The organism is Cylindrospermum stagnale PCC 7417 (assembly GCF_000317535.1).
In the GTDB taxonomy this organism is placed as follows: Bacteria; Cyanobacteriota; Cyanobacteriia; order Cyanobacteriales; family Nostocaceae; genus Cylindrospermum; species Cylindrospermum stagnale.
On record NC_020050.1, the window covers coordinates 376,214 to 431,821 of the forward strand.

The 55,608-nt window shown below is 41.8% G+C and carries 41 protein-coding genes and 5 pseudogenes (1 of these 46 running past the window's edge); 28 read left to right on the forward strand and 18 right to left on the reverse strand.

What is annotated here, in order from left to right:
- From ltrA (CYLST_RS31055) to CYLST_RS31065, 3 genes and pseudogenes are all read right to left on the reverse strand, one after another.
- Positions 1-1,266: the 5' portion of a group II intron reverse transcriptase/maturase gene (gene ltrA / locus CYLST_RS31055; RefSeq protein ID WP_015328484.1), read on the reverse strand. Its footprint begins 408 nt before the window's first position; only the first 1,266 of its 1,674 coding nucleotides appear in the window; it begins with the start codon at positions 1,264-1,266; its stop codon lies beyond the left edge, outside the window.
- Positions 1,267-1,954: 688 nt separating this feature from the next.
- A pseudogene (locus CYLST_RS31060) lies at positions 1,955-4,934 on the reverse strand (Tn3 family transposase).
- A 34-nt stretch (positions 4,935-4,968) separates the two neighbouring features.
- The gene (locus tag CYLST_RS31065; RefSeq protein WP_015328485.1) at positions 4,969-5,424 is read right to left on the reverse strand and encodes a double zinc ribbon domain-containing protein; all 456 of its coding nucleotides are present in this window, start codon (positions 5,422-5,424) and stop codon (positions 4,969-4,971) included.
- An 86-nt stretch (positions 5,425-5,510) separates the two neighbouring features.
- Between CYLST_RS31065 and CYLST_RS31070 the strand changes: the two genes are divergently transcribed.
- On the forward strand, positions 5,511-6,404 hold the full coding sequence (locus tag CYLST_RS31070) for a tyrosine-type recombinase/integrase (protein WP_015328486.1): 894 nt from the start codon (positions 5,511-5,513) through the stop codon (positions 6,402-6,404).
- An 836-nt stretch (positions 6,405-7,240) separates the two neighbouring features.
- Positions 7,241-8,914, forward strand: a complete 1,674-nt coding sequence (ltrA, locus tag CYLST_RS31075) for a group II intron reverse transcriptase/maturase (protein WP_015328484.1) — start codon at positions 7,241-7,243, stop codon at positions 8,912-8,914.
- A gap of 568 nt (positions 8,915-9,482) precedes the next feature.
- On the opposite strand, the gene CYLST_RS31080 is transcribed toward ltrA (CYLST_RS31075), so the two are convergent.
- The gene (locus CYLST_RS31080; RefSeq protein ID WP_245587559.1) at positions 9,483-9,917 is read right to left on the reverse strand and encodes a helix-turn-helix domain-containing protein; all 435 of its coding nucleotides are present in this window, start codon (positions 9,915-9,917) and stop codon (positions 9,483-9,485) included.
- Positions 9,918-10,398: 481 nt separating this feature from the next.
- Between CYLST_RS31080 and CYLST_RS31085 the strand changes: the two genes are divergently transcribed.
- Positions 10,399-11,559, forward strand: a complete 1,161-nt coding sequence (locus tag CYLST_RS31085) for a hypothetical protein (RefSeq protein WP_015328488.1) — start codon at positions 10,399-10,401, stop codon at positions 11,557-11,559.
- A 491-nt stretch (positions 11,560-12,050) separates the two neighbouring features.
- Positions 12,051-13,610, forward strand: a complete 1,560-nt coding sequence (locus CYLST_RS31090) for a helix-turn-helix domain-containing protein (protein ID WP_015328489.1) — start codon at positions 12,051-12,053, stop codon at positions 13,608-13,610.
- Positions 13,611-13,778: 168 nt separating this feature from the next.
- On the opposite strand, the gene CYLST_RS31095 is transcribed toward CYLST_RS31090, so the two are convergent.
- From CYLST_RS31095 to CYLST_RS32885, 3 genes are all read right to left on the reverse strand, one after another.
- Entirely contained in the window at positions 13,779-14,192 is a 414-nt protein-coding gene (locus CYLST_RS31095; RefSeq protein WP_015328490.1) for a hypothetical protein, read from the reverse strand.
- A 198-nt stretch (positions 14,193-14,390) separates the two neighbouring features.
- On the reverse strand, positions 14,391-15,989 hold the full coding sequence (locus CYLST_RS32880) for a UvrD-helicase domain-containing protein (RefSeq protein WP_085960835.1): 1,599 nt from the start codon (positions 15,987-15,989) through the stop codon (positions 14,391-14,393).
- Positions 15,990-16,013: 24 nt separating this feature from the next.
- Positions 16,014-17,336: a UvrD-helicase domain-containing protein gene (locus tag CYLST_RS32885; protein WP_063823493.1), complete on the reverse strand. Its 1,323-nt coding sequence runs from the start codon at positions 17,334-17,336 to the stop codon at positions 16,014-16,016.
- A 683-nt stretch (positions 17,337-18,019) separates the two neighbouring features.
- Between CYLST_RS32885 and CYLST_RS31105 the strand changes: the two genes are divergently transcribed.
- The 6 genes from CYLST_RS31105 (at position 18,020) to vapC (ending at position 27,299) form a co-directional block, all read left to right on the forward strand.
- Complete coding sequence (locus tag CYLST_RS31105) at positions 18,020-22,030, forward strand: hypothetical protein (RefSeq protein WP_015328491.1); 4,011 nt, start codon at positions 18,020-18,022, stop codon at positions 22,028-22,030.
- Between the two features lie 196 nt (positions 22,031-22,226).
- Complete coding sequence (locus tag CYLST_RS31110; protein ID WP_015328492.1) at positions 22,227-23,879, forward strand: IS1182 family transposase; 1,653 nt, start codon at positions 22,227-22,229, stop codon at positions 23,877-23,879.
- A gap of 359 nt (positions 23,880-24,238) precedes the next feature.
- Positions 24,239-25,702 (forward strand): ISLre2-like element ISCst1 family transposase, encoded by a 1,464-nt coding sequence (locus CYLST_RS31115; protein ID WP_015328493.1) that lies wholly within the window; start codon positions 24,239-24,241, stop codon positions 25,700-25,702.
- A gap of 323 nt (positions 25,703-26,025) precedes the next feature.
- The gene (locus tag CYLST_RS31120) at positions 26,026-26,430 is read left to right on the forward strand and encodes a hypothetical protein (protein ID WP_015328494.1); all 405 of its coding nucleotides are present in this window, start codon (positions 26,026-26,028) and stop codon (positions 26,428-26,430) included.
- 216 nt (positions 26,431-26,646) lie between these two features.
- Complete coding sequence (locus CYLST_RS31125) at positions 26,647-26,901, forward strand: hypothetical protein (RefSeq protein ID WP_015328495.1); 255 nt, start codon at positions 26,647-26,649, stop codon at positions 26,899-26,901.
- A complete protein-coding gene (vapC, locus tag CYLST_RS31130; RefSeq protein WP_015328496.1) occupies positions 26,898-27,299 on the forward strand; it encodes a type II toxin-antitoxin system tRNA(fMet)-specific endonuclease VapC in 402 nt (133 codons plus the stop codon). Before CYLST_RS31125 ends, vapC begins: the two co-directional genes overlap by 4 nt.
- A gap of 698 nt (positions 27,300-27,997) precedes the next feature.
- Here vapC and CYLST_RS31140 read toward each other — a convergent pair.
- From CYLST_RS31140 to tnpC (CYLST_RS31175), 8 genes and pseudogenes are all read right to left on the reverse strand, one after another.
- Positions 27,998-28,420, reverse strand: a pseudogene (locus CYLST_RS31140) (transposase); the annotation flags it as partial.
- 59 nt (positions 28,421-28,479) lie between these two features.
- A complete protein-coding gene (tnpC, locus tag CYLST_RS31145) occupies positions 28,480-30,021 on the reverse strand; it encodes an IS66 family transposase (RefSeq protein WP_015328474.1) in 1,542 nt (513 codons plus the stop codon).
- Between the two features lie 66 nt (positions 30,022-30,087).
- A pseudogene (locus CYLST_RS36915) lies at positions 30,088-30,499 on the reverse strand (transposase family protein); the annotation flags it as partial.
- A gap of 402 nt (positions 30,500-30,901) precedes the next feature.
- A complete protein-coding gene (locus CYLST_RS31155) occupies positions 30,902-31,435 on the reverse strand; it encodes a hypothetical protein (RefSeq protein ID WP_015328498.1) in 534 nt (177 codons plus the stop codon).
- A gap of 32 nt (positions 31,436-31,467) precedes the next feature.
- On the reverse strand, positions 31,468-32,049 hold the full coding sequence (locus CYLST_RS31160) for a hypothetical protein (RefSeq protein WP_015328499.1): 582 nt from the start codon (positions 32,047-32,049) through the stop codon (positions 31,468-31,470).
- Positions 32,050-32,148: 99 nt separating this feature from the next.
- The gene (locus CYLST_RS31165; protein ID WP_157162745.1) at positions 32,149-33,462 is read right to left on the reverse strand and encodes a hypothetical protein; all 1,314 of its coding nucleotides are present in this window, start codon (positions 33,460-33,462) and stop codon (positions 32,149-32,151) included.
- Positions 33,463-33,600: 138 nt separating this feature from the next.
- Positions 33,601-33,792 (reverse strand): hypothetical protein, encoded by a 192-nt coding sequence (locus CYLST_RS31170; protein ID WP_041234127.1) that lies wholly within the window; start codon positions 33,790-33,792, stop codon positions 33,601-33,603.
- Between the two features lie 22 nt (positions 33,793-33,814).
- A pseudogene (gene tnpC, locus CYLST_RS31175) lies at positions 33,815-35,320 on the reverse strand (IS66 family transposase).
- 99 nt (positions 35,321-35,419) lie between these two features.
- On the opposite strand from tnpC (CYLST_RS31175), the pseudogene CYLST_RS31180 reads away from it, so the two are divergent.
- From CYLST_RS31180 to CYLST_RS35005, 5 genes and pseudogenes are all read left to right on the forward strand, one after another.
- Positions 35,420-36,208 (forward strand): annotated as a pseudogene (locus CYLST_RS31180) (transposase); the annotation flags it as partial.
- Between the two features lie 52 nt (positions 36,209-36,260).
- On the forward strand, positions 36,261-36,638 hold the full coding sequence (locus CYLST_RS31185; protein WP_041233187.1) for a helix-turn-helix domain-containing protein: 378 nt from the start codon (positions 36,261-36,263) through the stop codon (positions 36,636-36,638).
- Between the two features lie 67 nt (positions 36,639-36,705).
- On the forward strand, positions 36,706-37,206 hold the full coding sequence (locus CYLST_RS31190) for a transposase (protein WP_085960646.1): 501 nt from the start codon (positions 36,706-36,708) through the stop codon (positions 37,204-37,206).
- A 283-nt stretch (positions 37,207-37,489) separates the two neighbouring features.
- Positions 37,490-37,924: a hypothetical protein gene (locus CYLST_RS31195; RefSeq protein WP_015328501.1), complete on the forward strand. Its 435-nt coding sequence runs from the start codon at positions 37,490-37,492 to the stop codon at positions 37,922-37,924.
- A gap of 544 nt (positions 37,925-38,468) precedes the next feature.
- Positions 38,469-38,627: a hypothetical protein gene (locus tag CYLST_RS35005; RefSeq protein WP_157162746.1), complete on the forward strand. Its 159-nt coding sequence runs from the start codon at positions 38,469-38,471 to the stop codon at positions 38,625-38,627.
- On the opposite strand, the gene CYLST_RS31200 is transcribed toward CYLST_RS35005, so the two are convergent.
- Positions 38,612-39,112 carry a transposase gene (locus CYLST_RS31200; RefSeq protein WP_085960646.1) on the reverse strand — a complete coding sequence of 167 codons (501 nt, stop codon included), beginning with the start codon at positions 39,110-39,112 and terminating at the stop codon, positions 38,612-38,614. The genes CYLST_RS35005 and CYLST_RS31200 overlap by 16 nt on opposite strands.
- A 59-nt stretch (positions 39,113-39,171) precedes the next feature.
- Complete coding sequence (locus CYLST_RS31205) at positions 39,172-39,558, reverse strand: helix-turn-helix domain-containing protein (protein ID WP_041234091.1); 387 nt, start codon at positions 39,556-39,558, stop codon at positions 39,172-39,174.
- 420 nt (positions 39,559-39,978) lie between these two features.
- Here CYLST_RS31205 and CYLST_RS31215 point away from each other — a divergent pair, with 420 nt between their 5' ends.
- Positions 39,979-40,878, forward strand: a complete 900-nt coding sequence (locus CYLST_RS31215) for a hypothetical protein (RefSeq protein ID WP_015328502.1) — start codon at positions 39,979-39,981, stop codon at positions 40,876-40,878.
- Between the two features lie 300 nt (positions 40,879-41,178).
- Here the strand turns inward: CYLST_RS31215 and CYLST_RS36480 are convergent, their stop codons facing one another.
- Complete coding sequence (locus CYLST_RS36480) at positions 41,179-41,310, reverse strand: hypothetical protein (protein WP_281172846.1); 132 nt, start codon at positions 41,308-41,310, stop codon at positions 41,179-41,181.
- A gap of 276 nt (positions 41,311-41,586) precedes the next feature.
- On the opposite strand from CYLST_RS36480, the gene gnd reads away from it, so the two are divergent.
- The 12 genes from gnd to CYLST_RS31270 all read left to right on the forward strand — a co-directional run bounded on the left by gnd (position 41,587) and on the right by CYLST_RS31270 (position 55,385).
- A complete protein-coding gene (gene gnd, locus CYLST_RS31220; RefSeq protein ID WP_015328504.1) occupies positions 41,587-42,609 on the forward strand; it encodes a phosphogluconate dehydrogenase (NAD(+)-dependent, decarboxylating) in 1,023 nt (340 codons plus the stop codon).
- 11 nt (positions 42,610-42,620) lie between these two features.
- On the forward strand, positions 42,621-44,000 hold the full coding sequence (zwf, locus tag CYLST_RS31225; protein ID WP_015328505.1) for a glucose-6-phosphate dehydrogenase: 1,380 nt from the start codon (positions 42,621-42,623) through the stop codon (positions 43,998-44,000).
- A 587-nt stretch (positions 44,001-44,587) separates the two neighbouring features.
- On the forward strand, positions 44,588-44,767 hold the full coding sequence (locus tag CYLST_RS33940) for a hypothetical protein (RefSeq protein WP_085960837.1): 180 nt from the start codon (positions 44,588-44,590) through the stop codon (positions 44,765-44,767).
- A 519-nt stretch (positions 44,768-45,286) separates the two neighbouring features.
- Entirely contained in the window at positions 45,287-45,799 is a 513-nt protein-coding gene (locus tag CYLST_RS31230; protein ID WP_015328507.1) for an SRPBCC family protein, read from the forward strand.
- 105 nt (positions 45,800-45,904) lie between these two features.
- Positions 45,905-47,074 carry a zinc-dependent alcohol dehydrogenase gene (locus tag CYLST_RS31235; RefSeq protein ID WP_015328508.1) on the forward strand — a complete coding sequence of 390 codons (1,170 nt, stop codon included), beginning with the start codon at positions 45,905-45,907 and terminating at the stop codon, positions 47,072-47,074.
- Between the two features lie 653 nt (positions 47,075-47,727).
- Positions 47,728-49,617 carry a molecular chaperone DnaK gene (dnaK, locus tag CYLST_RS31240; protein WP_015328509.1) on the forward strand — a complete coding sequence of 630 codons (1,890 nt, stop codon included), beginning with the start codon at positions 47,728-47,730 and terminating at the stop codon, positions 49,615-49,617.
- A gap of 290 nt (positions 49,618-49,907) precedes the next feature.
- The gene (locus CYLST_RS31245) at positions 49,908-50,681 is read left to right on the forward strand and encodes a ChaB family protein (protein WP_015328510.1); all 774 of its coding nucleotides are present in this window, start codon (positions 49,908-49,910) and stop codon (positions 50,679-50,681) included.
- A 232-nt stretch (positions 50,682-50,913) separates the two neighbouring features.
- Complete coding sequence (locus CYLST_RS31250; protein ID WP_015328511.1) at positions 50,914-51,744, forward strand: YfdX family protein; 831 nt, start codon at positions 50,914-50,916, stop codon at positions 51,742-51,744.
- A 162-nt stretch (positions 51,745-51,906) separates the two neighbouring features.
- A complete protein-coding gene (locus CYLST_RS31255) occupies positions 51,907-52,764 on the forward strand; it encodes a YfdX family protein (protein WP_015328513.1) in 858 nt (285 codons plus the stop codon).
- Between the two features lie 191 nt (positions 52,765-52,955).
- A complete protein-coding gene (locus CYLST_RS31260; RefSeq protein WP_425389094.1) occupies positions 52,956-53,936 on the forward strand; it encodes a YfdX family protein in 981 nt (326 codons plus the stop codon).
- A gap of 124 nt (positions 53,937-54,060) precedes the next feature.
- Entirely contained in the window at positions 54,061-55,068 is a 1,008-nt protein-coding gene (locus CYLST_RS31265) for a DnaJ C-terminal domain-containing protein (RefSeq protein WP_015328515.1), read from the forward strand.
- Positions 55,065-55,385 carry a chaperone modulator CbpM gene (locus CYLST_RS31270; RefSeq protein WP_015328516.1) on the forward strand — a complete coding sequence of 107 codons (321 nt, stop codon included), beginning with the start codon at positions 55,065-55,067 and terminating at the stop codon, positions 55,383-55,385. The genes CYLST_RS31265 and CYLST_RS31270 overlap by 4 nt, the downstream gene beginning before the upstream one ends.
- The last annotated feature ends 223 nt before the right edge of the window (positions 55,386-55,608 follow it).

Here is a 55,608-nt window from a genome sequence, read left to right on the forward strand (position 1 = left end):
ACGCCAGCTATCAGATTTATTCCGATGAGTGCGTTTGGCATACATTTTCTGCTTCTCATATAACCAGTGGTCAAGAGAATTGAAAATTTTTGAGGATACAGCAATTCGGAAGTAATTTGCTTGCCCCCGAATAATCGGATTGAGCTTTTTAATGACTGCATCTACTGGCTGACCTTTACAGTTAAGCCATTCGGAACGCAGTTCACTCCGAATATTTAACACAGACTTTTTACTAGGTTTAATTAACAGCTTCCATCCAGTTTTAGTGGTTTGGTCTTTATAGTGCCTGATATTGAAACCCAAAAAGTCAAACCCTTCTGTGAGATGCGATATTTTGGTTTTCTCCAGGGAGAGGGTAAGCCCCCTGACTTGCATCCAATAATTAAGGATTTGAATAACATTTTTTGTATCTTCTTGTGTTTCACAGAACACCACAAAATCATCGGCGTATCTCACCAAGGCTCTTGCTGCACGGAGTTCTCCATCCTTGTTATATTTAACTCCCAGAGCAGATTCCATACCGTGCAAAGCTATATTTGCTAACAACGGACTGACAACAGACCCTTGTGGTGTACCAGCATCTGTTGGATGCCATGAACCCGCTTCCATATATCCTGCTAGTAGCCATTGTTTAATTAATTCACGGGCTGGAAAGCCTGTTAAAAGCTCTAACAGAAAATTATGAGAAATGTTGTCAAAACATCCTTGAATGTCTGCATCTACTACCCATTTCTTCCGTTTATTCGGACGAGCTAGGTTGTAGATACTTTCAATAGCATCATGGGGGCTACGTCCTGGTCGGAAACCGTAACTTGACCTTTCAAAAGTTGCTTCCCATTCGGGTTCCAAGGCATTTTTAACCATTGCCTGGATGGCACGGTCTTGTATTACTGGGATTCCTAAAGGTCGTTTCTTCCCATTAGCTTTTGGGATGTAAATTCGTCGTGCTGGTGATGATTTCCAAGGGGAATAATCAGTTAATTTATTTACTAACTGACCCCTGGCAGCAGTAGTTTTCACTACTACTTTATCTATCCCTGGTGTATATCGACCTCTGTTGTACTGCGTCACTTTTCTAACGCTGACTAGGCGATTAGAATAGCTGCGTAGCATCAATTTCTGGAGAGAGCGTACCTTTTTCAGGTTGCCCTCAGTTTTTGCCCTAAAGATTCGCTGTCTCAAATTCCGAACAATCCGATTGGCTTTGTGCCAATTAACACAATTCCAATCAGTCTGTCCCTTGGTTCGGTTTACAGTTGCCTGCATCTAACTTACACCTCGGTTTGAAATCATTACAACGGATATTGGTTGACTCACCTGCTTCCCGTCAGCACCCTTTCAGGTTGGACATCTGCCTTATCCACCGGGTTATGGATTTCCCTTGCCTTTCGGCTGGTGGCATTCGCTTTTGGAAGCATCCTTGACCCACTGAAGAATTCGGCTTCCCTTACGGGTTGCTTACTGGGTAAATCCCAGACTTCATTGGGGTTACTACGTTACGCACGGATGAGATGTAATTGGGTAGGGTGTCCTCTCTACACCGGAGTGGTTGGTGTCCCAGTTCAGCTAAATTGGGGAGTTGAACCTTGACTGGATGATTTCGGGGCATTCAGTACATTCACTCGTATCACCGTGTCAGCCTTTTCGATGACCTTTTCTAACGATGCCTTAACAAGGATTCATTTACATTCACCCATCCAATCTTTCCTTTGTCCGGTTACATTTTTAGGCTAAATGCTTCCTTGGGCTTTATTCCCCGCTTCACACACTGCCGTTACCAGTACTGCATGGGGGAATTAGGAACAGCCTTGGACACTAGACTGGAGGAATCGGTTCCTCACTCATCTTCTGGAAGCTTTGTATATAGGGACTTCCAGCCCTTCGTGCGCCATCGTGTCGCACCCAAAACGGGAAAATTGTACGCTAAGGCTGAAACCTTTATCCAACAATAATTTCACCGATACTTGTTTGACTTCACCCGCAAGGGGCGCAAGTTGTCAAAACTGGTTGCCTGCTTCAAATTCCAGACATAATCACCAGTCAGATTAATATGCTCCCAACCCAACGGCGACAAATGTTGCAAATATTCTTCAGGAATATCCACACCCTGTTGCCTCAAATAATCAACAGCTTTTTCTAAGTACACTGTATTCCACAAAACTATCGCAGCAATCACCAAATTCAATCCACTGGCCCGATAAAATTGGTCTTCATAAGAGCGATCGCGCACCTCACCCAGACGATTAAAAAACACCGCCCTTTTGAGAGTATGTTTCGCCTCACCCTTATTTAGTCCCGCCGTCGCTCGTCGTCGTAATTCAGGACTCTGCAACCATTCCAAAGTAAACAAAGTCCGCTCAATCCTCCCTAACTCCCGCAAAGCCAAAGCCAAACGATTCTGGCGAGGATAAGAAGCCAATTTCCTCAACATCAAAGAAGCCGTGACCGTCCCCGTGCGAATCGAACTAGCAAGCCGGAGAATCTCATCCCAAGACTCCTCAATCAATTTCACATTAATCTTGCCACCTAACAGAGGTGACAAAACCTCTTCAGAAGAAGTAGGCTCAAAAGTATACAGTTTCTTATCAGGTAAATCGCGCATTCGCGGGGCAAATCTAAACCCCAACAGATGGCACATAGCAAACACCTGCTCAGTATAGCCGCTTGTATCCGTATAATGCTCCTGAAGGGAGCAAATCACTCTCGTGATACAGCAAACCATCTAAAACATAAGTAGCATCCCTGACCGTTGCATTAATCACCTTGACATGAAAAGGCACATATTGGTCAGAAATATGCGTGTAAAAAATCACGCTTCTATCCTTACCATACTTGGCATTGATTTCCTCATTAAAACTGCGATGTCCACCAGCTTTAAATCGCTGACCATCAGATGAAGAAGTTGTCCCATCACCCCAATAAGCAGCAAAAGGAACTTGTGTCTGGAAATTTACGACCTCTGCTAAAGCCTTAGAATAAGTCTCATCCCGAATATACCAATCTGCTACCCAAGCTAAACGCTCAAAAGACATTCCTTGAGTAGCATCTGCCATTCGCGTTAAACCCAGATTAATTCCATCAGCCAGTAGCGCACTCAACAAAACAACCTTATCTTCTACTTCTGTTCCTAAATGTAAATGTGTAAAATGCTTAGTAAAATGAGTCCAAGAATCAACTTCCACCAACAAATCAGTCAGCTTTATTCTCGGTAATAAACTAGAGACTTTCCTACTGAACGCATCAACTTCAGTCGGCACAGCATTGGTGAGAGGAGTAATAATTAACCGTTCATCTTCTATTCTGACATCAACCAATTTGTCCTCTGCCATCAAAGAAGAAACAATCGCTAATTGTTCCGCCAATTCCAGTGAGCGTTGTTCAATATAGGTAGTGAAATCTGTCGGCACTGCCACAGGTATTGTGTGAGAAGAACGCATTGACTGCCATGAAGTATCCGTTAACAGATAATCTTCAAAATCTTGGAACTGCTTCGAGCCTGCTACCCAAATATCCCCAGAACGTAAACCACTGCGTAACTCAGCCAAAGCACACATCTCATAGTAGTGACGGTCAATGGTATCACCTTTAAATACGTGTTTTGACCAACGCGGTTTAACAAAACTGGTTGGAGCCGATTCCGGTATATTTCTTCGTCCAGAAATATTTAATTCTTTAATCACTGACAAAGCTTCGATAACTGGTAAACTAGCAGTTGTCGCTTTAAATTCAAACGTCTCCAACAACCTCGGTGTATATCTTCGCAACTGTGAATAACGGTGATCTAGCAGTTCAAGATAATCAAAATCTGCGGGTCTAGCTAACTTTTCAGCTTCAGCAACACTAGTGATAAACTTTTCCCAATCTAATACTGATTCAATCGCTTGATAGGCATCAATTAACTCATCTCTAGCGGCAATTATCGCCTTTCCCACCTGAGCATACAGTCGCACTTTCTCATTAATCGCTTTGCCATCACGTTGAAACTTATCACCATGCTGATGCTCACTTTTGTTAAACAATTTACCCATCATTTTATCGTGCATTTCTATGGCATAATCAACCAATGACGCACTCCATTCAATCAGAAAAGCCACTAAAATGGCATAGCGTCTCAATTCATCTAACCTAGATAGGTGAGCGGGTGTAGACTTCGCACCAGTTTTGGTAAATTGCAACAGCCGATTTTGGTGTACTCGTTTTAAACATCCAGTTGAGAGATGGAGATGACGAATAAACTCTAGTCGTTCTACAACTTTTAAAAAGTTTCTAGGATTAGCAAGACCAGGTGGTTGACGCAGCCAAATTAAATCAGTCAGCTTTTTATCAGGCTCTACAACTAATAACTTATCTAGTGCGGTCTTTTGTAATGTTGTCAAATTTTTAGTCAACTCCAGACATACTAATTTTTGAGCGCGATGTCTGACTTCCCAGGCTAAACGTTCTACCGTAGAAATAGCTGGAATAATAATTTGGCGCAAGCGCATTTCATCAATTAACGCCCCCACAAGCGCCATCCCTTTATCTGAGGAGATGGCAAAAGGTAATAACCATTTCGAGAGTTGTTTGTATGTAGATGTATTAAAAGTCAGAAATCCAAAGTTATTTTGTATTTCTGCCAAATGTTCACGTCGAGTTGTATCCCTTTGGGAATATTCGGTGATGATTGTCGGGTCAAGTTTTAATTGGGATACAATATAAAAAAGTACGGATTCCGGGACTATTTCTCCTAAAACCCAAACCCGACCCGGAAAGCGCAGGTAACACAACTGTACGGCGAAACCAAGCCGATTGTGTGGTCTACGGCGCTCTTTTATAACCTTGAGTTCGTCATTGCTAAAAGTATAGTAGCGAGCTATATCTCTGGCAGTTATAGAATTGGGAATTTCAGTAAATTGTAGCCGTTGTGCTGGAGATAAAAGTTCACGAGTTGCCAATTAGATACCTATAGATTTGGTTTTAAGAAGTAGTTTAATTTTGTTTGTAAGAAGCGCCACAGTAAGGGCAAAATTTGAATTTCAGCGACATAATTGGTTCATTGCAACTAACACATCGATTCCGTAAGGCTGTACCACAAGCAAAGCAATATTTCGACCGTAAATCAGTCCACATTTGGTCAGGGGTAGTCCCTGGAGTCCAACATTTAGGGCAAAACTTTAATGTAGTTATTATCTCTAGGGGGACTTTCTTCGCCGCTGCATCCAGGTAATCCGTTGGTATCCCCAATGCAGAGGCTAAACCGCTTTTAGCTTTTTGATTGAGCCTATTCGTTTGCCCACCTTCTATTTTGCGGATGGTCTGGATGTGTATTTGTGCTTTTAAACTCAACTCTTTTTGGGTTAAGTTCTGCTTGACTCGCAACCTGTGGACGTAATCAGCTAGGGCTTCATCCCCAAAAGGAAGTGCATCTTGTTCTGCTACCACCATGAAAATATATCTAAAAATGTATTTATTAATGATAATTTAACATCTACACTTTTAGGACATAAATGCCAAAAGTCTGATAAAAAGTGATGATTACTTTAGCGTCTTTAGCCACAGCGTTTTTAGAACGACCGGGATTAGCTAAGAGTACTCTGCGTTCATATCAGTCTACCTTAATCCCGTTGCTCTCCGAGTACGGCCGATGGTCAGTAGAAATCATCAATAGGCAAGTTTTGCAGGAATATCTCAATCGTTTAACTGATGTTTCTTATACTACCCACCATCGTCATCAAGCTGTGATTACGGCTTTGTTTAATTTTGCTGTGGATATGGGATATCTCAAATCTAATCCGGTTGCCGGACTGACAAGACGCAAGCCCAGTCGAGAGCAAGGAGAACACGCTACAGCGGAGGCTGTGCGCTATCTTACGTCCAACCAATTAAGTATTCTGTATCATGTCATCAAAAAAGATGCGCGGTTGTCTGCATTGGTGCGTTTGTTACATAGTAGCGGTGCTAGGATTGCTGAGGTGCTGGCTCTAAATTTAGAGCAAATAGATTTCAAAGCCAGGAAATTCCAGGTTGTTGGCAAGGGTAACAAGCAACGGTGGTGTTTTTACAGTGAAGTGACGCAAATCAGTCTAAATCACTACTTTAAATATTACAGACATCCAACCCATCCAGCCCTGTTTACTGCTCAACAGCCAAAAAATTTGGTTGTCTCCCGTCTTTCTTACCGCATGGCGCATAAATCCTGGACAAGTTTGATTGGGAATACGACCGAACTCCAGGGGGTTCGACTTCATGATTTACGGCACACTTTTGCTACAGAGCGGGTGGGACTGATGGGAATTGAAGAACTTAGGGCATTGATGGGACATGAGAGCATTCAGACAACGTTACGGTATCAAAAAGTAACGCCACAACGGGCACAGATTATAGCACATAAGGCGTTTAATAGTCTGCCAAGTTTTTCCGAATAATTTTGGTAATTAACTAAAATTTTACAGTCATAATCAATACTCCTGACTGGGATTAAATTCATGGGACAGAGAATACACACTACTCTGCACCAACAAAGTGAGGGTAAGCAGCAACTAAGCGGGGGGCTTTAGGAAAAGCAGTGGCTAAAAAGCTTGCTGGACAAAGCTTTCAGCCTTAGCGTACGATTTTCCCGTTTTGGGTGCGACACGATGGCGCACGAAGGGCTGGAAGTCCCTATATACAAAGCTTCCAGAAGATGAGTGAGGAACCGATTCCTCCAGTCTAGTGTCCAAGGCTGTTCCTAATTCCCCCATGCAGTACTGGTAACGGCATTGTGTGAAGCGGGGAATAAAGCCCAAGGAAGCATTTAGCCTAAAAATGTAACCGGACAAAGGAAAGATTGGATGGGTGAATGTAAATGAATCCTTGTTAAGGCATCGTTAGAAAAGGTCATCGAAAAGGCTGACACGGTGATACGAGTGAATGTACTGAATGCCCCGAAATCATCCAGTCAAGGTTCAACTCCCCAATTTAGCTGAACTGGGACACCAACCACTCCGGTGTAGAGAGGACACCCTACCCAATTACATCTCATCCGTGCGTAACGTAGTAACCCCAATGAAGTCTGGGATTTACCCAGTAAGCAACCCGTAAGGGAAGCCGAATTCTTCAGTGGGTCAAGGATGCTTCCAAAAGCGAATGCCACCAGCCGAAAGGCAAGGGAAATCCATAACCCGGTGGATAAGGCAGATGTCCAACCTGAAAGGGTGCTGACGGGAAGCAGGTGAGTCAACCAATATCCGTTGTAATGATTTCAAACCGAGGTGTAAGTTAGATGCAGGCAACTGTAAACCGAACCAAGGGACAGACTGATTGGAATTGTGTTAATTGGCACAAAGCCAATCGGATTGTTCGGAATTTGAGACAGCGAATCTTTAGGGCAAAAACTGAGGGCAACCTGAAAAAGGTACGCTCTCTCCAGAAATTGATGCTACGCAGCTATTCTAATCGCCTAGTCAGCGTTAGAAAAGTGACGCAGTACAACAGAGGTCGATATACACCAGGGATAGATAAAGTAGTAGTGAAAACTACTGCTGCCAGGGGTCAGTTAGTAAATAAATTAACTGATTATTCCCCTTGGAAATCATCACCAGCACGACGAATTTACATCCCAAAAGCTAATGGGAAGAAACGACCTTTAGGAATCCCAGTAATACAAGACCGTGCCATCCAGGCAATGGTTAAAAATGCCTTGGAACCCGAATGGGAAGCAACTTTTGAAAGGTCAAGTTACGGTTTCCGACCAGGACGTAGCCCCCATGATGCTATTGAAAGTATCTACAACCTAGCTCGTCCGAATAAACGGAAGAAATGGGTAGTAGATGCAGACATTCAAGGATGTTTTGACAACATTTCTCATAATTTTCTGTTAGAGCTTTTAACAGGCTTTCCAGCCCGTGAATTAATTAAACAATGGCTACTAGCAGGATATATGGAAGCGGGTTCATGGCATCCAACAGATGCTGGTACACCACAAGGGTCTGTTGTCAGTCCGTTGTTAGCAAATATAGCTTTGCACGGTATGGAATCTGCTCTGGGAGTTAAATATAACAAGGATGGAGAACTCCGTGCAGCAAGAGCCTTGGTGAGATACGCCGATGATTTTGTGGTGTTCTGTGAAACACAAGAAGATACAAAAAATGTTATTCAAATCCTTAATTATTGGATGCAAGTCAGGGGGCTTACCCTCTCCCTGGAGAAAACCAAAATATCGCATCTCACAGAAGGGTTTGACTTTTTGGGTTTCAATATCAGGCACTATAAAGACCAAACCACTAAAACTGGATGGAAGCTGTTAATTAAACCTAGTAAAAAGTCTGTGTTAAATATTCGGAGTGAACTGCGTTCCGAATGGCTTAACTGTAAAGGTCAGCCAGTAGATGCAGTCATTAAAAAGCTCAATCCGATTATTCGGGGGCAAGCAAATTACTTCCGAATTGCTGTATCCTCAAAAATTTTCAATTCTCTTGACCACTGGTTATATGAGAAGCAGAAAATGTATGCCAAACGCACTCATCGGAATAAATCTGATAGCTGGCGTAAGGCTAAATACTGGGGAAATCTAAATCTTGATAGACCATTTGACCGATGGGTTTTTGGTAATAAACAAACCGGAGCCTATATGTTAAAATTTGCCTGGTTCAAGATTGAAAGGCACATTCTTATTAAAGGTAAATCATCACCCGATGACCCAAAATTAAGGGACTATTGGATTAAACGGCAAGAAGCTAAAACTAAATCCGAATTAATCAAAAGTAGGCAGAAGATAGCCCAAAGGCAACAATATGTCTGTCCTGTATGCGGGGAATCTTTATTAAATGATGAGGAGTTACATCTTCATCATAAAAAGCCAAAATCTCAGGGTGGTGGTGACAATTACGGCAACCTACAACTCGTACATCTGTACTGCCATCAGCAAATACATTCTGGAACAATTTGTAGTTTATGACTTGCTTGAGCCGGATGCGTTGCAAGGCGCAAGTCCGGTTCTGAGGGGGCGGGATTATAGCGATATAGTCCTGCTACCCGACCACGGTGACGCCTATTATAATACACATTATAAAGAGATTGAAAGCACAGCAATGTAAGGATTATATCTATACAACCTCCAATTGAATAAGTATTACTCAGAACTCCTGCACCTAAAGGCTTGGAGGCTCTGATGAAATTCCGCAAGAAACTAGGATCAAAATTGCTTTTAACTTAGAACTGGCAATAGTTTGACTTCGATTAACCACTCATCCTTGTCAAAAAAATTAGCTTTGAGCTACTTGATCTTATTTATATTAATCTATATGCCTTAACTGACAGGGATTTCAGGCACTTTTATGCCAGAAAAGTTCAACGTCCCATTTAGAAGATAAATTTTTTTTCTCGGTAGCAAAAACTTCTTCACTATTTAAATATACCTTAGTATCGAATTTATTTATATTTTTATATCTTCTTTTTATACCTTTCGATAGGGATGCGATTGAAAGAGCTAGGTATAATAAATATATTATTCATGCTCTTTTTGTTCATGCTGTTTTTGCTGCTAAGAAGTTCGCACTTCTAGATATTACATCTAAAATATCTGCTGGCTCGAGCAGAGTAATTTGTGCTAAGACTTCCTCTTTAATCTCCTCAACAGGACGATTTTTTAACTTTCTGGCATGATTTAATGGGCTATTTTCCCAACCTTGACGGTAGGTAGATAAAGATATATGGCCATCCAAGTACTGTTGCAGCGATTCACTATCACCCCCACTCAGTTTTGCCAGACGCAAGAAATTTTTAGAGTCAGCTTCAGGAATGACTTTCGCTTTTAACCATCTGTATACAGTTGTAGAATCTACACCAATTTTTTCAGCTAACCTTTTTTGAGTCCAGCCTTCTTGTAATAACTGTTCAATTAACTGAGCTAATCGTTTTTGGCGTTCCTGCATAGTAGAAAACCTGGTTCTACCAGTCATAAAAGTTACTTTTAGTTTTTGGTGGTAAGTAAAAAAAATTACTTTTTATGGCACTTTATACTTATCTAATAACGTTGGCGAATTCAAATGATTGATATCTAACCCCTGATGTCGGTTTACAGTAACCGCTGCATAAGACTTTTAGACTTTTGTGGCACATCAGCCAACAGTGTCCTTATCTCGGCATAGGGGTTAGCTCGGCTCAAAGTGGATTGGCCTTGCTTATTTATTTTATTTACTAATTTAAAACGAAACCTCTCTTATTTACAAGAGTTTGAGGAATTTAATCAAAAAACGTGCTTACCACAAGCCAATAAAAAATTTTGGATCACATCGGAATCAAATCGTTAAGAAATTATAAGTAACTATGCAGCTTACATTGCATTGTGCAAGCATTATTATTGCAGGGTGCAAAGTTACAAAATGTACTTTAGAAAGCATCCGTCAACAAACAAGGTGTCATCACTCCCAGAGCAAAGTTATGACGTATATGACGGACTTCAGTCGAGCTTCTGTTAATGGAGGAGAGAACCAAACAAGGTCATCCTCTAATTCTACCGTCTTTTTCGATACACAAAATCTTACTTTTGTCCAAGATAGTGATCCAATGGAGTTAGAGACTAACTCTGAACAAAACCAGGCTGATAGTCAAAACCTATCGAATATGGAAAATCAGCCCAATGAAGCTGATAGCTTAAGTGGCGTAAAGCCCTGCGGGCATAGCTGCGCTAACCACGATAGCGTGCCGGAGGCATCAGCCATAGCCTTGGAACTAGATAGGTTGGAGGGCAGAATTGAAAAGGGTTTAAGAGCATTTTGGGAAATCGGACAGTCTTTGGGTCAAATTCGAGATAAACAGCTTTATCGGCAAACTTACAAAACCTTTGAGGAATACTGCCTAAATCGTTGGGAAATGTCCCGACGTTCAGCTTATCGCTTGATAGAAGCTGCATCGGTTTATGAAAATGTGACCCATGGATCACAAATTCCAGAAAATGTGACCCATGGGTCACATTTTAAAATTCTTCCTGCCAATGAACGTCAAGTCAGACCTTTAGCAACGCTAACCCCAGAACAACAACGCCAAGCTTGGGCTAAAGCAGTTTCTACAGCCCCCGGTGGGAAAGTTACATCTGGTCACGTCGCCCAAGTAGCGAGAGAGTACCATCGTGAAAACTCAGCGAATAAATTTGGGAAAAAGCACTCTTTTGAGAAGCAACAGCAATCAACTGACAATTCTCAGCAGTCATTGACCCATAGCTGCTGGAATTGCCATCATTGCAGTCGGGAGTCGGTAGACGACGATCCCCAAAGCTTTTATTGCTATCAGCTAGGTAAATTAAGCTTTGTTGAAAAAGACGGCAACCAACGAGGAGCAGAATGTGAGTTCTGGACTAATCGCTTTGCAGAATCGTCTGAAGTCAGAAAAAATTTAGTACCGTTACGAGAAACTTTCAACCTGACTTTACAACTTCCAGCACACTTACAACCATTGATACAGGATGCTGCTAAAGAGTCAGAGTTAGCTGTTATGGAATGGGTAGCAAAACTTGTGGAAGAAGCAATTTCCAAAAAAAATGGTACTCAAAATATAGATATTCACCAAAATTGCATAGACATCACAGTTTCAGAAGTTGCTTGATATTTAAGACTTCAAAGGCAAAAACTCAATCTGGAATGGGTAGCTTGGCGCTTATAGCAATTCCTTATAAGGTTGAAACAAATATGATACCCCCAATCCCCTTGAAAAAGAGGGCGAAGAGAAATTATATGTATCAAGTTTTAAGAGAAATGGATTAATCCTGTTCTTTGAAACTGGATGGGTGAAACATTGAATCTTCGTTGGACGTATCATCGAAAAATCGTTAATTTTCCGAAAATAAGGGAAGAAGGTTAATTAGGATTAATACACAAAGGTTATCTGTTGATGCTGAGTGTCAAGTTGCAAATCTTAAAACTGTAGAGATGTATTAATACAAGCTTTCAAGGTGTAGGAATTTTTCTCACCCATACACACATTTTTTGTTTAAAACCGTAATTCTTCGTTTTCTAGCGTAAGTCTTATCAGTATTTGCAGCGAAATGCCACTTTGCATCAAGTCAATATTTGGTAATTTGGGGGAGGACAATTTTAGTGTCAGTAGGAGATAATAACAAAAGGAATCCAAACCCTGAATTATCAGGCTACCAATTGGTGTTAGCTGGTTTACAAGTACCGCAGACACCAACAGCCGCTAAAAGACTGAGGAAACCTAAAAACCTTCCTTTTACAGAACCACTGCTATTTACAAGCAACTACTACGAGATGACGGCAACAAGTGCGCCAATTATTAGTGCTACCCAGGCATACCTCAAACACCCAGATTGGACTAAGTACAGTAACGGCACACTGTACTACCAAAAAACATTTGGGAAAGGTCGTCATATCGAATTTTGCGTACTTAATAAACACAATCATCAGCCACAGTACATTTTAGACCGTGCTGAACAGGAAATTATTAAACAATACGGTGTGATGGCAGCGAGGTTACACGCAGTCTTCGCCACATATACTGCTCAACAAGAAGAACCTTGGAAGCAGCCTTTTGTACTGCGCGGTTCGGAACTTATTAAAACACTTCAGATATATAAAAGTAAAAAGCTAAACAAAGCAGCAAAACTAAAAGCTATAGCAGATTTAGCTATGGTCGTTGGCACTTTGGGAGCAGTTATTCAGTGGTACGAAGGGGACTTAAATCTTTGTATTAAAGAGCGTTGCTTACTCTGGATGGTAAGTGTACAAGAATATAGTCAACCAAATTTATTTTGTGAAGCGGATGACATTTTAGAAGTTATTATTCGTGTACAGCCAGGTCTTTGGACTTATAACTTTCTCAATGCTGAAGGGGAGAAATCAAAAACCGCACTCTACCAATGTGGGTTTATCCCCAAACAAGTTTTTGATTTAGATCCACATCAGGATAAACTTGCTTTCAGCCTAGCTTTATATATTATTCAAAATAACCGCGCTCATAAAAATGGTAGTTATACAGTTTATAACTTGTTGATTAATATTTTGCCATCTTCGCAAATTGAGAAAGCAGTCAGTGATTATCGGTACGGTTGGCGATTAAAAGAAGATTTAGAAGAAGCATTACTGCTGTTAAAAGATAAAGTTAATATGACGATTGAATTTGATGACCAAACCTACCCCATGTGGTTAAGACCTTTGTGGGCAATACCAGAAGAACTAGCTCATTTATCCCCTCAAGAAAGAAATCAAAAGTTACTGGGAAAGAAAAAGTTACCAGATAATTATATTCAAAATATTTTATTGCCTGCTGAGTTAAGTTTTAAGTTATCATCTCCACAAATAAGTAATAAGAAATTAGTAAAAAATAAAAATACAAAATCTAATAAAGCTGGTGTAAAAATAAAAAATCAGGTTGATGATGTAATAAATAATTCTGGCATAGCTGAAACTGCATTAGCAAGTAACGGTAAAGTAACAGTTACAAATATACCTGATACCAAGGAAATAACTGGTAGTTTGGTTAAACAAATGAGAACAGCTAAAGAAATCAGTCAAAGAGACTTTGCTAATGCTGTAGGTATGAGTCAAAGCTGGGTAAGGGATATTGAGACTAAGGGCAAAGATGCACCTATTCCTGAAAAGTATACTGCTATAATTAAAGAGGTTTTAAATTTTAGATAGGGTAAGTTTAGAATTAATTTAATTAGGGCTTGCTGAAAAAGTCGTGAAAAAACTTGAAAAGAATTGAGTAGGTATTCAGGTAGAAGTAAAGATAAGTGTTTGTTATCTAAAATTCACCAAATTATCACTAACATACTAAGCTATACCAAAAATTTTGGGGATACCTTTTTATCTATTTCCGCACATAACACCAAATAACGCACCAGGGTGAATTACTTGTTTCCACTTTGGACTGGTGGAAATTACTGCCAAAGGCTGACCATTTTTAAGATAGATCAGAGGTGGATAATTTGCCCGTGAATTATAAGCACTATGGTCTGAATAACGACTGCCATAATCCCCGTACTGATTCAAGATACTTGTGCTTTCATAGCGACTGCCATAACTACCATAGGGATTACAGATGGAATTATCATCATAACGATCACTAGAAACATTGCCTAAAAATTGACCAGTACTAGGATGAAGCAAGAAAGCATTACCATCTAAATCAGATAAGCTTTGAGCTTTACTCATTGTATTTGTAATACCCAAAAAGCCCGAAGCAAATGCTAAGACTAACGCTGTTTGTGTAAGTTTCATACTACTTATTCTTATATAGAAAATCAATCTGAGTTGTAGTTTAAGAATAAAATCTATTGTTCAGATTTAATTCAATTGTAAAATCAGTATTGCTCTAATAAAATACGTATAAGTACGTATTTTTGAGTAAAGACCATTGAATGTTGAGAGAATCAAGCTAATTTAAAAGACAGAAATATAGTATTTATAAGAGCGAAATCAAAATGGTATTACTTCACACTCAGTAAAACATCCTCGATCAACATGATAGACTTTTATCTCTTTTTCCGCATCGTCGCAAAACTGCACTTCAATTCCCACAGCCTGATAAATCCAATTTGCGTTATTGAAATATTGTTGAACTGAAAAGCCTTCTGCTGGATAGGTGCGGCACCAAGCAGGCCAAACCTCTGGTTTCCAAATATAGCCTTCAGCTTTGAGCAAGTCTTTAATTTCAATAGTACCGTTGCTACCTTTGCCATCCTGATTACCAACTTTAACAGTAATATACCGTATAGTCTCCACACCTATAAAAGTTTGATAATCTGACCAATTTAATACAGAAATTTTCGTTCTGCTGTTTAATTCTTCAAGGAAAGGTGATGAATTTTTACTTTCTGTGATAATAAATAAAGTTTCAACTGCACGAGTTAAAGCAACATAAAATAAACGGCGTTCTTCATCCACTACACGCTCAATGCTATCACCAAACACACGGGTAAACATTAAATCAGGATGTATCAATGGATAACAACGAGGAACAGCATCAAGTATTATAACTACATCCTTTTGAAGACCTTTATATTTATGTGCAGTTGATATAGTTACGAGTTCTCTTAATTCTTCAGGAAGGTATGAGCGCACTAATTCTAGAAATTTAGGAAGTGTGCTATTTTTTGTTCTATTCCGTAATCTTGTATAATTCACATACCAAGGTAAACTATTCTTGCGACTGAGTAATACTACTTTTTTACCATCTTTAATAGTCTTGTTAATTAGACGTAAGATAGCAGGTATTATATTGTCCCCAGGATAATTTTCTTGCTCTGTGGGAGTTGGTTCAAAGCTAGACATATCAGCAATATTAACTATTCCTGAAATCTTTTTATCAGCGCGAGCAGGAGTACCCAACCCTTGCATTAACTTATTACCAATATCAACAATAGAAGTAGCTGAACGGTAATTTGTAGATATATTTAATTGCTGTGATGGCTGGAAGAATTGGTGAAAATTCTGATAAAATCGGAGGTCAGAACCAGCAAAACCATTTATTGCTTGCCAGTCATCACCAACGCAGAAAAATAGTGCTTGAGGATTTTGCTTTCTTATTGCTGCTATTAAATTATAGAAAAGCTCTGAAAAGTCTTGATATTCATCAATCATGATGTATCTGATACTCTTTAAATCACCAGTTCCTAATCTACGGCGAAATATAGTTTGTCCTGATGCAACTACTTCTACGGATTTTTGCATTAGTCCATCAAAATCTTCTTCACCTCTATCCTCAAGACATTTTAAATAGGATTTATAAAATCTATATGCTAAATTCAAAAATTGTTCTTCAATCTTACTCACACATTCATGTTTATAAATAATTTCTGCTAACTTTTCTGAAGTTAAAGAAACTTTACGGCATCGTTGAATAAATCCTTTTACTACTGTCGTAAATCTATCTATTGATCCATCTTTTATCTTTGACCAAATTTTTTCTTCACTCAGTCGGTTGCATTGAATTCCTAAACTTTCTAACTTATCCTTGAGTAATTCACAAAAAACGTCTGCTCCTTGATCTTTAAGAGGTCTTGGTGATAATGCTATTAACTGCCAGCCAGGGCGATTTGCTCAATATTCTCGCTTTTCATGAGACATATCATCATAATCTGGATCTCCTTCTAGTCCAAAATATTCAATAACTATTCCTTGCTTCTCTCCAGTGAATATTGTAAAATCAGGACGGTAATTTATGCCATTCCACCAAAAATTACATTCATATTTGTATTTAATATTATGTTCAAATAAAAAGTTAGCAATTAGTTTTTCACCAAAAGATTTATAGTAGTTACCATCAATTCCTTCTCTTGGCAATGAGCGACGATAACGAAGCATTTCTTCTGGAGTTTTATCATAGCCACCTGAAATTATGCGCTCCCAGTCTTCATGAAATGCTGCCATCATCAAATCGCGTATTTTTGCATAAAATATTGGGTGGTGTAAGTAATCATTAATTACAATCTGTAGAGCGCGGCTTTGGTTCTGCTCTCCATCTGGTTCATCAAAAAGAATATTTTCAGGATGAACTAAGGCATAAGCTAAGGCATGGAAAGTCATTACATGAGGAACAGAATTTTGTAATTGTAAAGTTAGACGTTCTCGCATTTCGTCTGCTGCTTTGCGATTGAAGGCTAAAAGCAACATTTCTCCTGGTGCAATACCACAATGTTTCTGTAAAAATATCGCTCGATTGACTAAAGTTGAGGTTTTACCACTTCCTGCTCTAGCTATTACTTGTACATGATTTTCAATACTACCAATTGCTGCTGCTTGTTCGAGATCAGGAGAGGAGTTTAAATTCGTTTTTACCCAATTTTGTATGTAATTTGATTTTTCAGATCGGTACTCTTGCAATGATACGTATTCAGTAGAATAAAGTTGATAAAAATTACCAGCATTAAGAAAGTTGTTTTCAAATTTGTCCTTTATGTTTTGTAGTAAAGATAGTTTTTTAGCATTCCTTCTTTCAGTTTCTAGTCTTTCAGCCTCTCGTCTTTCATCTTCCCGTTTTTGAGCTTCTAATTTTTCAAGTTCTCGTCTCTGAGCTTCTATTCTTTGAGCCTCAATTTTTTCAGCCTTTATCCTTTTGTTCTCTTGCTCAACTTCTAATAATACAAGTATTTCTTTTAAAGAAATTGGCGGGTTTATTGTATTAAAAATCTCCACAAAAAAATCTTTATCGTATTCGACATTAAATTTATTTTTGTAATTGACTGTAATTAATACCTCTTGATGTCCTATATATGTGCTTAAAGTTTTTCCTTTAATTCCATATGTAATTTCTGGAATAAAACGAATCACGTCTTTTCCAAGAATAAGTTTCCACAGGTTATCATTATCACCAATAATCTCTGCAAACTTTTTAACAGTATCAATTTGTAAACTACTATCCATAAACACACCTCTATCAAAATCAGCAATTGTGACTAAATTGCTACCAGCATTATTTTAGGTCTTTAAATCTTCAATTTTTACTATTGGTTCATAATTTGTGCCACTGATACGGGTAATTCAATTATTTGCATAAACGCTCTGCGATCGCCATATGCCCCACTTGCGATAAATATCTCACTTATTGACAATACCAAATCTCACAACCATTACTGTTACGTTCAAAAATAATAACCACTCACCTTTATTGAGAATAAAAAGGGTAATTTTCCACTACTCATTATCTTCCCCTCAAGGAATTATGACTAACACCACCGTAAGGAGCGATCGCTAAATCCCCCCACTCGTGATAAACATCTCACTTATTGACAATACCAAAGCTCACAACTATTGATGTTACGTTCAAAAATAATAACTACTCACCCTTATTGAGAATAAAAAGGGGCAATTTTCGACTACTCACTAACTCCCCCCCTTGTGATAATTAACTCCCCCCCTTGTGATAATTGATTTTTGGGAAACCCTTACCCAATAAAGCTTTCAAACCCTAACCACTCAAATCACCTAAAACTTGTACACTATATAGATATGGCAGAAATTTTACTACTCAAAACCGGGTTGTATGCTAGTCAGAACATCTATTCCAGCCCTGCGGGGACTACTCACCTGGTTTTGAGTGCGCTGCCATGAAACGTCAATACACCACCAAACGCAATCCTTGTCCTGTCTGTGGCAACCATCACGGTTGCGCTATTCGCCCAGATAATCTAATTGAGTGCCTACGGAGTTTCAGCCAACATGATGCCCCGGCTGGTTATCGCTTTATCAAGCCCCTGCGTAACGATATGGGCGGTTTATTCGTCCTAGATGATAAAAGTGGTCAAATCCAGGGTGAGCATCTGTATTCACCTCAAAAACGGGCTGACAGTGGACAGACAAAAAGGTGGTTGAGTATTGAGGAACGCGATCGCCAAAACCGATTACTTTTAGACTCAACAGTGAGTAGTTTGAGTACTCAACATTTCTCCCATCTCCAGTCCCAGAGAAATTTGAGTACTCAGGAGATTAACTGGCTCAAAGACTTAGGCTGGGTGAGAAGCTGGGAACCAGGAGCTTATCCCCCAGCGGGTGTAACGTCTGCTCTTGCTGGGGTGTCACCAGAAGGTAAACTGTTGGGGAGAGAAGGAATTGCGATCGCAGCCCTTGACCCCAATTTTCACATCACAGGCTTTCAAATTGCCACTTTGCGAACTCAACCCAAATACATCTGGCTGAGTGGTGCCAACCAGGGAGGAACTGGCCCAAAATTGCCCAATGGTGAATTACCCCTGTTTTGCTGGAAGCACCCAACCGCCAAAAAGGTAAAAGTGGTGATTCTTTGCGAAGGGGCACTCAAATCTCTACTCACCGCGATGTTTTTGTGGCGTTCCGGGCAAACTGATATCGCAGTTATTGGCACAGCCGGTGCTGCTCGCTATGGTGAAAAAACCCTCAGAGAATACCTCAAGCGTCTGCGTCCCCAAGAAATTCGGCTGATGCCTGATGCTGGTGCAGTACTCAACCCCCACATTGCCAAAGCCAATGAAGATACTCTACAACAGTGCCGTAAATGCAGGTATCATCTGTCTGTGGGTAACTGGGGACAACTGGAAACCAAAGAGCAATTAGACATTGACGAATTGTTGGCAGTAAGTCGTCAAAATGAAATTAAATTAATTAGCACCGCAGCTTACCTCAATTGCTGCCACATTCATCACCAAATTAGACAAGTACTCAAACAAGGTTACTTCCATTTAGCCGGAGATAAGCTGATTGAACTGCAACCTAGCACCGACTCCACAGAGAACCCAGATTTAATTCACCAGTATGCAAAAGGCATTGAGTACTGCCGCAAAGGTGGATATCAGGTGGTGGTCAATTGGCATAATGAAATTACCACACCAGAAAATTTCTTTGCTCAGTGTACAGAACCAATCCAAAAATCCCTTGCTGCCGTAGACAGAGAATGGGGAATGCTCTACAAACTCAAACTCTGGTTTGGGCGCATGGTAGAGCGTTATCGACCCAAAAAAGGTTTTGGTCAGCAAAATTCTGTCTCATCCCGTGGATTAAATACTGATCATGAGAGCTTGCGGGGTGTAAAGCCCTGCGGGCATAGCTGTGCTAACCTCGGTAGCGTGCCGGAGGCATCAGCCATAGACAGCAGGGAAGCAGGAGAGCAGGGAGCAGGGAGCAGGGAGCAGGGAGCAGGGGAGCAGGGGAGCAGGGAGCAGGGGGAAAGAGAATTTTGTACAGATGCGGGAATTATCACTAATCACCCAGGCTTGACATCACAACCTGATGAAAAAAAGCTGCTTTCGGAAAAAAGGCAGAATTCATGCTTACCCATTGCACCGTGCAAGGTGATTGAGTATAAACCTGGGAAGTTCCCCAAATGTGGCGATTTACAACATCCACCCAAAATCATTTTCAAGAAAGGTCAACGGTTGCAAGTGTACGCTGAAGCAATTGCAGCTGGTTGGAAACACATTTTAGATCAAAGTCCTACTGGCACGTTTAAAAGCCATGATACAGGCACAGCCAAACCAGAACCTTTGGGAGTAGGAAAGCTGTGGTACTTTACCAACCATGCCCGTAATGTAACTACAGAGACAATTGAGCGGAATTACGAATATCTAGATGTACGCAATTCAGGTATGGTCTGGGATACTACCCCAAATGGCAAACCCTACTTAAGATGGCCTAAAAATGGAGAAACCCCAGATACACAGGGTAATTGCCATCGCAGTCAAATTTTTAATGTTCTACGGAGCAAGAATTTAGACTCTATCGAAGGTGCAGAAAATCCCATCTGTGCTACCTGTCACTTGCTAGAAGCCTGTCGTGGTGTTACAGGGCCAGGCTTTGGACATCGGTATTTGCGACAAGAGACTTTTAAATGCGATCGCATCCGCGCTCATCCCGATAGCGCACCCAGCACGAATGATTTTGACTGGTCAACTAGCGGTGTCTTCTGGGATGAAGCCATGCAAACAGTGCAACCAGTTAATACTATCACAGCGAATTTACGTGATATCGACCGAGTAATTGCCGAATTAATGACTAACTCTCCTGAGTTAAATATGCAGTTGCAGCCAATGTGGACAATTTTAAGGCAATGTATTACAGGAGAAATTCAACAGCCTTACTACGGCTGGAATGATGCTGGTGTGAGAGAAATCTTAGGACAATCACCCAGTAATTTAGATGAAATTATCACAGAAGCGATGGAGGTTTTACAACCAGATTTATTACCACTATTTAACTCCACCAGCAAGTACGGAGTAGATTTAGGTGATTTACCAAAAAAGATGCGAAAACAGTTTGGTAATCCCATCTCTGAATTGGTGGAGAAAATTCAAGTAGAGATAGTGGTTAACTGGTTTATACCTTTTTTACAAATTTGGGGTGGAAGAATTCCTGGTGCAATCCGCATTGAACATGGACGGCTAAGTATTACAACTCGCAACTCTCGTCATGGTGCGATCGCTAAATCCGCAAAATGGAACGTTTACTTAGACGCTACCACCAAACCTGAGTACATAGCTTGGTGGTTTGATATTGACCCACAAGAAATTTTAACCGTAGAGCAAGAAATAACCAAAGCCAACAATTTACAAATCATCCAAATCACAGGATTAGGACAAGTTTCTAAAAATCGTTCTTCCTACTGTCAGCAAAGGGTGAACGCACTGCGACAAGAATTATTATCTCGTCACAGTGATATTAAATTTATCGACTTTGTAAAATGCTGTCAAACTGAAGATGGAGGTTGGTTTAGAGATAGTCGCGGTTCTAATGATTTCCAGGGGATTACAGCTTTAGCAACTTTTGGAATTCCATATCAAAATATTGGTTACTTAGAAGCCCTGTACTTAACCTTGAGACCTAATAGATATTTCCCAACATTAGATATAAATTTGTCTGTTATAGACGATTCAGATTTGTTCTCAGAGATATCTAATGATAATGGTTTAGACAATTATATATCAGCACAGGAGCAAGAGTTACAAAATTTTATCAACTGGGCAACTCAAGCAGAAATTACTCAAGCTATTGGCAGGTTAAGAGTACACAATCGCCCTGAAGAAAAACTTTACTTTTATTTCTGTGCCGATTATGATTTGAGTTTTTTAGAGTATGAAGTCAAATGCGTACAAGCAGCAGAGATAGCGATTGAAGCTGGTTCTAAAGACGAGCAATCTTGGTGGAAGATTGAAACCGCAGTCAAAGAACTTTGGTCTCGAGGACAAAAGATTACTCAACCAGTTATAGCCGAAGCTTCTGGTATCAGTCAGGGTTATATTTCCAAATTAGCAACCGAATTTGGAGGTGGTTGGAAACAATGGTTAAAAATATTCCTTTCACTATTAAATAGTAATAATAACAAAAGGAATATTTTTGAAGATATAAATGATGATTTGAAAAAAGAGGCTGAAGCGATAGCCGTAGATTTTATGCCGGGGTGTTTAGAGTTAAAATCTAATGAGGAATTGTTAATAGAACTATTTGCACTAGATAAGCATTTAGATAAAAAGTTTTGGCAGTATATTTTAACTAAAATGTCGCTTAAAGTGCAGTCTAAACTTATTACTTCTTTAATTTCAATGTTGCCTAAAGTTTGGTATCAGGAATTGATGGATTTTAGTATATCCTAAACTCTTTGCTGGTGTAGGGGTATTGCAACGATTCGGATACCGTTGGCGAAACATTACTTAACATAAAAACAAAGATTTTGCCGTGTAGTACATGGAGGGGGTGATTCTCCTTTTCCGTGTAATACATGAAGAGAAAAAATTAAGTTAACTGCCTCAATTATCAATAAACTAGAAGAAATACCTTTGGAGGCAGTATATGTGCTTACATCCCTCAGAAATTCCTCCTATTCCCGATGAAACAGTACGTGTAGCTAGGGCCGCATTTCCAAAAGGTAATTTATATATGCGCTTGCGTGATGAACTTGGGGTGTTTTATCAGGATGAAGATTTCGCATCACTTTATCCACAACGAGGTCAGCCAGCACAAGCACCTTGGCGGTTAGCGATGATACTGGTGATGCAATATTTAGAGAATTTCTCTGATAGACAAGCAGCGCAAGCAGTACAAGGGCGGATTGATTGGAAATATGCTTTGTCGTTAGAGTTAACAGACCCAGGTTTTGACTTTAGTGTTTTGAGTGAATTTCGTGACCGATTAATAACAGGTAGTGTCGAGCAGCAAATACTAGACTTGATGCTGTCGAAATTTCAGGAACTCAAACTACTGTCAGTAAGAGGAAAACAACGTACAGATTCAACTCATATACTAGCTGTAGTCAGGGAGCTAACCAGACTGGAACATTTGGGGGAAACCCTGCGGTATGCCTTAAATGCTGTAGCTGAAGTCGCACCCATTTGGTTAAAATCGCTAGCTCCAGCCGAGTGGTATGACCGCTATAGCAAACGCCTTGAAGACTCTTGGCTGCCTAAAACACCTGCTGAACGAGAAGCATTAGCCGAGATCATAGGTGCAGATGGTTTTCATTTACTCGATAACATCTATTCCCAAACTTCCCCCATCGCACTGCGACAGCTGCCAGCCGTAGAAGTTTTGCGTCAAGTTTGGTTACAGCAATACTACGCGCCAACAGACAAGATTCAGTTACACAGTGACAAAGATGGACCACCCGGAGCAGTGCGAATTCGTTCTCCCTATGACGAAGATGGCCGTAACAGTACCAAACGCACCACCAACTGGACAGGTTACAAAGTGCATTTGACAGAAAGTTGTGATGAAGATTCACCACACATTATCACTCATGTAGAGACAACTGTTGCTACAACTCAAGACGTAACAGTTGTTCCCTCAATTCACCAAGCTTTGGGAGAAAAAGACCTTTTGCCTCAACAGCACTTGGTTGACCAAGCATACACATCAGCACAATTACTTTCTAGCTCAAAGCGAGACTACAACATTGACTTGTTGGGGCCAGTAGCCCTGAATGTTGGATGGCAAGCAAAAGCAGGTTTTGGATTTGATTTATCTCACTTTCAAATAGATTGGCAGCAGAAAGCGGTCTATTGTCCTCAAGGTAAGCGTAGCTACCTTTGGAAAAAGAATAAAAGTGTTTACGGTAAACCTGTAATTTACGTTGAGTTTCGGCAGCGTGATTGTCTAGCTTGTCCGGTTCGGAATCAATGTACTCGTGCAAAAACAAATCCTCGTGGGTTAACTATACAGGCGCAATCCGATTATGAAGCTCTTCAAAAAGCCAGAGAGCGACAAAAAACCGAAGAGTTTCAAAAGCAGTATGCACTACGCTCTGGCATTGAAGGAACTATCTCTCAAGGAATCCGAGCATTTGAATTGCGCGATTGTCGTTATATTGGGCTGGCTAAAACTCATCTACAACATATTCTGACGGCTGCTGCTATCAATCTCAGTCGAGTTTTCGCATGGTTAGAGGAGAAGCCACGGGCTAAAACTCGCTCCTCACACTTTGCCAGATTGGTGGATTTTACTGTGTGACAGAAAATACCAATTTAGCTGTTTACTTATCAATAAGATTTAATTGGGAGCAATGCGATTTTGTGAGGTGAGTCCAAACGGAGAGCGATTCCTACGGAGCGCTGAGTGCAGGGCACCCCGTTAGGGATACGCTATCGCTAATCTTATTCCTCAGTACATAAATATATTAAATACATATCAATTAGTATTAATACTAAAAAATCAGAATACCTGGCGATGGCTCCGCCCGTGGCAGGCATCGGTGTGAAATCATGATTCAATATTAATAATAATCATCGTTATTGTATATTTTTCTTAGGCATAAAAAAAGGTATAATTCCCTTTTAGTAATAGTTTTGAAACAGGGAATACATACCTTGATGGAAAAAAATATATATGCAATTTTAGATTTAACCAAATCCTTGGAAGATTTTAAAGAGAATATTGCGAAACTTTTAGAATTGACTGATGTCCAAGAATGGGATGGGCGAATTGTTAAAGAAAGAGAACAAAAAATTAGAGATGCTTCCCTTATTTTGGCGGGTCAATGTATCGCCTTATTTTTATATAATCTTTCTTCTTCTCAAGAAGCTCTTGATACAGCAATAAATCAAACCCAAGGCTGGTGGAACCCTAAAACTCATAGGCATGGGCTGAGAAAAAGACAAATATTAACGGTCGGAAATGTTTTAGTAACTTTAAACCTACCATATGTAGTAACAAGAACTGAGAAAAATGAGAAAAATAAATCCTCTGGTCAAGGCTTCTGTCCATTTTTAAAATGGTTGGGGATGGAAGAAGGTTTAACACCATTAGTTTGGTCAACTATCACTCAATATGGTGCAATTTCTGGTTCATTTGAAGCTGCCTGTACATTTCTAATCGGTTGGGGAATTAATGTAAGTTTAAAGCGTATTGAACGGCTCACATATAAGTTTGGTAAAATCGGAATCAACCTTCGTCAATCGAAAATATTGAATCGAAAAAGCGGAAATTTGCCCAGTGGTAATTTCCTTAAAGGACAGAGAGTTGTAATCGCGGCAGATGGTGGCAGAACAAAAATTAGAATTAATAAAAAAGGAAGGAGAAATTCAAAAACAAACCGTCATGGCTTTACAGGCACATGGATTGAGCCAAAGTTACTAACAATTTATGTAGTTGATGAACAAGGTAAAAAAGTTAAAAATTCTGAAATTCCTATCACTAATGATGGAACATATAGTGACTATAAAGTATTTTTAGATATTTTAGAAATGCATCTGGTTAGTTTGGGAATTAGCCAAGCAAAGCAAGTTTTATTAATCGCAGACGGAGCCGAATGGATCTGGATACATATTCCGACACTTCTAAAACGCTTGGGATGTCCAACTGAAACTTATGAATTATTTGATTTTTATCATGTTACAGAACATTTACAAACTTTTGCAGATGTTGCTTTTAGTGATGATAAAGAACGTAAAGATTGGTTTAATAAAGCACGAAAAACTTTAAAGCAAGGTAATGCTCTTACCTTAATGAAGCAGATGGATGAATTTATTTTAAAAACTACTGGAGAGCGTTGCAAAACTATGGTTTCTCAAAGAGATTACCTTTTACGTGCGTATCGTGAAGGACGTTTGAATTATGCCAAAATGTTAGAAAAAAAACTGCCAATTGGTAGTGGTGCGATTGAGAGCTTAATTCGCCAAGTTGTTAATTTAAGGATGAAAGGTAATAGTAAATTTTGGTTAAAAGAAAATGCAGAAATTATATTACATCTACGCTGTCAATGGATGGCTGGTAGTTGGAATAATTTTGGTGATTCAATTTTAACTTCTTTCATTAAACCAAAAACTGTTGGATGAATTTTATACTTGAGGCAGCTTCTTGTCAAACTTTTTGTCACAAAAAATACTTTAATCTGTCATTATTTAATTAGACAATTTATTTAGATAAGAATCAAAATATTAACTATCATAGCTTTTGGGTATATCTCCAAAGGATAAATTGTCGTAAAAACACTTGAATTTTTAGTGCTTTAATTTGCTTTTGGTCTCAGTATTTAAATTAGCGATCGCTGCCACCTCACAAAATCGCATTGCTCCCGATTTAATTCTGCTTCCGTGTATTACATGGAAAAGAATTGATATTTTAAGTTACATTGACGATGTAATACACGGTTGAGTTTATGTTGAAACGCGATATTCAGGGAAAGTTTACACTCAAGAATGATGATTATCGTGAGGTTCGTTCTTTGCGACTGACTGATGATACCTGGAAAGCACTTGGTATTGCTTCTGAATGCTTAGGCTTCTCCAGGGCTGACTATTTAGAACACATTGTTAGGCATAATGCTCTACCGAGTATTACACGGAGAGACTCCGATTTTTTAGCTCCCACTCCTCCAGAACCTCAACCAGGTATTACACTGAATCAGGAGTCTCATCACACGCTCAGACTTTCAGAACTGGAAATTTTACGTGACCGTGTTTTGTCTGAACTGAAGTTGGGGAATCTTGCGTCTGGGTATAAAATTGCTCATAAGGCTCTCAATCGTTTCATTACTGAACTAACCAGCAAACCAACCAGCTAGTATGCTGCTTTTCCGAATTCGCCAACGGTATCCATATCCCGGCTGAACCCCAAGTAGCGATGGGCACTCAGCCCGCCGGAGGCGATGGCGCGGAGCGCCCGCTAAAAGCGATCGCTTATTTTTCAGGCAATACGCGCAAGCAACCGCGTTATCAAAAGGGTTTCGCTTTTAGAATAAATATGTTTGTTGTTAACCCTACTTTCAAGAGCAACAGTTATGCAAAGTATAAAAATACGCCAGTATATAGGACAAGATGGCATTTTACATTTAGAAATCCCGGTGGGATTGCAGGATAAAGAAATAGAAGTAATGGTGATTTATCAGCCAATTGAAGCAGCAACACCCACAAAAACACCAGAAGAATTAGGCTGGCCTCCTGGTTTTTTTGAGCGGACTTATGGCAGTTGTCAGGATGATCCTATTGTCATTGATTCTGAGGGTAATTTTGAAGTACGGGAAGAAATTGTGTGAGGTATTTACTGGATACTAATGTTTGCGCTCGTTATCTCAATGGTAGGTCACTGGCAATTCGTGAGCGTCTACGAGCAACAAATTTTGCAGATATTGCAGTGTGTTCTGTGGTCAAAGGGGAGTTATTTTATGGAGCAATGAGAAGCAATAATCCTGAAAGAACGCTAGCGAGACAGCAAGAGTTTCTCAATCTGTTTGTTTCGCTGCCGTTTGATGATTCGGCTGCATTCATTTACGGAAGAATTCGAGCGGATTTGGCAGCTAATGGGACTCCTATTGGCCCCAATGATTTCCAAATAGCAGCTATTGCGATGGTGAATAACTTGATATTAGTTACGCATAATACGCGGGAATTTAGTCGCGTGAATGGCTTGCAAATTGAGGATTGGGAGGAATAAAATTGAGTAAACAAAAATATCCAGAACGTAGAAAGGGTTTCATTAAAGTTATCCTTTCATTGGCGGTTCCTTATCTTTTCATTGGCGGGTCCTTATCCAAAATCGAAGGAGTTAGATGCGTTAAAAAAGGACGCGCTTTCTCGGCAGAAACCAATATCTATCTTGGGTGAAAACGAGATTCTAAAAGCCGCCCTCAAGCGATGTTCCGCCAATTTTGGACAGGTTTTTCCCAAGGCTGCACCACTGTCAGACATTTATCACTTCGTAACTGTTGCGGCTCGCAAACATAAACGCTCCGGCTTGCAAACAAGAAAATTGTTGGCTCAAATTAAGGGTCTTGTCCACTTTTGGTGATCATGTTTGGGGATATCAGTTTAAGCGATCGCAACAGATAGATTTCCTTTTAGCCTATAGTGATAGAACGAACGCCTCATTAGTTGAGCATGGTATCAACAAATCAAAAAAAGCTAGAATGAGGATGAAACGCCTATATTGCTTGTGTAATCAAGTTTTTAGGTAATAAGACGAAAAAGTAGTTGAGAATCAAACACTCAGAACCTAGTAACCTAAGTTGCTAGTTATTATAATCTAATTATTAATAATTGTTGATTCTTGTATAAATACGCAAGATAGCTCAAGAGCTACAATACTGTGCAACTCCCAATACTTAACTATTATCAGATATAAAAATTACCGAATTAAATAAATGCTTTTTGAATAGTAAATGCAAAAATAAATGCTTGTACTTTCAGTAGAAATCCTTCATACGTAACCGCATGGATAAATTTTGGAAATGGACAAGTGATACTGCTAAATACTGTTTCAATATAATGCCGAGTATGTTGTTTAACATATTGATTCCAAGGCAAGTCTTTACGTTTGGAATTCTTTTTCCGCATGACTTCTAAAGAAAATTCACTTGTTTCTTCTACGTCATCCTCAATATGATAATCAGTATAACCTGCATCAACGTAAATCTCGCTACCAGGTAGTAAATTTAGAGGTAAAGCATTTAAATCACGGACATCGTTAGCGGCTCCAGGCATAAACACAAATTCAACAGGAATACCATCATTTGTGCTAATTAAGTGAACTTTCACGCCGTAAAAATACCTTTTTTTGTAACCGTTCAGGGGGTATAAAGAAGACGAAAAACCATCCTCAAAATCAAGCAATAAAATTAGGCCGCATTCAACAAGTCAGAATCATCAGAACAAGTAGCAGTTTCTGGAAGTAAAGAAGGTGCAGTTTTAGCACCACGAGCCGCAACAACAGCCTGAGTCATAAACTCCAAAACATTGCGCTTTTGGGACTTGAGAGTTGTCAACACAGTTAACATCCGAGCCACAAAAACACTACCAGCCTGAGTTTGAGAGCCAAAACTAGTCCGTCGCCAGATTACAGCAGGACGAATAGCTCGTTCAGCAGCATTATTAGTGGGTTCGACACTAACAGTTGTCACAAATAACCACATCGCTGACTCAACTTTGAGCAGTTGACGACAAGTGCGAACTGTTTTTGCCAAGGGTGTTTTTTCCCGTGCTGTAATCTGGTATTCGTCAGCTTCAAGCAACGTGGCTCTGATGGATGAGCGAATCTCCTGAACCAACTCCACAAAATCACCACGAGATAAAGTACCATCTCGGACTCGATGCCAAAGTTCAAACAACTTCTCTTGTTGTTTCACCAGAATTGTTCCCAATTCTGCCGAGACTCCAGAACGTTCCGATATTTTGATAAATTCCCGACGCAGATGCGCCCAACACAATTGCCGTCGTTCTAAATCTACCCAGTTGTAAGCCCCATGACGGTCAGAGTTCAAAATTCCCCTGAAGTTTTCACCCAATAAATTTTTTGCCCCTTGGGTACAACGGGTCAGGGCTATTTCAAAAAATGTAACTAGGGGGGTGACTGCAACCCATAACCAGGCTCTTCGTTGTTCAGGATTAAAGCCGTCAATATTTCCTTGATTAAAGCTGGTTTCATCCGCTCCGACGATGTTTGCGTTTTGAATATATAGTTTGGCTTCATCTACACAGGTTGCCACGGCATTACTCGCTTCCAGCCGCAGTCTGTTGACGGTTCCCAATGATATTGAGATTCCAAATACTTCTTGCATGGCACTTTGTACCATTCTTTGACTATTGCGGTACACTCCACTCAGAAGTGCCACTAGTGCTACTACTCTGACTCCGTAACCACTTAGGTTCACATCTTCTGGTAATATGGCACGGGTCTTAGTGCCACATCCTATACAGGTCAATTGATGCAAACGATGCTCGATGACTATGGGACTAATGGGTGGAATTTCTACTATCTGATGCCGATAGGGGTTTGTGTCAACTCCCGTAAGGGTGGCTCCACAATTACCGCATTCTTCTGGATGATGATCTATTACTGAGCTACATTCTTCGATTGGGTACAAGTCCCGACTATTTCCTTTGTGACCGGGCTGACCCCCTCGCTTTTTACCGCTTTTTGTCTTTTGCCACTTTTTTCCAAATCCTGGTGGGTCACTTGAGGGTGGTGATGATGAGTTAACGGAAGTCCGATTGATTTTTTCTAATAATTGTTCTTGAACACTCAGGACTTCCGTTAGTTTCTTTGACTGTTGTTCTATTTGCTGCGCCATCTCCTCCACCAGTTTTTTGACACTGGTTGGAGTCTTTCCCCAATCTTCTGCGGGTATCTGCTCTACATGATTTAGGCGCTTTTGTTCCATATCTCTGAATTTATCAGATTTTGGGGTCATCTTTAACGATCGCTCTTCTAACCCCCTGAACGGTTACCTTTTTTTTGAGGCGATATAACCCCGAAAATCTTCTGAATGAATCAACTTGACGTTAAAAATACGAATATTGTCACATAATGGTATAGGAAACGAGTCTAGTAAGTATTCTGTATGCTCGCTAATTTCCTTTAGTATCATTCCTAGCTGATGAAAAATATCATTCATTAGCATAAAAAGACGATGTAGGCGGCGATTAAAGCGAGATTTTTGTAACATCTTCACTCCTTAGCTTATGATCTTTCATATAGTTGCAAGCCTGACGATGATTGCCACCGAAGAATATAGATCCAACTAATGCCGTAGTAATAATTTCTGCATCGCTCATCTGACACCGAATATCTTCAGTGTGTCCAATTGCTTTTAATAAATCGTCTACAATAGCGTAGATTGTGATTATTTTATCTAACATTCTACCCTCCGATAATTCTGTGTGGAGGGAATTTTCCTAGTTTTTCATCTCTAGTTCATCTGTCTGAGTGAGTGATTAATATTTGGCACTAAGGAAAATTAATATCATATGGCACTAAGTATCAACCATGAGATGACTGACTTAGCTATAAAATTTGAGAAAATCCATGTCACTTTTTTAAGATTCTTTCTTTAACCCAAGTAATAATACTTAAGATTTAATATCTCACATAACTAGCAACTTGGGTTACTATTGGCCAGGAAGTTGTGCTGACCCGCACCTGAGCAACATTCGGAAATATCATTGAGGTAAAGCAACCCGAAACGTGTATCGGCAAGTCTGTTAGCCTCCTTAGCCAAAACTATCCATTCTTGCTCAAGGATAAAATACCTTTGTGCCTATTCATCTTCCTAGAATTTCTAAATGATGGGGCAACAGGTATTTTGACGTAATAACTCGTTCAATTAAAAAATCAGCAAAAGCAAAATTTTTAATGTCCGAAATAGTACGATATGCATAGAATCCTTCACCTAGTAGTTCTTCATAAAAATTAGATAATTCCTGGCTAAATACTTGAAATTCTTGAGAGGTAACAAAAAAAATAACTCCTCCTGGTATCTCTGGAAAATACTGAGGAATTAATTTTTCTTGTCCAGCCATTAATGAATTTGGAGTAACACTATAAAATGCATTGGCTATGCAAATTAATTTAGCTTGAGTTTCATTTTTTACATTATCTTCATCCAAAATATCTGATTGATACAATCTCAGATTTACAGTAGAGATATCAACATTTGGTACAAATAGAATAGTCATACTAAAGTTTAATATGACATCATATATATTTTTAAAAAACCCTCCTGCTGTAGAATTTTGGATTTCATACATATGATGTCTTACACTTACAGGAAAATCATATCTAGGATACGGTTTCATAACGTTAAAATACCACAAAAAAATCTAAAATTTTAAATTCCTCTAGTTCTTCCAGTTTTCTGTTCATATTCTCTTCCTCCAATCCTCTGATATTCAATTTCTAGTTCAAATAGGTCAGGAAAATTCTCATTCACCCATTTCTTCATATTCGGGCTTATCATTGCTTTACTAGCATCCATACGGAAACTTCCTACACCAGTCGCATGTTCTTTTAATAATTCAACATTTGCTTTTCGCTCGTAAAGCCGTAAGAATTCTTTAAGGCGATTATGATATTCAAGAATATCATTTAACTTAGATGTAATTACGCCTGATTGGTTATGAAATTCGCGTAAGGTTCCTTTTTTGGTTATAGTATAGCGTCTTGTAGGTAGAGAAATATCGCCAAATTTTTCTATTTGCTCTATATGTCCGAATTCATGCTCTAAGTCTAAATATCTCATTCCTTTAAATACTTGAAGTGTTTTTTCTAATCGAATTCTTTTACCTTCAGCATCCACAATGTCTTTTACCTCCACAAATGCTGAAGGATTTGCTGAATTATCAGATACTATTTTATAACCTGAAGACTCAATTCTCTGTATCAAATTATTATAATCCGGATGTTCTTCCATTCGGACAGTTCCTACTCTTTGTGAAGAATCTGATATAGCTTCTCCTAATTTTGCGCTAGTTCCTAATTCTACTCGTGCCCTTTCTAAAAGAGAGTTTGCCTAATTAAATGTTTTTTCACCCAAATTCTCCTTTAATTGTTTAAGAATTTTATCTGCTTCTTCAACCTTACCTGTACGTTGCAACTGTATTGCCTGGTCAAATTGGGCAATTTGTTTTCGGCTTAACTGATGCAGCACCTCTGCACCTTCCATCCTAACTAATTGCTTTGCAGCTTGTGCGCCCTTAATTACCGATGAGCCTGTCCGGAGTACCACCCCTAGATCCAAACCAGCCAGGAACACATTGACCCAGCTGAGGAAGTAGTTTAAACGAGCTTCTTCTGAGTCTTTAACTAATGGCTTCCCGACAGTGGAAGCTTCAGCAGCAGCATTCAAATCATCAGCAATTTCTAAATTATAAACCCCAGTTCCTAAACCTACCCCAAAACCAGCGATTCCCAGGAATATAGAGGTTACACCAGCTGTAAAAAAGCTAGCGACAGACAGAACTATACCAGAGAGTGTACCAATAAGGTTAATTGTATCTTCTTTTTTTTGTTCCTCCTTTAACCAATCTAAAATTTTTTGACCTTTCTCATCCTGTGCATCTTCAGTCACACCCATCTGTTTTTTAGTTTCTTCCACAATAGGAGTAAGTTTGTTTAGTGGAATATCATTCTTACTCAGCCGTTTTTCTAGATCAGCAATAGTTTTACGAATATCGTTAAATTTTTGAGAAATTTCTGTGAGTACATTTTCATTGGTTGTGGATGAAGAAAAATATTGTGTATCGAGAACAGCCAGAGCAGGATATTGGGAACGTACAACTTGGCGTACCTGCTGAATTTCTTTTATCTTCAGGAGTAATTCACCTCTCTGCTGTGCGATTGAGGCAATTACTGTTTGTTGAACACTGGAAGTAGAAAGGCCACCTACTGTACTAGCTTGAGTGTCAAGCTCATCAAGTTTCCTATTAAATCCCTTTTGCTTGCTAGCTAGTGTTCTATCTTGCTCTATAAGCTGACGCAGGCGCTGCCAGCGTATGTTATCTACCTGAGTATTTTTATATTTAGCTTCTTCCTCTTGGAGTAGCTTAAGATTGTCCTGTAAGCGTTTAAAAGCATTAATTTTAAGTAGCTCGATGAACTGATTAATATATGGACTTGGTAATGTATCAATTGTGGGAATCCCAATTTTGGCAACTTCTTCTGAAGAAAGTTTGTGAATTATAGCCTTAAGCTTGTTATAGTTACTCTGTGAAATATCGATTTTGACTACACCTTTTTGTATTTCTTCTTCGAGAAAATCCAGAGAATTTTCCCAATTTACCTGTAAGATAAATTTATTGGCTGTATTTTCATCAGTTGCAAACATCTGCATAATTATTGCAGCACTAAGTTTTTTCTCAACTGACTCTTTTAAAGTAAAATCTTGTGGATTTTCTAGATATCTTTGATATTGCAATACCAAATCAGGAGCTAAAATAATATTTAGGGTATATTTAACTTCTGTTTACTGCTCTGGTTGATTAGCTTGGGCTGTCAAGGTGATACCTGAGGAAGCAGCTACTTCTTTGAGAATGGGAAAGTTTTGAATATCAATTTTTTTAGCTTCTTTTGTGCTTGTAATTTTCGGTTGGCTATTAGGTTTTTCTAAAGCCTCTAATGGTAAGCGTTCAGGGGGTATAAAGAAGACGAAAAACAACCCCCAAAATCCAGCAATAAAATTAGGCAGCTTTCAACAAATCAGAATCATCAGCACAAGTAGTAGGGTTTGGAATCAAAGAAGGAGGGGGTGTACCACCACGAGCCGCAATAACAGCCTGAGTCATAAACTCCAAAACATGACGCTGTTGGGACTTGAGGGTTGTCACCACAGTTAACATCCGAGCCACAAAAACACTACCAGCCTGAGTTTGAGAGCCAAAACTAGTCCGTCGCCATATCACAGCTTTCCCGAATCGCTCTTTCTGCCGCATTATTAGTGGGTTCGACACCGAAAGTTGTCACAAATAACCACATCGCCGACTCAACTTTGAGCAGTTGACGACAAGTGCGGACTGTTTTTGCTAAGGGAGTTTTTTCCCGTCCTGTAATCTCGTATTCGTTAGCTTCGTGCAAAGTTGCTCTGATGGATGAGCGAATCTCCTGAACCAAAACCACAAAATCACCACGAGATAACGTACCATCTCGGACTCGATGCCATAACTCAAATAACTTCTCCTGTTGTTTCACCAGAATTGTTCCCAATTCTGCCGAGACTCCAGTCCGTTCCGATATTTTGATAAATTCCCGTCGCAGATGCGCCCAACATAATTGCCGTCGTTCTAAATCTACCCAGTTGTAAGCGCCATGACGGTCGGAGTTCAAAATCCCCCTGAAGTTTTCACCCAATAAATTCTTTGCCCCTTGGGTGCAACGGGTGAGGGCGATTTCAAAAAATGTGACTAGGTGACTGCAACCCATAACCAAGCTTTTCTCTGTTCAGGATTACTACCATCTATATTTCCTTGATTAAAGCTGGTTTCATCGGCTCCGACGATGTTTGCGTTTTGAATATATAGTTTGGCTTCATCTACACAGGTTGCCAGGGCATGACTCGCTTCAAGCCGCAGTCTGTTGACGGTTCCCAATGATATTGAGATTCCAAACACTTCTTGCATGGCACTTTGTACCATTCTCTGACTGTTGCGGTACACTCCACTCAGAAGTGCTACTAGTGCTACTACTCTGACTCCGTATCCACTTGGGTTCACGTCTTCTGGTAGTATTGCACGGGTCTTTGTGCCACATCCTTTACAGGTCAATTGATGTAGACGATGCTCTATGACTATGGGACTGATTGGTGGTATTTCTACTATCTGGTGACGATAGGGGTTTGTATCAACTCCAGTCAGGGTAGAGCCACAATTTCTGCATTCTTCTGGATGATGGTCTATTACTTCGCTACATTCTTCTATTGGGTATAAGTCCCGGCTATTTCCTTTGTGACCGGGCTGACCCCCTCGCTTTTTACCGCTTTTTTTCTTTTGCAGCTTTTTTCCAAATCCCGGTGGGTCACTTGATGGTGGTGATGATGAGTTAACGGAAGTCCGATTAATTTTTTCTAATAATTGTTCTTGAACTGTCAAGACTTCCGTTAGTTTCTTTGACTGTTGCTCTATTTGCTGCGCCATTGTCTCCACCAGTTTTTTGACACTGGCTGGAGTCTTTCCCCAATCTTCTGGGGGTATCTGTTCTCAGTGATTGACGCACTTCTGTTCCATGTCACTTAATTTATCAGATTTTGGGGGTAATTTTTGGCTATCTCTCTTCTACCCCCTGAACGGTCACCAGCCGTAGAAGTTTTGCGTCAGGTTTGGTTACAGCAATATTATGCACCAACAGACAAGATTGAATTACGCAGTGACAAAGATGGGCCACCTTCGGCGGTGCGAATTCGCTCTCCCTATGATTTAGATGCGCGTAACAGCACCAAACGCACAACCAACTGGACAGGTTACAAAGTGCATTTGACTGAAAGTTGTGATGAAGATTCACCACACATTATCACTCATGTAGAGACAACTGTTGCTACAACACAAGACCAAACTGTTGTGTCTTCAATTCACCAATCCTTAGCTCAAAAAAACCTTTTACCTCGACAACATTTAGTTGACCAGGGATACACCTCCTCTCAATTGCTTTCTAGCTCCGAGCGCGACTATGACATTGACCTGTTCGGCCCAGTTGCGGTTAATGGTGCATGGCAAGCAAAAGCCGGACTTGGGTTTGATGTATCTCACTTTCGAGTCAACTGGAAGCGAAAAGTAGTCTATTGTCCTCAAGGTAAGCGCAGTAGTCGATAGAAAAATACTAAAGATGTTTATGGACATCCAGTAATTCACGTTAACTTCCATACAAAAGACTGCAAGAAGTGTCCAGTTCGCTCTCAGTGTACCCGTGCTGCTAACGACCCACGGGCGTTAACCATACAGACACAACCAGATTACGAAGCCCTTCAAAAAGCCAGAGAGCGACAAAAAACTGAGGAATTTCAAAAAGAGTATGCACTGCGCTCAGGCATTGAAGGAACTATTTCTCAGGGGATCAGAGCTTTTGAATTGCGCGATTGCCGTTACAGCACTTGCGTCTGTTATGAGGTACACTAAATTAAAATATAAATACCTTTAAATGAAGTCATACTCTGTCGAGTTTCGAGAAAAAATAGTTGCAGCACATCTTCAAAAAAACATCTCAATCAGGAAAGTAGCTAACATATTTTCCGTCTCAAAGAGTTTAGTGCAAAAGCTTGTAAAGCAACAAAAACTTGAAGGAAATTTACAACCAAAGCCGCGAGGGAAACCACAATTTAGTCATTTAACAAATGCGGAAGTAGAGTTAAGGGAATTAGTTGAAGCACATCCAGATGCAACATTGATAGAGTTATGTGAATTCTTGGCAGACAAGACTGGTAATTGGGTGGGTCGAAGTGCAATGTGTCGGGCCTTACAGAAATTAGGATTAAATCGTAAAAAAAACAAAGCGGAGTACCCAAGCCGGGACTCTTAGAGTCTTAAATTTAAGATTAGATTATTGGGAAAAGGTCAAACATATAGAGCCAGAAAATTTAGTATTTTTGGACGAAACTGGCGTTCTACTTGGGTTAACGAGGACTCATGCCCGTTCACAAATGGGAACAAGAGCTTACTCTCTTAACCCCTTCTATAGAGGTTCAAAAGTTACAGTAATTGGAGCAATTAGTATTAACAAAGTAGTTGCATTAATGACAATGAATAATTCAATGGATGGCAGGGCATTTGAATTATTTGTTGAGAAGTTTTTAGTGCCAAATTTATGGTCAGGAGCAGTAGTAGTCATGGATAATTTATCCGCACATAAACTAGATTCAATTGTGCTAATGATTGAAGCTGTAGGCGCGAAAGTTATTTGTTTATCCTCATACTCTCCCGATTTTAATCCAATTGAATTATGGTGGTCACAACTTAAATCTTTTCTACGCCGTTTCGCTCCAACTACAACGGAAATGGTTGATAAACTAATCTCAGTTGCACTCGACTTAATAAATCCTCAACAATTAAGAAACTGGTTTGCTAGTTGCTGCTACTGTACCTCATAATAGCCGGAAACGCTGTATATTGGTCTAGCTAAAACTCACTTACAACATATCCTGACTGCTGCCGCTATCAATCTAGGTCGAGTTTTCGCTTGGTTGGAGGAGATCCCACGGGCGAAAACTCGCTCCTCACACTTTGCGAGACTGGCAGACTCTACTGTGTGCTAGAAAATAACCGTGATTGCTTGTTGCTTAAATATTAATAGAATTTGAGCTTTATCCATGTATTACATGGTGAGGCTAGCTATTCTAAGTTAAATTTACGATGTAATACACGGTTGAGTTTATGTTCAAACGGGATATTCAAGGAAAGTTTGCGCTTAAGAATGATGACTATCGTGAAGTACGCTCTTTGCGATTAACAGATGATACTTGGAAGGCTATTGGTATTGCTTCTGAATGTTTTGGCTTAACCCGTGCTGATTATTTAGAACACATTGTTAGGCATAACGCTCTTCCGAGTATTACACGGGAAGACTCAGGATTTTTAGCTGACACTCCACCAGAAAACGAATCCCAACCGAGTATTACACGGCAGAGGGAGTTTCATCTAACATCTGATAAGGCTGCAAAACAGTCTGTTGCGTTGGCGATAGAGGAACTTGAAATTTTACGTGATCGTGTTTTGTCTGAACTGAAATTGGGTAAGCAAGCTACTGGGTATAAAACTGCTCAGAAGGTTCTCAATTGTTTCATTGCTGAACTAATCGGTTCAGTTTAGCTGTTTGGGGAATTCGCCAACGGTATCCGGTATCCGTATCTTGAAAAAATATTCCCAAATCTTGGTATAGTAACCAACATTGGAACGGGATTCGCAGCGACAACACATACACCAGAAGTAATTCAGCAATTCATCAACACTCCCCCAGGCGCGAGGGAAGAAACCCAACGAATTAATCAGGCAATGCTGCAAGAATTGATGGTTAATCAAAGTTAAGAACAATCGCCAAAAACCTCAATTTCCATAACTAGAGAAGAAACACATTTTATAATCCTTGCCAGGTAAGGATTCGAGGTTTTTAATCTCGGCGGTGTTTCTTCTATATTTTGCTAGCGTGTAGCCGCGTTAGTCGGAGGCTCATATATTGCACCTCTCCGTAGAAACACAGGCAACGTAAAAACATAGGCGATGTGGCTACCTGATTTTCATGGGTTTTTGTAGCTAAATCAAGGGTTTTGGTTTAATATTGAGTAACTAAATTACATCAATTTTTCTTAGTGCAAGATGTGAGATGATCAATCTATTTACATCTTAATAGAATACTGTGCTAAAACAATTGTCTGCTGTTGCCATTTCTTTGGTCTTGAGTTTAGGTTTTAGTTCTACTGTTGAAGCTGCTACTTCCCGTTCTGCTTGGATACAAACCGAAATCTATCAATACAATCATCCTTACAGCGTTTCCGGCTATTATGAGGTACAGTAGCAGCAACTAGCAAACCAGTTTCTTAATTGTTGAGGATTTATTAAGTCGAGTGCAACTGAGATTAGTTTATCAACCATTTCCGTTGTAGTTGGAGCGAAACGGCGTAGAAAAGATTTAAGTTGTGACCACCATAATTCAATTGGATTAAAATCGGGAGAGTATGAGGATAAACAAATAACTTTCGCGCCTACAGCTTCAATCATTAGCACAATTGAATCTAGTTTATGTGCGGATAAATTATCCATGACTACTACTGCTCCTGACCATAAATTTGGCACTAAAAACTTCTCAACAAATAATTCAAATGCCCTGCCATCCATTGAATTATTCATTGTCATTAATGCAACTACTTTGTTAATACTAATTGCTCCAATTACTGTAACTTTTGAACCTCTATAGAAGGGGTTAAGAGAGTAAGCTCTTGTTCCCATTTGTGAACGGGCATGAGTCCTCGTTAACCCAAGTAGAACGCCAGTTTCGTCCAAAAATACTAAATTTTCTGGCTCTATATGTTTGACCTTTTCCCAATAATCTAATCTTAAATTTAAGACTCTAAGAGTCCCGGCTTGGGTACTCCGCTTTGTTTTTTTTTACGATTTAATCCTAATTTCTGTAAGGCCCGACACATTGCACTTCGACCCACCCAATTACCAGTCTTGTCTGCCAAGAATTCACATAACTCTATCAATGTTGCATCTGGATGTGCTTCAACTAATTCCCTTAACTCTACTTCCGCATTTGTTAAATGACTAAATTGTGGTTTCCCTCGCGGCTTTGGTTGTAAATTTCCTTCAAGTTTTTGTTGCTTTACAAGCTTTTGCACTAAACTCTTTGAGACGGAAAATATGTTAGCTACTTTCCTGATTGAGATGTTTTTTTGAAGATGTGCTGCAACTATTTTTTCTCGAAACTCGACAGAGTATGACTTCATTTAAAGGTATTTATATTTTAATTTAGTGTACCTCATAACAGACGCAAGTGCTGTAAGGTTTTTTCCCTTTAACCTTTTTCCTTTCCCCCAAAACCCGACAAGTATTGAGGGTGATCGCTCCTTTATTAACCAGCACCTGTGGTTTTTGATAAACAGCGTGCCATGTTGTCTCCTATTCATTCCCAATTCCATAAAATCCCTGTGTTTAAGTTTTAATAAGAATCGGGAGTATCCATCCCCCAATGGCACCAGTCATACAAACGGCTGCTAAAATTGAGAAAACTTCAGTTCGACTCTCTGCTTTCACAAAAGCATTGCTCTTTAAACGTCCTCATTTTTTGCTTAGATTATCTCGCTACAATTCCCACGTTGATCTAGTAATTAGCTCATGCTGCGAGAGGAACCCTAGGGAGTGAGATCATGACTAAACCGATTCAAATTCTGTTACAGACAACAATTCCCACCAATGAAGATGATTGGTATATTGGGCGATTTTCTTTGCTAAAGGACTATTTAGCTTCGTTGAAAAGTGACACTGGGGAACCCCTGTACCAGGTAACAGCAAGGGATCGAGAAAATACTGCTGAAAAAAACGATCCAGTTTTAAGTACGCTGGATAATTCAGATTTTGATGAACTGTGGCTGTTTGCTGTGGATGTAGGGGATGGCATAACTCCAAAAGAGTGTCAGAGCATCAGTGCCTTCCGTCAGCGCGGCGGCGGTTTATTGGTCAGCCGTGACCATCAAGATGTAGGTTGTTCGGTTTGCAATCTTGGTGGTGTCGGCGCAGCCCATTACTTTCACAGTAAGAATCCCGATCCCGATCCCTCGCACCACTACCCTGATGACATCTACACTAAGTATATTTCCTGGCCCAACTTCCATTCTGGGTTAAATGGTGACTACGAGAAAATTGCTCCCATAGAACCTATTCATGACTTACTCAAGAATCCTACATCACCTTCTGAGGAGATTGAATTCTTTCCGGCTCATCCCCATGAAGGAGCCGTAGGTGTGCCTGCAAACGAGAAGAATGCACGAGTAATTGCCTTGGGTACAAGCTCAGTCTCCGGTCGGGACTTCAACTTAGTAGTTGCTTTTGAAAGTACCCAGGATGAACAAGGAAATATTTTAGGACGTGCGATCGCTGAATCAAGCTTCCACCATTTCGCCGACTACAATTGGGATGTTGATATGGGCGCACCTAGCTTTGTAACCGAACCCCCTGGAGATGGGATGAAGCAAAACCCACAAGCCCTTGAACATATTAAAGCCTATGTGCGAAACTTAGCCCTCTGGCTGGCTCCTACCTCAAGTTAAAGGAAAGTCTCCCATCCTTAAAGACTATGTGTAAACAGCCTTTATCAAACCTTTTTCGATATGTCTTAACTACGAATCACGTTAGCGTAGCGGTAGCGAGTCCGCAAGCGTCATTACGAATTATAAATTATATCACTTCCTGCCTGAGTTAAGAAGGCAGAAGTACAGCCTCCGGATGCCGCAGGCTGTACGGGAGTGATGCCTCCGGCACGCTACGCGTTAGCGGAGCTTTCGCTCTAGCGATACGCAATCGACGGGAACCGCCCGTTAGAGGATGCCCGAAGGGCTGTAGACTGCGACTCACTCACCGCCTGCGCGGGTTCCAAACCATTGATTTTCGGTTAGTCCGCGTAGGCGGACTTCGTTTGTATAGCCACGAATTTCATTCGTTAGGGCTAGGTGCAAGATATGTGGAGATTCAGATGCAAACATATCCATGTTTTGGGCAAAAGAATAACCGCCGACATGGTAATCTTCTGTTTCTGTAAATCTACAGAAGCTAAGTTTTATTTATAACTAAACATACTTATCTGTTTTGATTTGACGGTTGTTATAGTTTTGGACTGATTATTGGTTTTTTACGGGTATCTACGTTTGGTGCAAGATCTGAGTCAACTCAGTCTGAGCGTAAGTGCCTCAACAGAGGAATAGCAGCCACCCTTGCTGCTATTGAACGCAAAAAGCTGAAAACCAGGAGGCGAAAAACCTATGGAACTTGGAATGATTGGACTCGGACGTATGGGCGCAAACATGGCACAGCGTTTGATGCGTGCTGGGCATCGTGTAGTTGGCTATGTCCGCCGTACTGAGAAATTGGAGGCAATGGTCAGGGAAGGTGTAATTGCAGCCGGAGCAAGCTCAATCGCCGATCTAGTCAGCAAGTTATCTAAACCCCGCGCCCTTTGGTTGATGATGCCTGCCGCTTCGGTGGATGAAACCATTGAAACGCTCATTGAGCTACTCGAACCAGATGACATTATTATAGATGGCGGTAACTCATACTACCATGATGACATTCGTCGAGCGGCCACATTAAAGGAGCGAGGCATTCACTACGTTGATTGCGGTACGAGTGGAGGTGTTTGGGGATTGGAGCGGGGTTATTGCTTGATGATAGGCGGCGAACCAATGGCCGTCAAACGCCTCGATCCCATTTTTGCATCTCTAGCTCCGGGTGTAGGAGCGATTGACCGCACTCCAGGACGAGACAAGGCAGGCGGTACTGCCGAGCAAGGCTATCTCCACTGCGGGACCATCGGTGCGGGACACTTCGTCAAAATGGTGCACAACGGCATTGAATACGGTGTCATGGCGGCGTATGCAGAAGGTTTGAATATTCTTCACCACGCCAACATCGGCAAGAATCAGCGCGAGATCGATGCTGAAACCACACCATTAAGCAATCCAGAGCATTATCAGTATGACTTTAATCTTGCAGATATTGCCGAAGTCTGGCGTCGGGGTAGTGTAATTGCTTCCTGGCTATTGGATTTGACAGCGATCGCCTTATTGACAAGCCCTAATTTAGAAGAGTTTGGCGGTCGCGTATCGGATTCTGGCGAAGGCCGTTGGACAGTGATCGCGGCGATCGATGAATCTGTACCAGCTCCGGTGTTAAGTGCAGCGCTGTTTGCTCGCTTTAGCTCCCGTGGCGAAGCAGACTTTGCCGACAAACTTTTGTCAGCCATGCGCTATCAGTTTGGCGGCCATCATGAAAAAGCTAATTCCTAAAGAGGTTGGTCATGGGAACTCCTGATTCAGACGCACTAGTATTTTTTGGGGCAACAGGTGACCTAGCCTACAAAAAAATCTTCCCCAGCCTTCAGGCAATGGTACGGCGGGGCCATCTCAATGTCCCAGTCATTGGCGTTGCCGGACGACCTTGGACGACGGAGCAACTTTGCCAAAGGGTACGCGATAGCTTAGAACATCATGGCGGTGTAGATCCAATCGCATTTGAGAAACTTTCGGCACAACTCCAATACGTTGCTGGTGACTACAACCAACAAGAAACTTACGAAAAATTACGTCAAGCCCTTGGTGATGCAACCAGCCCGCTCTACTATTTGGCAATTCCACCGAGTTTGTTTGCACAAGTAGTGTCAGGATTGGGCAAATCAGGCTGTGCTAGAAATGCGCGGGTGGTAATTGAAAAACCATTTGGACGGGATTTGCAATCAGCACGCGAGTTAAATCAAATTCTGGCATCAGTTTTTCCCGAATCATCCATCTATCGCATCGACCATTACCTGGGGAAAGAACCACTGCTGAATTTACTCTATTTTCGGTTTGCCAACTCTTTTCTGCAACCGATCTGGAATCGCAACTACCTTGAAAGCATCCAGATTGTGATGGCAGAGGACTTTGGCATTCAAGGACGGGGGCGCTTTTATGAGGAGACTGGTGCGATTCGGGATGTAGTGGCAAACCATATGCTGCAAGTATTGGCTTCAGTGTGCATGGATGCTCCCGCTAGTACGGCTTTTGATGCCATCCGCGATGAAAAAAAGCGTATTCTCAAAGCTATACCCTCACTGCAACCTAATGAGATTATTCGCGGTCAATATCGCGGTTACCGCAACGAAGAAGGTGTTTCTTCTGACTCCCAAGTAGAAACTTTTGCTGCCGTGCGGTTATTTATTAATACCTGGCGGTGGTCAGGAGTTCCTATATACATCCGGGCTGGGAAGAATTTGCCTGTTAAAACTACTGAGGTGATGGTCAAGCTCAAGTGCCCGCCTTTAGATGTCTTCCAAGAAGGAGGAAAAGAAAACACTAATTATGTTCGTTTTTTACTCGATCCGGAGGTGATTGTGGGATTAGGCGCTCGCGCTAAAATCCCTGGAGAAGATATGATCGGCTCTGTGCTTGAACTTCTAGCCTTTTACGGAGGTGGCGACCAGATGGAACCATACGAACGTTTATTGGGTGATGCCATGCGGGGCGATCCCACCTTATTTGTACGGGAAGATACCGTGGAAGAGGAATGGCGGATTGTCCAGCCAATTCTCGATAACGTCACACCTGTTTACGAATATGAACCAAATACATGGGGCCCAGCTGAGTCAGATAAGCTGCTCTTACCAAACGATCGCTGGTACAATCCTTTGCCAAGAGAGTAGCAGATATTGCTCAGAAATCAAAAATGGTTGTTATTGTAAGCAATAGGCAATGGCATCGGTGAGAGGTTAAGGTAATGGCACATTTGTCAAGAGGGTGCAGCAAAAGGAGACAAATCCAGCGATTGAGGCTGGCTTTCGCAGCGTTTTACCTGTCCCTTTCCTTATCCCGAACTCAGGTTATGTTAATAATACATCTGTGAAGTACTCCGGCTTGCTTCGCTGAAGCCGTAGCTTCAGTAAAACAACCATCATCGTTTCGCGTCTCACCCGCCGTCGCCTCTTTGTACAAGCACAAATTGGACTTACACCGCGTCTCTCGGTTTGCACCGTTTATCCCCTCAAGGGAGAACCCGCGCAGCCGTCCGCCTCCCGCAGACAGTTTGATTTATTTTCCGTACAGTAGGCTTGGCTTATTTTTTACCGCCGAACGTAATCAGACGAACCAGTGGTCTACTCTTTCCCCCTTTCTCACGCTCTTAGACAAGGCATAGCATATTACTGCTACGTGACCGTTTGTTGTGAGTCGTGTGGGTGGGTCAACAACCATTTACATATTATCATATATGTGGCCTAACGTGTACACAAGTATGAAAGAGAAATCATTGCGTTTTCGGATGTCTGAGCGGCGGTACAATAAGCTCAAGGTATATGCCACTAATAAAGAAAAGACGATGACACAATTGATTGAAGACTGGATTGACCGACTACCGAGTCCAGTTATTGACGATTCCTCAGCCATCTCACTCCCTAATCAACCTAACGGTTGATTAGGGAGTGAGATGCTTTCGTCATCGTCCAGCTATCCATCCCCTCCCTGCTGCGCTGAGGGAGGGGAGTTTCGCCGAATTAGTTAAAAGTCCGTTGGGAGTACGGTGTCCTCCAACAATTCACAATCATACCTTGAGCATTCAATATTCAATATTTAGATGCGTTCGCGCTGTTCTGCTTTTTGGGAGAAGGCTCGCTAGCGTTGTGCTAACAGCAGTTACGCTCGTTCGCTCTTAGCGTCTCCCCTTGGGAGAAGGCTCGCTAGCGTTGTGCTAACACCATTTCTGCTTCTGAAAACGCAACTGTTTTGTAAATTAACTAAGTGTTTTTGTATACAAATATTGTAACTGCCAATTACTACTTTTGTAGTATCAATTTATTGAAAAACTAAGACTATTGAAAGAGTATAAGTAATTTTTTTTAAACTACAACTCTAAGCAATAGAAGAGTTAGGACAAATCAATTTGTCCCAAGTTTGATAATTAAAAGACATATAGCAAGCACAAGAGGCAATGGTCATGAGTACAGTCATGAACCAACGGGTCAAAGTTGAAAAGACTTTAACCATTAACAAACCAGTAGAGGAACTTTATCGCTTTTGGCGTAACTTTGATAACTTGCCACGCTTTATCAAGCATCTCAAAGAGGTGAGGGTATACGACGAGAAGCGATCGCACTGGATTAGCAAAGGATTCTTAAATGGAAGCGTTGAATGGGATGTAGTCATTACCGAAGACCGAGAAAACGAATTGATTGCCTGGACTTCGGTTGAAGGCGCAGCAATTGAAACCTCTGATCGCGTCCACTTCAAGCCAGCACCTGGGAATCGTGGCACTGAGGTAAAAACAGTGCGAGAATTTACCCCGCCTGGGGGTGCGATTGGGGCTGCGTTGGCGAAGCCCGTCACAGACATCGCTAAATTATTTGGCGAAGACCCAGAACTGCAAATTAAAGAAGATTTACGCCGCTTCAGAATGCTGATGGAAGCAGGTGAGATTGCCACAACCGAAGGTCAACCGCGAGGTAGTTAGGTTATCAGCCTTGAGTTGGGGACTGAGAGGAGCAGGGGAGCAGAGGAGACAAAGAAAATAACCACTGACAACTGACAAGTAAATACCGACAAAGGACTAATGGCTATGAAAGCAGTTTGCTGGAATGGTGCCAACGATGTACGGGTAGAAACAGTACCCGATCCAAAAATCATTAATCCGCGTGATGCTGTTATTAGAATCACGACAACAGCAATTTGCGGTTCTGATTTACACCTTTATAACGGCTACGTCCCCACAATGGAAAAGGGCGATATCCTGGGTCATGAAATGATGGGGGAAGTCGTTGAAATAGGCAGTGCCGTCAAAAATTTAAATATAGGCGATCGCGTGGTTGTACCATTCCCTATCGGCTGTGGTAACTGCTGGTACTGTCAACATGACTTCTGGTCATTGTGCGATAACTCTAACCCAAACGCTTGGTTAGCAGAAAAATTCATGGGTTATTCACCCTCTGGTATTTTTGGCTACTCTCATATGCTAGGTGGCTACGCTGGTGGTCAAGCTCAATATGCCCGCGTTCCCTTTGCCGATACTGGTTTGTTTAAGATTCCTGATGGCCTAACAGACGAACAAGTAGTGTTTCTAACAGATATCTTCCCCACCGGATATATGGCGGCAGATAACTGTAATATTCAGCCCGGTGATATTGTCGCAGTCTGGGGGTGTGGCCCAGTCGCACAATTCACAATTAAGAGTGCTTATCTACTTGGTGCTGAACGAGTCATCGCTATCGATCGAATTCCCGAACGCCTACAGATGGCTAAAGATCAAGGCAAGGCAGAAATCCTTAACTATGAAGAAGTAGATGTTGGTGAAGCCCTCAAAGAAATGACAGGTGGACGCGGCCCAGATGCTTGCATTGATGCTGTGGGGTTGGAAGCACACGGCACGGGTCTAGAAGGAGTATATGACGAAGTAAAGCAAGCAGTGCGTCTGGAAACAGACCGGCCCCATGTGCTGCGGCAAGTGATGATTGACTGTCGCAAAGGCGGTCACGTGTCTATTCCTGGTGTTTATGTCGGCGTTGTAGACAAAATACCTATGGGTGCTGCCATGAACAAAGCCTTAGTATTCAAAATGGGACAAACACACGTTCATAAGTACTTAAACGCGTTACTCGATCATATCCAAAATGGCAGGATCGATCCATCTTTCGTGATCACCCATCGTCTACCGTTAGATGAAGCACCCCGGGGTTACGAAATTTTCAAAGACAAGAAGGAAAACTGTATCAAAGTTGTACTCAAACCATAAGGCAGGAGAAAAGACACGGAGAGTGGGAGATGCAAAGATGCAAAGAAAGAACTCTCCATGTCCCTCTATCCCCGCACGCAACTTCTCTCCGTATCCTTCTAATCGATGATATCTCTATCGGATGATGGGCAAAGAACGAATATCCCCAGGCACTCTCACTCTTGGTGTCCGTTGAAAGTATTCGCGAGAGTAGTAATTTTGCCGACCGCCGTTATCTACAAACGGGAGCAATGCGATTTTGTGAGATGGGTAAGTTCTTGAGGCAGAGGAGGCAGGGAGAGAGAGAAAGAAACAAGTGTATTCAGGGCTATTGAGGTAGTAAAAATTACTAAAACTTTCTCTTTGCTCCCTCTGCTTCCCCTACTCCCCAAGATGAAGTCAAAAGTAAAAAGGTGAGCCACTGCGGTGGACGGTAACACCTGCATAAAGCAAGTGGCGAACCTGAAGGGCAAAAGGCAAAAGAGAACTGATGAAGTCTTGAAATTTAATTCTTAATTCTTTACTTTTTACTTTTTACTTTTACTTTTACTTTTTGAATTACTAGCTCCTGCTCCTCCTCACTCATCACTAATTTGGCGATTGGCATTTATTCAACTTGTCCTGAATCCAAACTCTCAATTTTTTATCTCAATCTTTGAAGGAGGTTGCTAACGATGGCAAAAATCGTTGGTATTGATTTAGGAACTACCAACTCCTGTATAGCCGTAATGGAAGGTGGACAACCCATCGTCATTCCGAACACAGAAGGCGGTCGCACAACTCCGTCTGTGGTTGCCTACACCAAGAAGGGCGAAAAACTTGTTGGGCAAATTGCCAAGCGCCAGGGTGTAATGAACCCAGAAAACACCTTTTATTCCGTTAAGCGGTTCATTGGGCGCAGGTATGATGAAGTCACCCAAGAGGCAAAACAAGTTACTTACAAGGTGGTACGTGACAGTAATGGCAACGTCAAGCTATATTGTCCCGCTCTGAACAAGGAATTTTCACCCGAAGAAATCTCGGCTGAGGTAGTCCGCAAGCTGATAGATGATGCCAGCACATATCTGGGAGAACCGGTGAGGCAAGCGGTAATTACCACCCCTGCCTATTTCAATGACTCTCAACGGCAGGCTACCAAAGATGCCAGTAGAATTGCCGGGATTGAAGTTCTGCGAATTATCAACGAGCCAACGGCGGCTGCCCTCGCCTACGGACTTGACAAGAAAACCAATGAAACCATCCTAGTCTTTGACTTAGGTGGTGGGACGTTTGACGTGTCTATCCTAGAAGTGGGTGATGGTGTGTTTGAAGTGAAAGCTACCAGTGGCGACACCCACTTGGGCGGTGATGACTTTGATAAGAGAATCGTAGACTGGCTAGCAACCGAATTCCAGCGTAACGAAGGCATCGACCTCCGTAAAGACAAACAAGCCCTGCAACGCCTCACCGAAGCAGCAGAAAAAGCCAAAATTGAACTGTCAAGCGCAACACAGACGAACATTAACTTACCTTTTATTACCGCAACCCCGGAAGGCCCGAAACATCTAGATATGACCTTAACGCGGGTACAGTTCGAGCAAATGTGCGCCGACTTGTTCAATCGCAGCCGCATTCCTGTCGAACAAGCCCTGCGCGATGCTAAACTGAGTCCCGCAGATATTGACGAAGTAATCCTAGTGGGTGGTGCAACTCGAATGCCGGCTGTCCAGCAACTGGTACGGCAGATAATAGGCAAAGACCCTCACCAGGGTGTCAACCCGGATGAAGTCGTAGCAGTGGGTGCAGCGATTCAGGCAGGTGTGCTTGGGGGTGAAGTGAAGGACGTGCTGCTCCTAGATGTCACGCCCTTGTCGCTGGGTGTTGAAACTCTAGGTGGTGTGACGACCAAGATCATTCCGCGCAATACCACTATTCCAGTGAAAAAGTCCGAGGTATTCTCAACGGCGGCTGACGCCCAAACAAACGTAGAAATCCATGTTCTGCAAGGCGAACGCGAAATGGCATCCGACAACAAGAGCCTGGGAACCTTCCGACTAGATGGGATTCCTCCAGCTCCCAGAGGTATGCCACAGATCGAAGTTACCTTTGACATTGATGCTAACGGGATTCTGTCAGCAACTGCCAGAGAAAAAGCCACAGGTAAAGAACAGTCCATTAGCATCACAGGTGCGTCTACCCTCGATAAATCTGAAGTTGAGCGGATGGTGAAAGAAGCCGAGCGCAATGCGGAAGAAGACCATAGGCGGCGCGAACAAATTGATACCAAAAATATGGCGGATTCCGTCGCCTATCAAGCCGAGAAACAACTTCAGGATTTGGGCGACAAAGTGCCACCAGCAGACAAGTCCCGCGTGGAAGGCTTAATTCGAGACTTGCGTCAGGCAATTGAGCAGAACAACATCGATCGCATGAAGTCTCTCACCAACGAAATTCAACAAGCCTTGATGCAAATCGGCACTGCGGTCTACTCACAAGCAGGCGCATCTCCAAACGGTGGTACTTCTACAGACCGTCAAGGCGGCGGTGAAGATGTCATCGATGCAGACTTTGTGGAACAAAAGTAACAAGACGCAGCGAGCAGTCGTTGCTCTGGTTCTCAGAGTTAAAGGAACTGCTTTAGCGAGCCTGCGTGCGTCACCCTCTGGATACAGCACTTCCCGCTATCGTGAGGTACATGTTTAGTGCTGAAAGGGTCGAAAAGGAGGGAGTGTGGAGGCGGAGAGACTGTACTTCATTACAGCAGGAACCGCTGTAACGCAGTGAAATTATCAAATACTCTCTTCCTATCCCCGCGTCCTTAAATCTGCACCACATTTCGTGATGTTGTCTAGTTTTTTAATTTGGAGTAATTTTTATGACTTCTACATCTGAAAAAACCGCCCTCAAAAGTGTCTCTGCTATCTTCAAAGATGAGAAGAAGATGCAAGAAGTGGTTGAGGGTCTAATTGATCGCGGCGTTCCCAAAGATCGCATTTCGATGATTGGTCGCGACTTCCACGCCGAAACTCGCATCTCCGGATTTGTGACTAAACAAGATGTGATCTTGGATGGACTCGCCACCGGAGCGATTTTTGGATCGCTGTTTGGTTCTTTGTTGGCTTTACTTACGGGTGTGGGTGTGTTGTTCATTCCCTTTTTGGGAACCGTAGTAGCAGCAGGCCCTTTGGGAGCAGCATTATTAGGAGCGGCAGGCGGTGCTTTATATGGTTCCTTGGGAGCAGGCATTGGAGCTGCCTTAATCGCAATGGGTATGCCGGAGGACAAAGCTGCTATTTACGAAACACGCCTGAAAGCAGGTGAGTTTTTACTGGTCGCGGAAGTGCCACAAGAACAAGCAGACGAAGTTGTCTCACTGTTAGAAAGTGCGGGTGCGGAAGAAGTCGCTATCACTGACATGAAGATTCCCCGTCAACCAAAAGGTGAACTGGCAGATAATGAGCAGATTTCACCAGAAATTAGAGCAAATCTGTCGGACGACGCGCAAAAAACTTTTGTTGATACCTACAATCGGTCGTTCAGAGAAGCCAATGGAAAAGATAATGCCTTGACGAAGGCTTGGGATCGGGTCAAACAGGTGTTCGATCGCGACGAAAAAGGCACTTATTCCAGGTCTAAAGTCAGATCGTAAATTTCCAGAGTTGCGATCGCTTCCAGCGGGCGCTCTGCGCCATCGCCTACGGTGGGGACTCTGTTGGCGAAATGCGATCGCTATCCTCAAAGCCTTGAAATGTCATAGCTACTCACATCAGGAATTGCGGTTTGCATGAATTCGCCAACAGAGTCCGGTGGGCCGAGTGCCCATCGCGACGAAAAAGGCACTTATTCCAGTCACAAAACAACTTAACTAACCGGAACAGATTATGAACTCTCAAACATTGAATCAGCCCGATATTCGTCTTCAGCAGGAAATTGATAAGGAGACGAAAAAGGCAACAGATGAGGCTGAAAGATGCCTAGATCGAGAAGCGGTTTCCGCCATCGAAGAAACTCGAAATGCAATTAATGCCATTGAGGAGGAAAATACTCAAGAAGCGATCGCTGCTTTAGAACGAGCAACTGGAAAACTTGACATTCTGGTGGCAAGATACCCTGAACTGGGCTTGGTTCCCGTCATGACTCAGGTATCCATAATCAATGTTGCCCCTTTGGATCTTCATGTGATTGAACGAATTCGCACTCAACTTAAGAATGCTTTCAATAACGAAGATTTTCCGACTGCTCGTCAACTTTTGAACAACCTGATGAGCGAGATTCGGACATTAATCGTCAATCTGCCACTAGAAACGTATCCTGATGCTATGAGAGAGGCAGCCCGGTTGTTGAGCGAAGGAAAAACCGATGCAGCCAGAACACTTTTGCAAGTTGCTCTCTCAACCCTAGTGCTAACAGAGCAATCTCGACCAATTCCGCTGCTCAATGCTTACACCCTCTTAGTAGATGCAGTCGATCTAGCAGAGAGCGATCCAGAGCAAACGCTGAGGTTGTTGAAAGACGCTCGCACTCAACTTAAGTTGGCTCAAGAACTGGGCTACGCCAGAAGTAATCCTGAGTATGCAGAACTTGAGCAGGCAATCAAAAATCTGGAGCGGCAAGTTAAGGCAAGTGAGAAAACCACAGACGCATTTGCCAAGCTTCAGGAAAGATTCTCTAGTTTCTTCAATAAGGTATCCGCAGCCATCAATCCAGCTTAATGAAGGCAGAAGGCAGGTGGTCACTGAGCGTAGCCGAAGTGAGGCAGAAGGCAGGAGTTAGTTATTCTTACCCTTTGCCTGTCTCTAGTCTCCCTCATCTTCCTTTTCCCATACTTCAATCGAGCGAGGCGCAAAACAAGTTAACAAATCAGGACAATAATTATGAACGCCCAAACATCGAATCCACAAGATAATCGAGATCAGCAAGAAGATGCTCGTAATCAGCAAGAGATTGACAACGAGAGACAAAAGGCAACAGATGAAGCTCAAAGATGCGTAGATCAAGAAGCAGTTTCCGCGCTCAAAGAAACTCGAAATGCAATTAACGCCATTGACCAGGGAAATACTCAAGAAGCACTTCAAGCTTTAGAACGAGCAACAGGAAAACTTGAAATTCTAGTAGCACGATACCCTGAACTGGGTTTTGTTCCTGTGTCGGCTCAAGTAAATATAATCGATCTTGCCCCTGACGATTCTAATGAGATTGAGCAAATTCGTAATCAAATTAAAAGTACTGTGAATGAGGACGATTTTCGTACTGCTCGTCAACTGTTGAACAGCCTGGTGAGCGAGATTCGCACAACAATCTTTAATCTGCCACTAGCGACATATCCTGATGCTATGAAGGAAGCAGCCCGGTTGTTGAGCGAAGGTAAAACCGATGAAGCCAAAACGGTGCTGCAACTTGCCCTCTCAACCCTAGTGGTGACAGAAGTTGCTCGACCCCTACCGCTGCTTAGAGCCGATATTGACATAATGAGTGCAGTTGCTATAGCAGACAGCGATCGCGAAGGAACGCTGAGGTTGCTGGAAGATGCTCGCAACTATCTCAGGTTGACTCATCAACTGGGCTATGCCAAAGGCGATCCTGAATATGCAGAACTTGAGCAGGCAATCCAAGATATCGAGCGGCAAGTTAGGGCAAACGAGAGAACCGCAGACCCATTGAGTCGGCTCCTGGAAAAATTCTCTAGTTTCTTCAACCGTATATCTGGAAACGCCCCCGCCCAACCAGCTTGATGAAGGTAGAAGGCAGGTGGTCACTGAGCGTAGCCGAAGTGAGGCAGGAGGCGAGAAGAGGATAGGGAGATAGGGAGAATCAATGCTCTGCCCCTCCGCCCCCCTGCTCCCTCTGCTTCCCCTGCTCTTCTTGCCCCTCCGCCCCCTACCTTCTTCAATCCAGGTGCAAAACAAGTTTATAAACCAGGAGAATGATCGTGAACCGATATCACAGATTCTTTAGAAGGCTGCAAGTCCTGTTCGTGGGTATTCTTTTTTCCTCGCTTCTATTCATCGCTCCTGTTCATGCAGTTAGCTCTGCTGCGGTATCTCCTGAAAGATTGAATCAGCTTGATACTAGTCTTCAGCAGGAGATTGAAAAGGAGAGACAACAGGCAACAGCTGAGGCTGAAAGTAAACTGGATCGAGAAGCGATTGCCGCAATCGAAGAAACTAAAAAAGCGATCGCTGCCATTGAGCGGGGAAAGACTCAAGAAGCAATTGCTGCCCTAGAACGAGCAACTGGAAAAATTGACATTCTAGTAGCACAGTACCCTAAACTAGCTCTAATTCCGGTGGCGGCTCAGGTAGCGATAATCGATTTTGCCCCTCAGGATTTTAATTCGGTTGAGCGAATTCGCAATCAAGTGAAGGGTGTTGCAATTGCAGAAGATTTTCCGGCGGCTCGCGAACTGTTGAACAACCTGATAAGCGAGATTCGCACAGCAATCGTCAATCTGCCATTAGAGAGATATCCAGATGCTACCAAGCAGGCAGCTCGGTTGTTGAACGAAGGCAAAATTGATGAAGCCAAAGGCGTGCTGCAACTTGCGCTCTCAACTTTAGTCGTGACAGAACAAGCTCGACCCCTGCCGCTAGTAAAAGCCCATACCGATCTAGTGACTGCGGTTACTTTAGCAGAGAAGGATCGCAACGCAGCACAGAGGTTGCTAGAAGATGCTCGTGCCCAACTCAAGTTAGCTCAAGAACTAGGATATGCCAGAGGCGATCGCGAGTATGCAGCATTTGACAAAGCAATTAAAAATCTAGAGCGGCAAGTTAAGGCACGTGAGAACACAGCAGGCGCATTTGCCAAGCTTCAAGAACAATTCTCTAGTTTCTTCAACCGAGTATCCGAAGTCGTCAAACCAGGTGATTCCTCAAATATGGCAGAAGCCAGGAGACGCGATTAATCGCGTCTGTACAAGAATTAAAAGTAGAGACGCGATGAATCGCGTCTGTATAAGAGTGAGGAGTTTTATCTCCCCCTGCCCCCTCTGCCCACCCGTCCCATCGCGTTAATCTCAAGAGGTGCTGATGGTTGCAGCAACCGATTTCAAAGATTATTACCAAATTCTGGGTGTCAGTAAGAACGCCACTCCGGAGGATATCAAAAAAGCCTACCGGAAATTGGCACGGAAATATCACCCGGACTTAAATCCTAACGATAAGCAAGCGGAAGCGCGGTTCAAAGAAATTAACGAAGCTCATGAAGTGCTGTCCGACCCGGAAAAACGCCAGAAGTATGACCAGTATGGTCAGTACTGGCAACAGGCTGCGGCGGGTGCACCTCCACCCAGAGGGACGGGTACACAAGGTTATGACTTTAGCCAGTATGGCAACTTTAATGATTTCATTGATGAATTGCTGGGAGGGTTAGGTCGCAGTGGCGGTCGTACAAGGCAGCGCACAGCTAATTATCGCACTACAAGAAGACCAGAAGGATTCCGGGAATACGCCGACTTTGGCTATGGAGAAGACCCTTTCGGCCGCTTCACTGATGTTCCCGCACAGGATACGGAAGCAGCGATCGCTCTCACTTTTTCTGAAGCATTTCATGGTACACAGAAGCAGCTACAAATTGATGGAGAAACTATCACTGTTCGCATTCCGCCGGGAGTAAAATCGGGAAGCCGCATTCGAGTCAAAGGCAAAGGACAGATGAGTCCTTTTAGTCAGCAACGCGGCGATTTGTATCTGACAATTGAATTATTGCCCCATCCTTTCTTCAAATTTGAGGGCGACAATCTTGCTTGCGAAGTACCTGTCAGCCCAGAGGAAGCTGTACTTGGCGTACAAATAGATGTTCCTACGCCTGATGGCAAGGTAACGATGAAGATTCCGGCTGGTGTGGATTCCGGCCAAGCACTGCGGCTACGTGGCAAGGGCTGGCGCGATCCAAAAGGCAATCGTACCGCTTTGATTGTGCGGTTAAAAATTGTGACACCCAAAGATTTGAGTCCCCAAGAAAGAGAGTGCTATGAAAAATTGCGGCAGGTCAGTAGTTTTAATTCCCGTCAAGGCTTAACGGAGGTGCGGTTATGAGTTCTAACCTGAGTTTGTCTTGCGTGGTGTGGACAGAAGCAGGCGATCGCCTTTATAGTTTCGAACAAGTCGCTTACCTCACCCAAACCTCGGTTTTATTGCTAGAACGATTTGCCCGCCTGGGACTAATTGAACCTGTAGGAATCATGCTGCGCCGACAGGATATCTATCGCGTTGTGCAGATTCAAAGGTTGCACCGCGATCTGAACTTGAATTGGGTCGGAGCAGCAGTGGTGCTAGATATGGTAACTGAAATTGCCCAACTCAAGGCGCAACTGCGTGCCTACCATGCTGAATTACAAATTCGTAATTCGTAATTCGTAATTAAGAGCGTTAACAAAAATGCGTAGGCTAGGGACGGAAACAACTGTCTCTACCTCCCCACATCTCTCCCTTTCTTTTTCAACGTGATACCATTTCATGAAAATAATGAAACAGACCCAAACCCTGAAAGCCTGACTAGGTAAGACTTTCTTAATTACGAATTACGTTAGCGCAGCTTTAGCGACGCAGGAGCGTCACTACGAATTACGAATTGGT

What these genes read in the sequence shown, in the direction of transcription:
- CYLST_RS31105 (WP_015328491.1), top strand. Translation starts at nt 18,020, where the DNA reads ATGAAACGTCAATACACCACCAAACGCAATCCTTGTCCTGTCTGTGGC.
- CYLST_RS31080 (WP_245587559.1), bottom strand. Translation starts at nt 9,917, where the DNA reads ATGACTGGTAGAACCAGGTTTTCTACTATGCAGGAACGCCAAAAACGA.
- CYLST_RS31215 (WP_015328502.1), top strand. Translation starts at nt 39,979, where the DNA reads ATGACTAAACCGATTCAAATTCTGTTACAGACAACAATTCCCACCAAT.
- CYLST_RS31195 (WP_015328501.1), top strand. Translation starts at nt 37,490, where the DNA reads ATGTTCAAACGGGATATTCAAGGAAAGTTTGCGCTTAAGAATGATGAC.
- CYLST_RS31125 (WP_015328495.1), top strand. Translation starts at nt 26,647, where the DNA reads ATGCAAAGTATAAAAATACGCCAGTATATAGGACAAGATGGCATTTTA.
- CYLST_RS31255 (WP_015328513.1), top strand. Translation starts at nt 51,907, where the DNA reads ATGAACGCCCAAACATCGAATCCACAAGATAATCGAGATCAGCAAGAA.
- CYLST_RS31085 (WP_015328488.1), top strand. Translation starts at nt 10,399, where the DNA reads ATGACGTATATGACGGACTTCAGTCGAGCTTCTGTTAATGGAGGAGAG.
- CYLST_RS31230 (WP_015328507.1), top strand. Translation starts at nt 45,287, where the DNA reads ATGAGTACAGTCATGAACCAACGGGTCAAAGTTGAAAAGACTTTAACC.
- CYLST_RS31185 (WP_041233187.1), top strand. Translation starts at nt 36,261, where the DNA reads ATGAAGTCATACTCTGTCGAGTTTCGAGAAAAAATAGTTGCAGCACAT.
- CYLST_RS31155 (WP_015328498.1), bottom strand. Translation starts at nt 31,435, where the DNA reads ATGAAACCGTATCCTAGATATGATTTTCCTGTAAGTGTAAGACATCAT.
- CYLST_RS31260 (WP_425389094.1), top strand. Translation starts at nt 52,956, where the DNA reads ATGATCGTGAACCGATATCACAGATTCTTTAGAAGGCTGCAAGTCCTG.
- CYLST_RS31235 (WP_015328508.1), top strand. Translation starts at nt 45,905, where the DNA reads ATGAAAGCAGTTTGCTGGAATGGTGCCAACGATGTACGGGTAGAAACA.
- CYLST_RS32885 (WP_063823493.1), bottom strand. Translation starts at nt 17,336, where the DNA reads ATGGATAGTAGTTTACAAATTGATACTGTTAAAAAGTTTGCAGAGATT.
- CYLST_RS31205 (WP_041234091.1), bottom strand. Translation starts at nt 39,558, where the DNA reads ATGAAGTCATACTCTGTCGAGTTTCGAGAAAAAATAGTTGCAGCACAT.
- CYLST_RS31165 (WP_157162745.1), bottom strand. Translation starts at nt 33,462, where the DNA reads ATGTTTGCAACTGATGAAAATACAGCCAATAAATTTATCTTACAGGTA.
- CYLST_RS31245 (WP_015328510.1), top strand. Translation starts at nt 49,908, where the DNA reads ATGACTTCTACATCTGAAAAAACCGCCCTCAAAAGTGTCTCTGCTATC.
- zwf (WP_015328505.1), top strand. Translation starts at nt 42,621, where the DNA reads ATGGGAACTCCTGATTCAGACGCACTAGTATTTTTTGGGGCAACAGGT.
- CYLST_RS31115 (WP_015328493.1), top strand. Translation starts at nt 24,239, where the DNA reads ATGGAAAAAAATATATATGCAATTTTAGATTTAACCAAATCCTTGGAA.
- gnd (WP_015328504.1), top strand. Translation starts at nt 41,587, where the DNA reads ATGGAACTTGGAATGATTGGACTCGGACGTATGGGCGCAAACATGGCA.
- CYLST_RS31065 (WP_015328485.1), bottom strand. Translation starts at nt 5,424, where the DNA reads ATGGTGGTAGCAGAACAAGATGCACTTCCTTTTGGGGATGAAGCCCTA.
- CYLST_RS31095 (WP_015328490.1), bottom strand. Translation starts at nt 14,192, where the DNA reads ATGAAACTTACACAAACAGCGTTAGTCTTAGCATTTGCTTCGGGCTTT.
- CYLST_RS31120 (WP_015328494.1), top strand. Translation starts at nt 26,026, where the DNA reads ATGTTGAAACGCGATATTCAGGGAAAGTTTACACTCAAGAATGATGAT.
- CYLST_RS31250 (WP_015328511.1), top strand. Translation starts at nt 50,914, where the DNA reads ATGAACTCTCAAACATTGAATCAGCCCGATATTCGTCTTCAGCAGGAA.
- dnaK (WP_015328509.1), top strand. Translation starts at nt 47,728, where the DNA reads ATGGCAAAAATCGTTGGTATTGATTTAGGAACTACCAACTCCTGTATA.
- CYLST_RS36480 (WP_281172846.1), bottom strand. Translation starts at nt 41,310, where the DNA reads ATGTTTGCATCTGAATCTCCACATATCTTGCACCTAGCCCTAACGAAT.
- CYLST_RS33940 (WP_085960837.1), top strand. Translation starts at nt 44,588, where the DNA reads ATGAAAGAGAAATCATTGCGTTTTCGGATGTCTGAGCGGCGGTACAAT.
- CYLST_RS31265 (WP_015328515.1), top strand. Translation starts at nt 54,061, where the DNA reads ATGGTTGCAGCAACCGATTTCAAAGATTATTACCAAATTCTGGGTGTC.
- CYLST_RS31270 (WP_015328516.1), top strand. Translation starts at nt 55,065, where the DNA reads ATGAGTTCTAACCTGAGTTTGTCTTGCGTGGTGTGGACAGAAGCAGGC.
- tnpC (WP_015328474.1), bottom strand. Translation starts at nt 30,021, where the DNA reads ATGGAACAAAAGCGCCTAAATCATGTAGAGCAGATACCCGCAGAAGAT.
- CYLST_RS31160 (WP_015328499.1), bottom strand. Translation starts at nt 32,049, where the DNA reads ATGGAAGAACATCCGGATTATAATAATTTGATACAGAGAATTGAGTCT.
- CYLST_RS31070 (WP_015328486.1), top strand. Translation starts at nt 5,511, where the DNA reads ATGATTACTTTAGCGTCTTTAGCCACAGCGTTTTTAGAACGACCGGGA.
- CYLST_RS31110 (WP_015328492.1), top strand. Translation starts at nt 22,227, where the DNA reads ATGTGCTTACATCCCTCAGAAATTCCTCCTATTCCCGATGAAACAGTA.
- ltrA (WP_015328484.1), top strand. Translation starts at nt 7,241, where the DNA reads ATGCAGGCAACTGTAAACCGAACCAAGGGACAGACTGATTGGAATTGT.